We start from the raw sequence: 57671 nt of genomic DNA, 5'->3' as shown, positions 1-57671 counted from the left end.
GAGTAAACAGTCCAGGTTGATAGCGCAGACATTGACCTGTATTGGTTTTAGCGGTATAATGTTGGTCTAAATGGTGTTGAAGTTGTAAAGGATTAATCGTTGCTAAATAATCTAAAAACGCTTGAGCATAAGCTTTTCCTTGAAACGAACCATGCCAACCAATATCAAAATCAAATTTAGAAAATAAAAGATGACGAGGTAACCAAATCAACTGAGCTAATAAACTATAAAACCAAGGTAAATCATAATAATCATGATTACCTAAAACGGGTAAAAAAGGCAAATTAAATACCATTTGATCATAAGGAATCTTTTGAGGAGTTTCCCCTCCAACTAAAAATTCTCGATAGGGATGAATAAAATTATCCGGGTAATATTCACTCGAACCGACTAAATAAACGACATCTCCCGTATGAATAATAAAACGGCAATTCTCCTGGTTTTCTAATAACAATTCTGCAACTTTTCGTTGAGGACTGGGATTCGGTTTATACCCTGTTCCACTATCTCCAATTACTAAAAAGGAAAATTCAGTATCCTGATTTTTTCCATCGTCAATGACTAAAGAGGTTTGATCAATACCTTGATTCATAATTAACGGATCTTGCCACCGAACCCGCTCTTTCATTTTATTTATTTTTGTGGCAATGGGGGGATCAAATATAAACTGCATATTACAAAAATTTTCCCATTTAATATCAGTTTTAAAATCTCAGGAGGTGCGTGCGCGATGCTTACGCACCCTACTTTATTGTAACACTTAAAACCTATCTTAATTATTGGGTTAATTTTACCCATTCTACTATCCCATCTGCTAAAGTTATAGCTAATTTTTGTTGTTCTTGAGGATTAACAATCCATTCAAATTCTTCTGGATTAATCATAAATCCTAATTCCAGTAAAACCGATGGCGCGACCGTGGGACGAGTTAAGGCTAAATTATTCCAAAATACCCCATAGGAAGGACGGTTTAACGTTTTCACTAAATAGTGATGTAAAAACACCGCTAAACTATGAGCTTGGGGGTTATACCAAAAGGTGCTCACTCCTTTTGTTTTAATGGCATCTCCATTATCGGGCAAAGCATTATAATGAATAGAAATTGATAAATCGGGTTCTTGTTTATTGATCATTTTTACTCGGTCTTGGGGATACAAATCCTCATCCCCTTGGCGGGTCATAAACACCGAAGCACCGCGTTTAATCAGTTCTGCTTCTAATAGTTTAGAAACCACTAAAGTAACATCTTTTTCAGGATAACCCGTTGGCCCTTTTGCCCCTAAATCATTTTGACTCCCATGACCTGGATCAATTAAAATATTTAACCCCGATAAAGGTAAATTTGATTGTAATTGCGGGGGATTTTTGAAAGATAAAACTAAGGTTGTACCATCATAACGCAATTTATAACCCCATTGTTGTTTTGTTTTAAAATGAAAGGTATATTGCACCGCATCTTGTGCTTTTTCTCCCAAAGGAGATAACACAGGTTGCCAATCCATACGGGAAATTAAAGCATTATCATTAAAACGAATTGTATCCGTTTGAGCCGTTGTATTATAGAGGGTTAAAGTAAAACTTTGATCTTCTTGTTTAACCGTTATTGGAACAGGTGTTTGGAGGGGAAATGACACTTCTAACCAGTCTCCAACTTGGCGAGAACTTGCACTTCTAATTAGAGAATTTGGTGGTATTGGTTCGGTGGTAATTCGGGTTTCATTCGCTTTAATCCACCCCCCATAATCAAGCCGTAAAAACTCCCCTTGTCGTCCTATAATTCGAGCACGAGTTCCTTTAGGCAAGGGGGTTAAACGAGAATTATCGGTACTAGGCCCGGTGCGTGCAGTTCCTTCCTCCGCAATCACTTCAGCAATTTCAAATTGAGTGGGAGAAAGAATAGAAATTTGCCCGGTTGCATTTTGAGTAAGGGTCTGATTATTCAGGGTTAATTGATACTCAGGTTTGCCTAAATCTAATATTTTTTTATCTGCTGAAAAGCTTAAATTGTTTGCAATGACACCACAGCCTTGATATTTTACAGTATTGGCTTTGATAGGTTGATTCTGTCCGGTTAAAACGGCTTTGTTATCGGGTAATTCTAAGCTTTGAGATTGTGAGGATAACGGAATTGTTTGTCCCGCTAATTTAACAGAAACCGTTGCCTTTTGCGGAGCGATCGCACTAAAACAAACAAGCTCCCCTGGAAGTATAGCGATATTCTCAGAGGGAGTCAATGAATCCTTTAAAAAGCTTACTGTTTCTAAGGGAGTAGCTTCCGTTGAAATTCGAGTAATATTGAGTTTGATTTTTTGATTTTTATAGCGTAGAATGAAGGTGTTTTCCCCAAGCTGCAATCGAACAGTGGGTGCAAAGTGACCAGCAGGACTTCGGGGAATAACTTGACCATTAATTGACACTTCTCCTTCCTGTGCAGCCGTTCCAATTAAAAAAATACGGTCAGATGTTGTTTTGTGATCATCGGGTGGATAAGCAACATATAAAGGTTGTTCTGCCGATATTGAAGATGACAAAGCCAAACTGATCATGGCTGTTAATCCTAGAATCTGTTTCATGAGTGTTGTTTGAATTCGTTCTCAACTTATTTTATCCGTTTAGGGAGTATGATACTACCCTTATTTTCTCCCTGTTTTGATCAAGTTTAATTTTTATTGCCTGATGCAATAAAACTTGATAAAAAAAAAGCAGCTAAGTTAGGGTATTAGGGTGCAGCCAAGAAAAATAGCCATAAGGAAGCCTACCATGAATCATGAGTTTTTTAGCTTAACTGAAGATGAGTATATTGTTAAGCTAGGGAAAGATACCTTCACAATTTCACGATTAAAAGAATTAATTGCGATTCAGTTTGAAGAGCATATTATGAATTACGGAGACTTTTTTAATTTGACATTTTCTCCAGCCAAGCATGATGCTTTTTGCTTTGATATGCGGAGTGTTCAGTTAATGTTTCCGTTTGAAGGAATGAGTGGTTATTTATTACCATTAGGCTCTAAAGATTGGATTTCAGGTCAAGTCAGAATTCAAGCGAATTTAAACTCAGATCCCGAAACTTTGAATCAAAATTTTTCCGTCGAGATTCAGTTTGCTGCGGATGAACCTCGATTAATGAATCTCTTTCATTATCCTAGCGATTTTCAGGAAGAACCTAATTCTAATCACAAACTTTCTTCTTGTCATTTAGTCCATCAATCCTAATTGGGGATACTCTTAATTCTTGAATTCCCAAAAATTTCATCTACGGCTTGAATCAAATTCAATTCTCTCTAACCATCGGGGTCTTCAATAACCAATAATCGCCTCAATCCCATATATTTTATTCCTATAAAAACTAAAATTTTTAATCAATTAAACTTCACTTAAAATTTAAGCTAATTTTGTGAGATAATTCAAAATATAGGTGTATCAGCAACACACACCCATCCTAACTGAGTTGAGGCGTTAACCCGATGAGTGAATTGTTTGTTAAGTTGGAACAAGATGACGATATTGTCATGTTGGACAAGGATACGTTTACTGTATCCAGGTTGAAAGAGTTCATGACTGAGAATATGAAAACTAGACTTTTCAGTCAAGCTTTGTTACCTGATTTATTATGCCAAAATTTAAAAATAACAGATAAATCAATAGAACTGAACTTAGAGGAATTTAGATTAGTGTTTCCACCTCAAGGGATAAACTGTCAGTTACTCAAGTTAGAGTCTAGGTATTGGATTTCAGGTAAAATCAGATTTCAAGTTAATGCAGATTATAAAAGAGATGATTTAAATACTCGAAAGAAGATAGTTAATATTGAATTAGAATTTGCTCCTGATGAAATAATATCTAACGAAACACAAGAACAGAAAAATGCTAATTCCAATGAAAATTTAGATGAAATTAGAGCCAAATTAAACCAAATCAACGCTCTTTAATTGTAGGGTGCGTAAGCAAAGCGCACGCACCAATATTTTATTAAAATCAATCAAAATCATGAATAACCTCAAAGAATACGTTAATCAAACCGCCTAACTGATTCATTTATCCATTCCTCCTGAATATCATCAAGGTGTCATAATTAAGAAGTAGGATAATCTGTGACTGTATTTTCCACAATGCAGTAAACCTAGAAGGGTCAGGAAAATGAATCAGACACTTGGGTAAATCTGGTCAAAGTTTAGCGTGATCGAAATCCACTTTTGATTGTGATTAATGTCACATTAGTAAAAAAGGCTCAATGGGCTCTGCGAAACGGGAAACTATCAAGACACAATTCAGCCAAACGGTAACAAATATGGCTCAGATCCCTTAGAATTAAAGACAATTCATCCAGTATTTTAGGGCTGACTTACTAGAGTCCAGATTGTCATTAGAAATCAACGGGAATCTTTGGGTAAAGTGTTTGAGGTTTAGAGGGAAATCTAAACCCAGGGGAAGAAGCAAGAGTGGATCACGGTAAATCAGCTTGATGGGGAATGAAATCAGATGATGAATCTTGAATACAGCGACGAACAACAGAGCGATTTTGCACGCCTGATGAGCCATAATATTTTATTTGATAAATTGCCCATTGAGGTACAAAAGTGGGCTGAAAGTTTGCCCTGGAATCAACGGCGTTATGTCCTTTCTTTATGTTATATTTTATGTGCCTCTTCCCCAGAAAAACAAGCGGAATTTTTAGATGAATATACCGCCGACGGCTTAATGGCGAAGATGTTAGAAGATATTGATACGCTGCAACGAATCAAACAATATCTCAGTTGTTTTCGGATTAAAGCCGCCTTAAATGAATCGGTTTTACGCGGTTATATTCGGCAATTTTATATTCATTCTGCCCAAGATGCTCGTTGTCAACCCGGCCAATATTTAGAGTCGGCTTTAAAGTTGGCATTAAGTCCGAAAGATAAAGATAATGTGTTTAATTATATTCTCGGGTTTGAACTCATTAAACTCATGTTTCAAATGAGTTGGCTACAACAGGAACGACTTTCTCGATTACAAACTAATCAGGACTATTTTATCAAAAATTATCTCAAGCCGATTCAACACGCCCATCGAGTTAATGGCATTATTGTTCCTAAAGACGAACGGGTCTTTTTTGCTAAACGAGATTTCTATGTTCAGAAACCCGAAATTAAACCCAGAACCTTAATTGAATTAGTCATAGCAACCTTTACAACTAGCCAAGTCATTGCTTGTGGATTTTCTTTGACTCGTCATAGTCGAGCGTTTGAGTTTGATTATGATTATATTTTTAATTCTAACGAGCCCGACAGCATTTTTCCCTGGGGTTCAGAATCCATGTTAGGATAAAAAATGGCTCTTGTTTTGTAACAGCCACAAACCCTAAATTTAAGGTTCAAACTAAAGGAAGTTTAATTAACTGATTGCTGTTCTATTGATTAGCTCTTTACACTCCGCCCAGGAACTGAACTATGCTCTTATCCAAAGGTTTTGAAGTTGAAATGTATACGGGAACTCCCCAGGGCGATATTGTGGGGCTGTCCGATAAAATTGTTGCGGATTTAGACGGATTTGTTCGAGAACCTGATAGCCGAAACGTCGAATATACCACCGCCCCCCTGTGTAATTATGATCGTTTGTTGTGTGCCTTGATTCGACCTCGACGGATACTGCGAAATTATTTACAACAGTTGGGAGACTATACCCTGTTACCGGGAAGTACATTATCCTTGGGAGACACAAAGCATTTTTATCGGTCTGATCCGCAAAATCCCTATCATACTTATATTGAACAAACCTACGGTACCGATGTCGTCACCGCCAGTATTCATATTAATGTTGGCATCGCTGACCCCGAACAGTTAATGCAAGCCATTCGCTTAGTGCGGGTTGAAGCCCCCCTTTATTTAGCGATGAGTGCCTCTTCTCCCTTCTTAGGCGGTGAAGTCACGGGGTATCATTCCACCCGTTGGCATCTGTTTCCCAAAACCCCAGCCTATGTCCCCTTATTTGAAAGCCATCGCCATTTTATTGACTGGACAGAAGAACAACTTCAAAAAGGAACCATGCAGAATGTTCGTCACCTGTGGTCATCGGTACGGCCCAATGGCGATCGCCGTCCCTATAACTTAAATCGTCTGGAACTGAGAATTTGTGATTTGATGGTTAACCCCATTGCCTTGTTAGCGGTCACAGCTTTATTAGAAGCACGCCTTTGGCAACTGTTAGAGAACCCTGACCTAGATCCACTCCAACACAGTGAACTTCCGGCAACTCGTCGTGCTGAAGATTTAGTTGCCCTGAGCGATGAAAATGAAATCCAAGCCGCTCACCATAGCTTAGATGCCCAATTGCGACATTGGCAAGACGGACGTTTAATCATCGCTAGAGATTGGATTGAACAACTGTATCAAGAAGTTTGGCCTATTGCCAAAAAACATGGGTTTAGCTGTTTTTTGTCTCCGGTGAAAAAATTACTGCGAGAAGGCTCTACAGCCCAACAATGGGTGAATTTGTCCCAACAAGGTTGGGAAACTCGCGCTATTGTTCAGCACGCCATTCAAAACATGGAACAGCAAGAGCAAGAATTTGAAGATCAGATTTGTCAACCGTTAGTAGCGTGAAAAATGGCCCATTTTTTGATGAGAATATCTTATCGATAAATTTCTTTACAAAACATAAAGAAAAACTATAGATTTGTTCTCAATGCCGGGGGGTGAGCACCCCCTAAAGTCCTTGTTTTCTGGTTTGATTACCTCATGCCTCACGTTGTCTTAGTTCAGCCACAAATCCCACCCAATACCGGGAATATCGCTCGTACCTGTGCAGCCACCTGTACCCAATTGCATTTAGTCGGGCCATTAGGATTTGAAATTAGCGATCGCTACCTCAAGCGAGCGGGTTTAGATTATTGGCCCTATGTTTCCTTAACCTATCATCCCGATTTCTTCACCTTTGAGACCTATCATCAACAACAGAGTGGACGTTTGCTGGGATTTAGTACCAGAGGTGCTTCCAACTATGCCCAGTTTCAGTTTCAAGATTCAGACTGGCTACTGTTTGGAAGTGAAACCACAGGGCTGCCCTCCGATGTGTTGGACGCTTGCACCGCCACCGTCTATATTCCAATGGCCCAGCCCGGAGTTCGGAGCTTGAATCTCTCCGTGAGTGTTGCCATTAGTTTATTTGAAGCCCGCAGACAATTGGGTTACTTTGCCTAAAATCGGTGAATCAAAACCCCCGGTTTTAGGAAAAATTTCTGTGATAACTTTTTTTTATAAATACCCGGATTCAATTGACCCCCAACAGTGATAGATTTTATTCATCTAAACGGGTGTTTTTTGACCCGGGTCAAAAAAGCCCAAACCCTTAATTGACTTCAATCTTAGCTTCTTCACCGTTGATTTGCGAACTATCTGGCAAGCTAATCTCCATAAATTCAAGGGATTCCATTCCTATTGTATTTCTGGTAGAAACTGGTGTAGATTCTCATCTGGACTCTTGTAACAGAGTTCACTTAATCTTTAAAGTTCCTCGACCCTCAAGGGTTATTGTTTTTAAGAACGTTAGTTTTCAGGGTTTGCCTTTCTATGGAACTTTCGCTTTTCTTGCCGAAATTGAAAAAGCAAGGTAATCTGACGTAATCAGGATTATTGTCAGTGATTTCAATCAATCATTAATGTGATTAGATCTACTGATATTACGTTCTTGAGCGGTTCGAGGACAGTTCAGCGCTTCTCCATAGGAGGTCGTTCTTTGAAAGGAACAGTTCCAAATCATGATCAACCTGTTGCCATGCCTAATTTAGATTTAGATTCCGGTTTAGATTTAGATCAGAGTGCAACAGGGCAGACCAAACAACAGGTCTCACACTCTGGCAGTTATAAGGTTCGTACCTCTGTCGCATTTTTGGGTTTAGCCATTGCTTCTGGGATTCTCAGCAATCAAGCCAATGATTATGCCGTGGCGGCAGAGTTATCCAATCCTGATCCGAATCCAGCCTTGCAGTCATCCTCCGCGATGACCGATGCGTCTCCCAATCAAGTCAATACGGGCTCTGGGGAACAAGCATCTCAATCGGACTGGCAGCCGTCCCTGTTACGAACAGTTTCCCGTCTCAATGCAGGCGAGAACGTTGTCAACAGGAGCAGTCAATCTCCTGATGTCGGGCTAGAAACATCGGATCGAACCGATGTAGAAGCGGTTTCTACACCAGAGTCTCAACCTAGTGTTTCCTCGGAATCGTTGCCTCAATCGGTTACGCTGAACGAATCTCGCACCCCATCCATTGGGCAGATTCGTCCCTCCCATGAAGTTGAAACCTCAGCAACTCAGAACTCTTTAGATCCATCGGTGCAGATTTCAGAAACGCCCACTGAAGCGACTCAGGAATTGCAGCCAAACCATACGGCTCAGGGTAATTCCTTAGATACACTCTCCCAAGAGAGCGCTGGAGCGTTTGTGATTCCGACCGATGCGAGTAACCCAACTGTTGCAGAAGTTTATCAGGTGGGTTCGGGTGATACCTTAGATCGGATTGCTACACTGCACAATGTTTCCGTAGATGCCCTGATAAAGGCGAATCAGCTAACGGATCCCAATGTTCTTAGTGTTCATCAAAGTCTAAAAATTCCTAAGCAACTGGCGAGTAGTTTTTCTAGCAGTCCGTCTTCTCCAGTAACGAATTCTGGGCCAGATTCTCAAATTCGTTTAGAGGCTTCCCCCTCTTCACAACAGCTTTCTTCAACCACAGACTTAAGTGCTTTAGGCGGGAGATTACCTCAAGCCGTACTTCCAGCCGTCATTCCCTCAGAACTCAATAGCAAGGGTTCTTCAGTCACCGATTTTCCGAAGGAAGCGGTTGCCACCTTGAGTTCAATTCCGACCCACAGCACTTTAAATCAACTATCGTTAAACCAATTAGCTTCCCGTGTGGTCAATGGGGTTGAATCTCCTACTCCCGTTGCGGCTGAAGCGGTTTCCATTCCTGTTGAAGTAGAAAAATCTTCCCTGTCTCAACAGATGGCCGTTCAACAGGTTTCTGTCCGTAAATCAGAAGCCGTTAATAAGTTGTATTCAGATCGCCTGAGATCTGAAGTAGAACGCCTGCGAGAGGAATATAAAGCCCAGAGTGGCTATCAGGTGATGAATATATCCTTAGAGTCAGGTGAAGAGTCAACGGTGAAAACCTTGACCTCGGTGACGACGACTTCTGCACATCGGCAAAAACGAATTAATCCAGAGTTCAATCCTCAAGGGTATTCCCAGCAGCAAAAAGCCACTCAAGTTGAACAGAACTTATCTGCTCAACAGTTGGCGCAAGTGTCTCGGAATGCAAATAGAACTCCATCGACTCAACTGCAACCGGAGTCCAGACGTTCGGTGGTCGCTACGGCTCCCATTGGGGCTAAAGCCTACGATCCGTTAAATAACCCTACCTTGGGTCAGATGGTTTCTCCGCAGTTACCACCCCTGCCTGGGCCAGATGCTTACTTGCCTAATGGTTCCATGCGCTTCAATGGCTATATTTGGCCGGCTGCTGGGATTCTGTCTTCTCCCTATGGTTGGCGCTGGGGACGGATGCACAAGGGAATTGATATTGCTGGCCCTATCGGAACTCCGATTTTTGCGGCGGCTCCTGGGGTTGTGACCTACGCAGGATGGAATGATGGTGGCTATGGCAATTTAGTCGAAATTGAACATCCCGACGGCAGTTTAACCGTTTACGCCCACAATGATCGTGTCCTGGTCAACGAAGGCCAAAAAGTAGCTCAAGGGGAGCAAATTTCAGAGATGGGAACTACAGGTCGCAGTACAGGGCCGCACCTGCACTTTGAAATCCATCCCAAGGGTGAAGGTGCTGTTAACCCAATTGCCTTCTTGCCTCCCGACAGTTCAATGGTGTCTCAGAATTATTAGCTAGGGGTTAAGGGTTGACCATTGAGAGTTGACCGATGCCCAATCTCTGATTCCTTAAACCCCCTAAAAAAAATTTAAACAGGGGGTTTACATTTGGGAACAAGTTGTGCGATATTAATAAATCGTGAATCAATCAAGGCTCAGTAGCTCAGTGGTTAGAGCAGGGGACTCATAAGCCCAAGGTCGCAGGTTCAAATCCCGCCTGAGCCATGTAAACGAAATGGTATAAGCCTCTGCTGTAAGGCATTGAGTCAGTCAGATGATGGCTGACTTTTTTGATAAATCTTGTCTAACTGTACTCATTTCGAGTATGATATAATTGTAATAAATTGTAAAACAATCAAAAAATTGGGATTAACGCTATCCTAATTTTCTTGAAGGAAACTTTACCATCATCAGTTTAAGGAGTATTATTCATGGCTGAGTGCCTGCGTGTTGGCCAAGTCGCCCCCGATTTTACAGCGACGGCAGTTGTTGACCAAGAATTTAAAACGATCAAACTCTCTGACTATCGGGGTAAGTATGTGGTTTTGTTCTTCTACCCCTTAGACTTTACTTTTGTTTGTCCGACTGAAATTACTGCGTTTAGCGATCGCGCCGAAGAGTTTACAAAACTCAACACTCAAATTCTCGGCGTGTCTGTAGATAGCGAATTCTCTCACCTGGCTTGGATTCAAACTGATCGTAAATCCGGTGGTGTAGGTGATCTGAACTATGCTTTAGTGGCTGACCTGAAAAAAGAAATCAGCACGGCTTACAACGTTCTTGATCCCGATGCCGGAATTGCCTTGCGGGGTCTGTTCATCATTGACAAAGAAGGGGTAATTCAACACGCTACGATCAATAACCTCGCCTTTGGTCGCAACGTGGATGAAACTCTGCGGACACTGCAAGCCATTCAATATGTTCAAGCCCACCCCGATGAAGTTTGCCCTGCGGGTTGGCAACCGGGTGATAAAACCATGATCCCTGATCCCGTCAAGTCCAAAGAATTCTTTGCTGCGGTCTAGGTCTAAGATTATTCCCGACAAAAAACTATTCACAACCCGTCTTAACAATTGTGTGAAGGCGGGTTTACATTTTATAGTAGTGGCACCTGGGGTGTTAGGACATAGACTGATAACCGTACACTCCTATGAACCTATCTGTTCCCTGTTCCCTGCTATATAAGATTGTTTTAAACTGGGAAGAGTAATCAACAACAAACTCTTATGCTGACTTCTAACGATTTTACGGGTTTAATTAATCGCCGATTTTGGAATAACTTTTTTCCGATCCCCGCCACCAGTAATTTACAGTTGGGGATGAAAACGCCAGATTTTGCATTACCGGATATTACCAATGGTCAATTAATCCGGTTGTCTCAATTTCGAGGGGATCGCCCTGTGATTTTGGCTTTTACCCGCATTTTTACAGAAAAACAATATTGCCCGTTTTGTTATCCCCATATTAAAGCCCTGAACGAACACTATGAAGAATTTGTTCAACGGGGAGTGGAAGTGTTAATGATTACGAGTACCGATGAACGTCAAAGCAAAATTGTCGTCAAAGATCTAGGATTAAAAATGCCATTGCTAAGTGATCCAAGCTGTGGCATTTTTGGATTGTATCAAGTAGGACAAGCTCTAGGTGCACCCTTACCTGCTCAATTTGTTTTAGATCAAAAAGGCATTCTGAAATATAAACATTTGTTTTCTTTTTTGGATCACAATGCCAGTATTAAAACCTTACTGCAAGTTATTGATCCTCTCGCAACTCAAACAGTTTAAAATCGGTGACTAAACAAACTGGATTACCTTGTTGATCATAACCCCAATAGGAGGAATAATACCCTTCTCCCCAACCGGAATGAAAGGCAATAATATTCAATCCGGTTGATTCTTCTAAGCAGAAATTGGCCCAATCCCAAGTATCCAGATAGGTTTGATCTAAGGTTTGATCTAAGTGATGATAATAGGTTTCAAACTCAGTTTGTGACAGGGAAGATAACCGTTGAACCACTTCGCCATCCATAAAACATCTGGTTCCTGAATCCACAGGATAACCCGATTCTGGCACTCCCTGAAAAGAAACTGCTAATTCCCATGTTACCGCAGGTTGCTCTTGAAGGACTAACATTGCACAGGCAACTCTTTGCTCTTTTCGGTCATGGAATGTGGCAATACTGAGTTTAACCGGATAACGACCTACGGGCAGGGGTTGAGTCAAACACAGATGAGGATTAAGCGGAACTAAAGGATCACAAAGGGCAATTTTTCCAGTGGTTACAACTAATTCACCGATGGTCTGAACAGAATAGGTGACTTGATCTGTATAGTGATCAAGGGGGGTTGGGAAACAATAACCAGTTGGAAATGCTTGGGTCAAGTCGGTGGGGTTCATCCTTTCTACCTGCCTTCTAAGAGAAAATTTGATAATTTGTCCTTTTACTTTTAAAGGAAACCGTTTTTAGGTGTAAAGTTCGGTTGTCATTGTAACGAATTATGGGTAAATTTTAGACATTGACAGAAATATTCAAGAGTTCTATGATGATGTGTTTTACCTAATGCAGAGTCAGGTGTTGTAAACAGGAGAAGCATTTAGGCAAACAATAAGGAAAACAACAAAAACTCTCTGACTGAATGTTATGCTGAACAGCAAACGATCATCAGTGCAGGAACATAGAAATTACTGGATGATTAACTTTTTATTTTCTCATCCCCTTGCTGGCAATTGGCTGGGTTAAATAAGCGTTAATACTTATTAAATTTTCTCAACCTTAATTTATGGTTAATCTGATTACTAATATACAACCCACCCTGGATTTTATTCCTCCTAATTTTAATCCGTTTGTGCTAAAAATTTGCCAGTGGGGAATTCCCTTTTGGATTAAATGGAAAACACCGTTAGTAGAGATTAAAGGAGAAAAAGTTGAACGCTTAGTGAATCTTTATCAACAGTTCCAAAGCGGAAAAATTCGATTTTTATTAGCATTTCGTCATCCCAATACAGATGATCCGTTTTGTATGAGTCAATTATTATGGCGATTTGTTCCTGAAACTGCAAAACAACAGGGAATTGCTTTATCTGATCCAATTCATGCTCATTTTATGTATGATCGGGGTATTCCCTTATGGGCGGGACAATTTGTTACTTGGTTATTTCCAAAATTAGGAGGAACGTCAATTTTAAGGGGAAAAGTTGATCGATTAGGATTACGTTCGGCGAGGGATTTATTTCTAACAGGTCAATTTCCCTTAGCTGCTGCACCAGAAGGGGCAACCAATGGGCATAATCAAAGTATTAGTCCTTTAGAACCCGGAATTGCTCAATTAGGATTTTGGTGTGTAGAAGATTTAGAAAAAGCAGAACGAACTGAAGAGGTTTATTTAGTTCCCATTGGAATTCAATATTTTTATATTCAAGATAATTGGCAAGATTTAGAAAGATTAATTTCTCAATTAGAAAAAGATTGTAACTTACCTCAAAAAACTGAAGAATTAACAACTCAGTCTCTCTATGGTCGTTTAATGCGATTAGGAAATTATCTATTAGATACGATGGAAAATTTTTATCGCCAATTTTATCATCGCAGCATTCCTCAAGATGAAACCCTTGATTTTTCAGAACGTTTAAAACGATTATTAGATATTGCGTTAACTGTTGCTGAAGAATATTTTAATCTGAAACCAACGGGGGATTTAAATAGTCGTTGTCGTCGTTTAGAACAAGCAGGATGGGATTGTATTTATCGATATAATCTTAAAGGAAATGATAACTGGTCGGTCGTAGAATTGGGATTAGCGGATCGGGTGGCAATTGAAGCGAGTTTGAGAATGTGGAATATGAGATTAGTGGAAAGTTTTGTGGCGGTAACGGGTCGTTATATTCGAGAAAATCCCACGTTTGATCGGTTTGCAGAAACAACTTTAATTGTTTGGAGAATGATCAATCAGTTAAAGGGGAATACTTCGATTAAACCTCCTAACTTAGGGAAAAAAAGAGCTAAATTAACCGTTGGGGAACCGATTTCTGTCAGTCAAAAATGGTCAGATTATCAAACGAATCGCCGTCAAGCAGTTGCGAATTTAACCCAAGATTTACAAAACGCTTTAGAGCAGATGATTGAGTATTAAATTTCAAGTCATTGTAGGGGCGAGGCGCGCCCCATTGGCGTCAACTTAAGGAGCGATCGCCCCAAACCTGCTGTGTAAGAGCATCAATTTCTCGATGTCGTTTTCGAGTGGATTTGACCAAGCCAAATAACTTCTAATGTTTGGTTAATGAAATTTCTGACTTGAAGAAACCGGGTTTCGGGATGTATTCGTTAATTCATGACAAAGGAATTAGCGGTAATTGAGTTAGCAGGAACACCGATTAAAGTGGCTAAAAGTTCATTATTGGCTGCGACTTGAATCAAGGTATTTCCGGCTTGAGTTCCACTCCCTTGCAGGATGGTAAGCTGATTAAAACTATAATTTTGCGTCAATTTTAACAGATCCTCACCTCCGACGAAATCTAGGATGATATCGCCATTTTCACCCGGATTTAACATAAAGATATCGGCTCCTTGACCGCCAATGAGGGAATCTGTTCCGACTCCACCATTGAGGGTATCATTGCCTAAATCTCCTGTGACTAAATCATCGCCGTTACTTCCATCTACAAAATCGTCGCCTTGACCGCCATGAATCAGATCGTTATCGTCGCCACCGTAAAGGTTATCGTTCCCTGTACCTCCTGACAACAGATCTTCTCCAGCATGACCGACTAACAGGTCGTTTCCAACTTCTCCTAATACCGTATCATTGCCTAAATCACCACTGAGGGTATCGTTTCCTAAACCTCCGAAAATCAGGTCATTGTCCTTACCGCCTCCCACCCAGTCTTCATCGGCTCCACCATAAATTAGGTCGTTTCCGAGGAATCCATAAATCAGGTCTTGACCTGGGTTTCCTGAGAGGAAATCGGCTTCACCATAACCGAGTAAGGTATCCTGACCGACACCGCCACTGAGGGAGTTGGGACGCTCATCTCCTAAGAGCAGGTCATCGGGGGGGTTACTGGTGGGAATGGAGGTTAGATTTTTCCGAGCGATAAACTGTTCGATGGGGTCGCTCAGGGATGAGGGATTAGTTGTTTTTGGGGTGGGAGTTGAGGGAGTTGGAGTTGTAGGATTAACGGAATTTATTAACCCAACGGTGCTACTATTAATAACCTCTTGATTCGGGGTAATATTACCGTTATCAATGATGGTTCCTCCTGTGTCTGGATTGTTGGGATCTGTTGTGGGTTGGTCAATGACAGAAGTATCGATGGTGGTGGTAGCAATTTGAGTGGTTAAGGCTTCTCCAGTATTCTCAGCTACTACTTCGTCAAAGGATTTTGTACCACTGAAGGCAGCGCTTAAATCTTCTGTGACGCTGGTTTGGGCAACTTTTTGGGCTTGGAAGATGCCATCAGTGCTGGTAGCGGTCAGGATTTGCTCGTTACTGGCGGCAATCACCTCAGAAAGTTGAGCGACGTTGCTGCTAATTTGTTGTAATTTGAGGCTATCCTCTGGGTTTAACTGCGTTGAGTCTATGCTGTTAATAGCATCATTTAACAGAGTTTGGATTTGGTTAGGATCACTCAAATTCAACGAACCTTGTGAAATAGCAGAGGCAGAAGCATTAACAATTGAATTAGTCAAGATACTGACATCAGCCGTTGGATCAATGGCTTGATAGGAAGCACCTAATTGGGTCATAGTGGTTTGAACTGCCACTTGTGCCGCTAAGACAGCTAACGCTTCACTGGAACCCGCTTGGGCTGCTGCAATCGGGTCAAAGGTCGCTAAATCAATGGTGCTGGGCAGTCCCAGAGAGGTTTTGACTTGGGTTTGAGCTTCTTCTGGGGTCAATCCTGTATTGACTAGGGTAGCCACTAGAGTCGTTAGAGGTGTAACCATTGTGGAACCGGGAATAGCTTTGAGGATGCCAGTAAAGGCTTGTCCGGTAATTGCATCTGTACCCCCGACAATCACATATTGACCTTCTTCGGGGTCTAAAATGCCATTGCCATTGGTGTCGAAGTCCCCAGCAATCTCAAGGGTGAAATTACCTGCCGCATCGGTGGTGCTAGTCGGTTCGCCACTGTCTTGAATACTATTCCCATTCACATCTAAGAACACTGTCCCGCCAGCAATCGGCCCATCTTGACCTTTGGCTTTCACGGTTTGGGTGATTTTAGCGGGGGTTTGAGGAGTGTTAGGGGTTGCCATTGTAATCTCAGTGGTACGAGCAAAGATGGCATCAGTATTCAGGTCAGTCCCTGTCACCTCTTGGGTCTTGGTGGCTGCATGGGAGGCAGAATTCCCTGAGAACGTTGTATCGCTACTGATATTGATGATGGGGAGTTCATTGGATGCGGGTAAACCTTGGTCATTAATTTTCTTTTGAGCATCAAGCGTGGCTTGGGTGAGGGCAAATATAGCTCCGCCAAAACCTTGTCCATCATCAGTAGTCTTTTCGTCATCACCACCATATCCACCCTGGACACGGTTATTAGTCAAGCTAGAACCGTTGTTAATGTTTAAGCTGCCACTGCGGATAAAGATTGCACCTCCCATCCCTGCACCATCGCCGCCACTTCTGCCGCCGCCAAAGCCGCCGATGCCGCCGATGCCGCCGTTGCTGCCGCCACCGCCAAAACCGCCGTTGCCGCCGTTGCCGCCGTTGCCGCCGTTGCCGCCGATGCCTCTGCCGTCGCTTCTTTTCCCACCGCCGCCGCCGCTACCGCCGAAGCCGCCGCTGCCGCCGAAGCCGCCGTTGCCGCCGTTGCCGCCGATGCCGCCGTTGCCACCGCTACCATCGATGCTTTTTTTGCCGCCTTCGCCGCCGTTGCCACCGTTGCCGCCGTTGCCGCCGATGCCGCCGTTGCCGCCACTACCGCCGATGCCACCGTTGCCACCGTTGGGGCCTTTGCCGCCGTCGCCACCGTTGCCACCGTTGCCACCGATGCCACCATTGTTGCCGCTGCCACCGTTGTCGCCGCTGTGTTTGCTGCCGCTGATGCCGCCGCTGCCATTGTTAGCTGCTATATTCTGCAACCCAATTCCACCACCAAACTGCTGGAAACTCCAGAAGCCATTACCACCTATAGCTTGATTCCCCTCAAACTTCACCCCATCAACCGTGACATTCCCTTGATAAATAAACAGTGCCCCTCCCATCCCCGCACCACCACCGGAGTTATAGCCATCGCTTCCCTTAGCAACTGCATTTTTCAGGGTCAGGTTCTTAAAACTCACATTCCCTGATTTGACGAAGAAAATCGGACGGTCATCTTTATCAGCTTTACCATTATTATTGTTATCCCCATTGATGGTATGTCCTTGCCCATCAACAGTCATATCGCTATCAACCAAACTCCACATCCGAATCACATCGCTACCAAAATTCAGACGCACATCGGTATTCAATTTGATGGTATCGGCTCCGGCTTTCTCGTTAGCCGTTTTAATTGCCCAACTCAGAGTTCCTTCGGTATCTCCCTTACCGTTATCTAAATCTTTAGTAACAGAAATGGGAGTGTTCTCTTTACTCACTGCACTGGTTGGGTTACTATTAACGGTTTCTTTGGTTCCTTGTCCATCGGTATAACTAACTTTTACCTGTACCTTTTTCCCAACTTGGGTTTGAGATAAGGTGAAAGTCTTATTAGTCGCTTTACTAATATCAGTCCAGGTAACTCCATTATCGGCTGACTCTTGCCATTGATAATTAAACGTTCCTAAACCATCAACATCCGCTAAGGTATTGGTGGCGGTTAAGGTTTGATTTTGTTGCGCTGTCCCTGTAATATTAACTGTTCCTGTAGGAGCATTATTCAAAAGTCCAGAAACCACAGAAGTCGGACTACTATTAACTGTTTCTGCTGTTCCTAATAGGTCAGTATAACTAACTTTTGCCTGTACCTTTTTCCCCACTTGGGTTTGAGATAAGGTCAAAGTATTATTAGTCGCTCCACTAATATCAGTCCAGGTGACTCCATTATCTGAGGACTCTTGCCATTGATAATTAAAAGTACCTAAACCATCAACATCTGCTAAGGTATTTGTTGCAGTTAAAATTTGGTTTTGTGTTGCTGTTCCCGTAATACTAACATTACCTGTGGGTAAGTCATTAATATTAGTAACAACAGAAGTCGGACTACTATTAACCGTTTCTGCTGTTCCCAATAGGTCTGTATAACTAACTTTTGCTTGTACCGTTTTCCCAACTTGGGTTTGAGATAAGGTGAAAGTATTATTAGTCGCTCCACTAATATCAGTCCAGGTAACTCCATTATCGGCTGACTCTTGCCATTGATAATTAAAAGTACCTAAACCATCAACATCTGCTAAGGTATTGGTTGCCGTTAAAATTTGGTTTTGTGTTGCTGTACCCGTAATATTAACTGTTCCTGTAGGAGCATTATTCAAAAGTCCAGAAACCACAGAAGTCGGACTACTATTAACTGTTTCTGCTGTTCCCAATAGGTCTGTATAACTAACTTTTGCTTGTACCGTTTTCCCAACTTGGGTTTGAGATAAGGTGAAAGTATTATTAGTCGCTCCACTAATATCAGTCCAGGTGACTCCATTATCGGCTGACTCTTGCCATTGATAATTAAACGTTCCTAAACCATCTGCATCAACTAAGGTATTTGTTGCCGTTAAAATTTGGTTTTGTGTTGCTGTACCCGTAATATTAACTGTTCCTGTAGGAGCATTATTCAAAAGTCCAGAAACCACAGAAGTCGGACTACTATTAACTGTTTCTGCTGTTCCCAATAGGTCTGTATAACTAACTTTTGCTTGTACCGTTTTCCCAACTTGGGTTTGAGATAAGGTGAAAGTATTATTAGTCGCTCCACTAATATCAGTCCAGGTAACTCCATTATCGGCTGACTCTTGCCATTGATAATTAAAAGTACCTAAACCATCAACATCTGCTAAGGTATTGGTTGCCGTTAAAATTTGGTTTTGTGTTGCTGTACCCGTAATATTAACTGTTCCTGTAGGAGCATTATTCAAAAGTCCAGAAACCACAGAAGTCGGACTACTATTAACTGTTTCTGCTGTTCCCAATAGGTCTGTATAACTAACTTTTGCTTGTACCGTTTTCCCAACTTGGGTTTGAGATAAGGTGAAAGTATTATTAGTCGCTCCACTAATATCAGTCCAGGTGACTCCATTATCGGCTGACTCTTGCCATTGATAATTAAACGTTCCTAAACCATCTGCATCAACTAAGGTATTTGTTGCCGTTAAAATTTGGTTTTGTGTTGCTGTACCCGTAATATTAACTGTTCCTGTAGGAGCATTATTCAAAAGTCCAGAAACCACAGAAGTCGGACTACTATTAACTGTTTCTGCTGTTCCCAATAGGTCTGTATAACTAACTTTTGCTTGTACCGTTTTCCCAACTTGGGTTTGAGATAAGGTGAAAGTATTATTAGTCGCTCCACTAATATCAGTCCAGGTGACTCCATTATCGGCTGACTCTTGCCATTGATAATTAAACGTTCCTAAACCATCTGCATCAACTAAGGTATTTGTTGCCGTTAAAATTTGGTTTTGTGTTGCTGTACCCGTAATATTAACTGTTCCTGTAGGAGCATTATTCAAAAGTCCAGAAACCACAGAAGTCGGACTACTATTAACTGTTTCTGCTGTTCCCAATAGGTCTGTATAACTAACTTTTGCTTGTACCGTTTTCCCAACTTGGGTTTGAGATAAGGTGAAAGTATTATTAGTCGCTCCACTAATATCAGTCCAGGTAACTCCATTATCGGCTGACTCTTGCCATTGATAATTAAACGTTCCTAAACCATCAATATCCGCTAAGGTATTAGTGGCGGTTAAAATTTGGTTTTGTGTCGCTGTACCCGTAATATTAACTGCTCCTGTAGGAGCGTCGTTAATATTAGTAACCACAGAAGTCGGACTACTATTAACTATTTCTGCTGTTCCTAATAGGTCAGTATAACTAACTTTTGCCTGTACCGTTTTCCCAACTTGGGTTTGAGATAAGGTGAAAGTATTATTAGTCGCTCCACTAATATCAGTCCAGGTAACTCCATTATCGGCTGACTCTTGCCATTGATAATTAAACGTTCCTAAACCATCAATATCCGCTAAGGTATTAGTGGCGGTTAAAATTTGGTTTTGTGTCGCTGTACCCGTAATATTAACTGCTCCTGTAGGAGCGTCGTTAATATTAGTAACCACAGAAGTCGGACTACTATTAACTATTTCTGCTGTTCCTAATAGGTCAGTATAACTAACTTTTGCCTGTACCGTTTTCCCAACTTGGGTTTGGGATAAGGTCAAAGTATTATTAGTCGCTCCACTAATATTAGTCCAGGTAACTCCATTATCGGCTGACTCTTGCCATTGATAATTCAAAGTACCTAAACCATCTGCATCTGCTAAGGTATTGGTTGCGGTTAAAATTTGGTTTTGGGTTGCTGTACCCGTAATATTAACTGCTCCTGTAGGAGCGTCGTTAATATTAGTAACCACAGAAGTCGGACTACTATTAACAGTTTCTGCTGTTCCTAATAGGTCAGTATAACTAACTTTTGCCTGTACCGTTTTCCCAACTTGGGTTTGGGATAAGGTCAAAGTATTATTAGTCGCTGCACTAATATTAGTCCAGGTGACTCCATTATCGGCTGACTCTTGCCATTGATAATTCAAAGTACCTAAACCATCTGCATCTGCTAAGGTATTGGTGGCGGTTAAAATTTGGTTTTGTGTCGCTGTACCCGTAATATTAACTGTTCCTGTAGGAGCATTATTCAAAAGTCCAGAAACCACAGCAGTCGGACTACTATTAACCGTTTCTGCTGTTCCTAATAAGTCAGTATAACTAACTTTGACTTGTACCTTTTTCCCTACTTGCGTTTGAGATAAGGTAAACGTATTATTAGTCGCTCCACTAATATTAGTCCAGGTGACTCCATTATCGGCTGACTCTTGCCATTGATAATTTAATGTTCCTAAACCATCTGCATCCGCTAAGGTATTAGTGGCGGTTAAAATTTGGTTTTGGGTTGCTGTTCCTGTAATACTAACATTACCTGTGGGTAAGTCGTTAACATTAGTAACGGTAGTTGTAGGTGAACTATTAACCGTTTCTGCTGTCCCTAATAGGTCAGTATAACTAACTTTGACCTGTACCTTTTTCCCTACTTGCGTTTGAGATAAGGTGAAAGTATTATTTGTCGCTCCACTAATATTAGTCCAGGTGACTCCATTATCGGCTGACTGTTGCCATTGATAATTAAACGTTCCTAAACCATCAACATCTGCTAAGGTATTGGTTGCCGTTAAAATTTGGTTTTGTGTCGCTGTTCCTGTAATATTAACTGTTCCTGTAGGAGCGTCGTTAACATTAGTAACCACAGAAGTTGGACTACTATTAACCGTTTCTGCTGTTCCTAATAGGTCTGTATAACTAACTTTTACCTGCACCTTTTTCCCAACTTGTGCTTGAGATAAGGTAAAAGTATTATTAGTTGCTCCACTAATATCACTCCAGGTGACTCCATTATCGGCTGACTCTTGCCATTGATAATTTAATGTTCCTAAACCATCAACATCTGCTAAGGTATTTGTTGCCGTTAAGGTTTGATTTTGTTTTGCTGTTCCTGTAATATTAACATTACCTGTGGGTAAGTCGTTAACATTAGTAACGGTAGTTGTAGGTGAACTATTAACTGTTTCTGCTGTCCCTAATAGGTCAGTATAACTAACTTTTACTTGTACCTTTTTCCCTACTTGTGTTTGAGATAAGGCGAACGTATTATTAGTTGCTCCACTAATATTAGTCCAGGTGACTCCATTATCGGCTGACTCTTGCCATTGATAATTAAACGTTCCTAAACCATCAACATCTGCTAAGGTATTGGTTGCCGTTAAAATTTGGTTTTGTGTCGCTGTACCCGCAATATTAACTGTTCCTGTAGGAGCATTATTCAAAAGTCCAGAAACCACAGAAGTCGGACTACTATTAACTGTTTCTGCTGTTCCTAATAGGTCAGTATAACTAACTTTGACCTGCACCTTTTTCCCTACTTGTGTTTGAGATAAGGTGAACGTATTATTAGTTGCTCCATTAATATTCGTCCAGGTGACTCCATTATCGCCTGACTCTTGCCATTGATAATTTAATGTTCCTAAACCATCTGCATCTGCTAAGTTATTGGTGGCGGTTAAAATTTGGTTTTGTGTTGCTGTTCCTGTAATATTAACTGTTCCTGTAGGAGCGTCGTTAATATTAGTAACCACAGAAGTTGGACTACTATTAACCGTTTCTGCTGTTCCTAATAGGTCTGTATAACTAACTTTTACCTGTACCGTTTTCCCTACTTGTGCTTGAGATAAGGTAAAAGTATTATTAGTCGCTCCACTAATATTAGTCCAGGTGACTCCATTATCGGCTGACTCTTGCCATTGATAATTAAACGTTCCTAAACCATCTGCATCTGCTAAGGTATTGGTTGCCGTTAAGGTTTGATTTTGTTTTGCTGTACCCGCAATATTAACTGTTCCTGTAGGAGCATTATTCAAAAGTCCAGAAACCACAGCAGTTGGACTACTATTAACCGTTTCTGCTGTTCCTAATAAGTCAGTATAACTAACTTTGACCTGTATATTTTTCCCAACTTGTGTTTGAGATAAGGTGAACGTATTATTAGTCGCTCCACTAATATTAGTCCAGGTGACTCCATTATCGGCTGACTCTTGCCATTGATAATTAAACGTTCCTAAACCATCAACATCCGCTAAAGTATTGGTGGCGGTTAAAATTTGGTTTTGTGTTGCTGTTCCTGTAATACTAACATTACCTGTCGGTAAGTCGTTAACATTAGTAACTACAGCAGTTGGACTACTATTAACTGTTTCTGCTGTTCCTAATAAGTCAGTATAACTAACTTTTACTTGTACCTTTTTCCCTACTTGTGCTTGAGATAAGGTGAAAGTATTATTTGTCGCTCCACTAATATCAGTCCAAGTGACTCCATTATCAGATGACTGTTGCCATTGATAATTAAACGTTCCTAAACCATCAACATCTGCTAAGGTATTTGTGGCGGTTAAAATTTGGTTTTGTGTTGCTGTTCCTGTAATACTAACATTACCTGTCGGTAAGTCGTTAACATTAGTAACTACAGCAGTTGGACTACTATTAACTGTTTCTGCTGTTCCTAATAAGTCAGTATAACTAACTTTTACTTGTACCTTTTTCCCTACTTGTGCTTGAGATAAGGTGAAAGTATTATTTGTCGCTCCACTAATATCAGTCCAAGTGACTCCATTATCAGATGACTGTTGCCATTGATAATTAAACGTTCCTAAACCATCAACATCTGCTAAGGTATTTGTGGCGGTTAAAATTTGGTTTTGTGTTGCTGTTCCTGTAATAGTAACATTACCTGTCGGTAAGTCGTTAACATTAGTAACTACAGCAGTTGGACTACTATTAACTGTTTCTGCTGTTCCTAATAGGTCTGTATAACTAACTTTGACCTGTACCTTTTTCCCCACTTGGGTTTGAGATAAGGTCAAAGTATTATTAGTCGCTCCACTAATATCTGTCCAGTTGACTCCATTATCGCCTGACTCTTGCCATTGATAATTTAATGTTCCTAAACCATCTGCATCCGCTAAGGTATTGGTGGCGGTTAAAATTTGGTTTTGTGTTGCTGTTCCTGTAATACTAACTGTTCCTGTAGGAGCGTCGTTAATATTAGTAATACTTAAATTAGAGGTAGCTGTGGCGGTACTAAAAGCTGTTATTCCTCCATTGGTGCTGACATTCACACCCGTTTGTCCATTGCTGCCACTGGTGCCATCCCATCCTCGATAAGTGAGACTGACATTGCCGTTAAAGTTGGCATTGGGAACAAATCGAACTAAAGCTGTATTACTTAAAAGAGTCGCTGAACTGTTTGTTACTGCCCCAAATGCTGTCCAATTGCTGCCGTTATTGTTAGAAAACTGCCAAGTTCCGTTACTTGTATTGCTCAACCCTGTTACTGCTATGCCACTGGGGTCGCTGTTGGCATCGGTGAAACCACTGCTTAAGACGGTGGAAACTAATGTCCCTGGATTGGTTGTCGGGTCTTCGTTAATTGTGGTTAAATTAGATACGTTAGCTGCATTTAGGACGGGGGCGCTGTTGTTGTATTCTCCTGTTGCTCCAAAAAAGTTCAACCAAGTGTTTGTATTTGTGCCACTGGTTCGGGTTATGGTGATGCTTTGCAGGATTTTCGTTGTATCGGGTGTTAACCCTAAACCAAAGATTTTTCCAGCATTAAAATCCCAGTAACTTGAGCCGGTTGTATCGTTACTTAAGTCTAGTCCATTAATCAGATAGTAACTAGAAGCTGACTCGGTAATTGAAGTGGCAATATCGGCAATTGTGGCTGTACTGGTGCTGGTGCTGCTATCGCTATAGTTAAATTTTATATTTATTGTCCCGCTACCATTTGTCCCGGTGGCAAACAGGTGAATTTTTTGGTAGGGACTAGCCGTGACGTTAAAGGTAAAGGATGAGTTGTTGGTGGTGAGGATTTTGGCATTGTTGCCGTCATTGCTGTTATTGTAGCCGAGTTGAATGTTGGGATGGTAGCTGTTGGCTGCAAACAAGCCGTTGTCGGGTAAACCGTTGCCATTGGTTCCTGCTTTAAAGGTGGCAAAAGACTGAGTGACTAGGGCGTATGTCGGTGAACCGAAGGGATTTTGGCTGGGGTCTGTGGTGCCGTTATTATAGTTAATAATGACATCATCGCTGAAGATTGAACTCAAGTCGAAGTTTTTGATTGCTAATACTCCGCCATAGTTTTCCATTGTTACTGCTGAAAAAGCTAGGGGGGTTTCTATTGACCCGATGGTTTTGTCTAATTTCCAGTCTCCTCCTAGGGTCGCATTGCCAGTTTTTTGGCTGGATGCTGCTATGTTAGCTCCTATCATTTGATTCAGGTGCTGGATGAATTTTTCTCCTATTTTTCCGGCTGCTACTTCACATCCATACACTAAAATATCGGCGGTTTTTGTTAGGGCTTTTCCCCACTGCTGAAGTGGTTTCCTAAAACCATCTAAATTTTCCCTATTTAGAAGGTCTGAACCGAGTTGTAAATGACCGGGGCTTCCGTGAGAAACGATATGTAGGGCTTGAATTTTTGATAAGCCTTTGAGTGCTTGTGTGATCTGTTCTACCCCACTTGGGTCTGGGTCTAAAATCACGATTTCTGCGTTTTTGTTGGCTCCTTCTATTAGGCTTGGGTAGTTGTCGATAGTGGAGTCAATGAAAATAATTTGTTTTTTCATGGTTTTCAATTCAGTTGATTAATTAATGGCCAAAGGATTCTAATCAGTAGTTGCCGGGAGATCGCACCCATTTGAAGGGATGAACAGGAAGGACGATCTCTATTGACCCGATGTACAATTTTTCCTCGGTTTAAACAGTACAATCGGGGAAATTGCCGTTGGGTATATCTGGAGAACGTCTTAATTTAACGTTAATAACTTTAGTATAACCGATTAATTATGTGTTGAATACCGTAGAATTACTGAAATTTTTTCATGAGGTTTTTGGCCCAAAATTATATCGGTGAAAATCTGGATAGGGGAGCAACGGGACTCCTGTTTAAATGTTTGCTACGCATCCGTCCAAGTAGAGACGTTGTATGCAAGGTTTATACAGGAGGTTTAGGAAATTATTTTTATATAGTATCAATTTTAGGATTTTATCTAAGGTTAGTAATTGCGACACCCTTCTAAAAATCGTCTTGGAATCTCAATTTTATCTCCCCAATGGAGATGTAAATAAGACCCATGAACGTTAGAGAGATTTCCCCATCCTTCTAAAATTATAGGATTATTTTCTACTGAGAAAAAACGCTGCATTTTATATAACGGTTGAGTTGAGTTTTCGAGCAGTTCTGAACGATGAAACTCATGTCCGGTAATTATTTTGCCTTCTAATAATAAAGGCGTATTTTTTAATACTTTGGCTTGATAATACCCTAATTTTAATCGTTTTCCCATCACCGCCGTTGTTGGCAAAACCCCCACCATTGACCAAGCATTATTTTCAAAATCAATAATTTTTTCACATAAATACATTAACCCTCCACATTCGGCATAGGTTGGCATTCCTGATAAAATAGCATATTTAACTGCTTTTAAAATAACTTGATTTTGGCTTAATTGTTGAGCAAATACCTCTGGAAACCCTCCCCCAAAATATAATCCTTGAATTCCGGGGGGTAAGTGGTTATCGGTTAATGGACTCCATTCAATTAATTCCGCACCTAATTGTTGTAAAATTTCTAAATTTTCGGCATAATAGAAGTTAAATGCAGAATCTCTAGCGATCGCAATTTTAATTCTAGGCTCTACTGTAGTGTTTAAAAATGCAGTTTCTTGAATAAATCCGGTTTTTGGGCTATATTTTAATAAGGGTAATAATTGTTTCCAGTCAAACCAAGATTCAGCCAGTTTAGCTAAGTCTTGAATCAGTAAATTTAGTTCAGGTAGTTCTTCCGTTGGAATCAACCCCAAATGACGAGCGGGAATTTCGATATTTTCTTGTCTTTTCAAGATTCCTATAATTGGAATATTGAGGAATTTTAAGGAAGTTTTTAATAATTCTAAATGGCGATCGCTTCCTACTTTATTTAAAATCAACCCAGCTAAATTCAGCTTAGGATTAAGGGTTTTAAATCCCAGGGTAATGGCAGCTACAGAACCCGATAATCGACTACAATCTAAAACCAAAATAACAGGTATATTCAAAATTAAAGCAATGTGAGCCGTGGAAGCTATCGGAATATTATCACCATCAGGAATCCCATCAAATAAACCCATTACCCCTTCTATTAATCCATAATCAGACATTTGAATATGATTAAAATAGCAAGTTTTAATATAGGATTCTGATGTTAAAATTGAATCTAAATTATAACAAGGTTTTCCCGTTACATAGGCATGAAACATGGGATCAATATAATCAGGGCCAACCTTAAAGGATTGCACATTAAAATTGTGTTGTTTTAAATAAGATAAAATTGTCAATGTAACGGTTGTTTTACCAACGCCACTGCGTTCACCTGCAATAATAACAGTCATGATTTAAAATTTTTAGGGAATACCTATCGGGCTAAATGCTTAAGAATTGGTAACTCTACATTCATTACCTTACCTGCTTTCTAGCTATTCAATCTGTTTATTTTCTTATTCTACTTCTCGGAGAGTGACAGAAGAGGGATATCTCAATTGTAGTAAGCCCTTTAGGGCTAGGAGGCGTTCACGCCTCACTACTTTTTCAATATTTTCGTTCCTGGGGTTCAAATAACGTTATTTGAACCGGACGATATGCTAAATCAATACCCGCAGGTGAATAATAAGCTAAGGTATGTTTGAGGAACTGTTCATCATTGCGTTGGGGATAATCTTCTCGACTGTGAGCCCCTCGGCTTTCTTGACGGTTTAAGGCTGAAGTTAAAATCATATTTCCCACAATCATTAGGCTTTTTAATTCCAAAGCTTCAATTAATTCTGTATTCCAACATTTGCCTTTATCATCTAAATAAATCTGTTGATAACGATTCTGTAACTCTTGAATTAGACTTAACCCTTCTCGCATCACACTATCATTTCTAAACACACCACAATGAGCCGTCATAGCATCTTGAAAGTCTTGGCGGAGTGTCCCGATTCGGTAATCTCCTGATTGATCTAATAACCCTTGTAATTGCTCTTGAGCTTCTTTCAAATAACGCTGTTCATCAAGAGTTGGTAATTTGCGATTTTGCACAAATTCAGCAATAGCTGCTCCTGTTCGTTTTCCATAAACAACACATTCTAATAAGGAATTACTACCTAAACGATTTGCTCCATGAACGGAGACACAAGCCGCTTCTCCCGCCGCAAATAATCCATCCACTAAACTATCGATACCGCTTAAAACTTGCCCATTAATATTAGTCGGAATTCCCCCCATTGAATAGTGAACCGTTGGACGAACAGGCATCGGTTGAACCACAGCATCAATGCCTAATAAACGGTGCGCTTCTTCCCAACAAAAAGGAATCCGACTCATAATTTTTTCCCGTCCTAAATGTCGCAAATCCAAATAAACATAAGGCCCCCCAGAACTGCCATCGGGGTTAATTCCACGCCCTGCACGAATTTCTAAAGTAATAGCGCGAGACGTAATATCTCTGGGTGCTAATTCCATCCGACTTGGGGCATAAGTCGCCATAAATCGTTCCCCATTACTATTAATTAAATAAGCGCCTTCTCCTCGCACCGCTTCGGAAATTAACACCCCTACCGGATATAAACCTGTGGGATGAAACTGCACAAACTCCATATCTTCCAGGGGAACTCCCGCCATCGCTGACATCGCCAACCCGTCCCCCGTTGAGGCGTAGTCATTGGAGGTGGTATTAAACGCTCGACCATAACCCCCCGTTGCGAACATGACCGCCTTCGCGCGAACAACCGTTAACTGTCCGTCATTGATACGGAACATGACAACGCCCTTGGCTTGTCCCTCTTCCAATATCAAGCGCATGACGTACCATTCATCATAGATACGAATGCCATAACGTCTGAGGTTATTGACGAGTTCGTGTAAAATCGCATGACCTGTTTTATCGGCGGCGTAGCAGGTACGGTTGTGGGAATGTCCGCCGAAAGCCCGTTGGGCGATGCGTCCATCAGGAAGACGGGAAAATAAGACTCCCAAATGTTCTAAATCAATAATGACATCCGGGGCTTCTTTGGCTAAAATTTCCACCGCATCTTGGTCAGCGAGATAGTCTGAACCCTTGACGGTATCGAAAGCATGGGCTTCCCAACTGTCGCTTTCATCAATATTTTTTAATGTAGCGGCGATACCCCCTTGGGCGGCAACGGAATGGGAACGAATGGGGTGAGTTTTAGCAACAACGGCTATATTTAAGCTGGGGTTAGTGCGGGCAATTTCTACCGCCGCCCGACATCCAGCTAACCCGCCCCCAACAATAATCACATCATGTTCTAGCATCTTAATCAATTATCAATTATCAATTATCAATTATCAATTATCAATTATTAGTTATTAGTTATTAGTTATAGGTCTGTAAGGGTGGGGGAAGCCCGCCCCTACTGGTATAACTCTTACACTGATAACTGATAACTGATAACTGATAACTGTATGAGTTGAATTTATTCTAACTCGCCACTTGCGCCGTTTTGGAACTGGGAAGTTCAGCACGGCTTGGTTCGTCTTCAATGGATGGGTCTACAGATAGAACTTCGATATGGTTAAATAACGTGGTGACAAATGCAAAGAGTAAAAAAGGTAAAGACAGCACAACAATTAAGCTCACCGTTGCTAACGCATAAATTTGGCGGGCTGTACTCCACAGTGCTAATGAAGTCGCTAAGGCAATAAAGATGACAATTAGCCAAACGATAATTTGGCTATAGATATCGCCATAGGTGAGTGTGCATCGAATACGATACTTTTTCAGATCTTGCATTGGCTCTCTCTTGTAATATTGCTTTAAACTTCTAGGTTAAAGGGTTGATTCAATTTTGGAAAAAATTTAAACATTTTAATAAGAGTTGTAATTTAACTTTACGTTCGGTCATACTTCAGCAGGCAGCAAACCGGATAAAATTCTGAATTCTTGATTTTTTCAGGAATTCTTAACATTGATTGTTCAGCATTAACCCTCTTAGGGAATAGCGAAAAGCGATTTGAGAGACTCTTCCGCACCCTACGCCTGTCTTTTATCTCCTTTCTCCAAAATCAGGGAAGGGGTGAACGCTCTAATCATCTGATCTAAAAAATAATAAATTCGGTAAGGCTAACCCCACCGGAATTCCTAATGTCATTAATAAGGCAGTTCCAGCCATCACTATCGTATTAGCAATTAAAGAAATATCGGAATTGATGCCTAATTTCATCATTAAAATTAAACCACTTCCGGCTCGAAACATAAAAATTCCAGGGATCATTCCGACAACAGCCCCAAATGCAATCGCCGCCGAAGGCACTTTAAACCGTCGAGAAAAATAAACTGTCATTAATCCCACAACCATTGAAGCCAAAAGATTTCCCCAAATAATTCCTAATCCAATATAAATCGAAAAAAATCGCATTCCATAACCGACTATTCCACAAAGAATACAAACCCAAAGAATTCCTTTAGGAACATTAAATAAAATAGCAAATCCGGCAGCGACTAATCCAGCAAATAAAATATTTTCCGGCTGTAATAAAGGGGATTTTATCGAATTAACAGCAACAGAAATATTCATAATACTTCCTGATAATAATAAACCAAATAAAATAGAGATTAACATTACTAAACTAAAATTTAATCGCGCAATTCCTGTGATTTGATGGTTATAAACCATATCTAAAACTGCATTAATTAAATGAACTCCGGGGACTAACATCATGGAGGGAACTAATAAGCAGGGTTCTGGGGTTGTTGTCCAACCCAGTTTAATTCCAATTGCACTGATACACCCTCCCAAAAAAGCAGCAAAAAAGGTAATAATAAACCCATTAAACTTGTTTTTTGCTAATTGTTGTCTTAAGATTAATCCCAGGGCTGTTGCTAAACTCACAATCAAAAAAGTAGACCAATCTCCATGAAAAATTTTAGCCAAACTTCCCCCCGCAATTCCTAGCATTAAAACTAAAAACCATTGCGGATAACGATGAGGCGCATGGTGATTAATCAGTTCTAACTCATCTGTAACTTCTTCTAAAGTTTTATGTCCTTGTTGAATATCATCGACTAAGCGCATCACTTGAGTCATGACCATCATATTAATTTTCATCGCCGGAATGGGGGTACTAATGCGCGAATAAAATTGATTATGAATTTTGGTTGTTAAGGTGATAGCTTCATAAGATACTAATAACCGGGCTTCAATTCCTAAACTATCGGCTAATTGACCAGTTACCCGATGAACTCGTTCTGTTGCAGCACTATTTTGTAGAAGAAGTCGGGCGGTAAGTAGAACCAGGTGAAACTTTTGATCAATCTCTTGGAGGACTGTTGGCGTCATCTGGGTTTTTCCTTAAACGGACATCTGATGCTATTAATAGTATGGGATTTAGGCTTAATTTTATGGATAGTTGGGAATTAGTACAACGAAAAGCCACAGGGGAATGGAATTTTAAAGAGGTGGATTTAAGAGGCGCTGATTTACAAAGTTTGGATCTCAGTAAATTAGTCTTTATTGGGGCTGACTTAAGTGGGGCAAATCTCAAGGGCGCAAATTTCAGTCGTTCTTCCTTACGCGGTGCTAACTTAATGGGGGCTAATTTAAGTTATACGATTTTAGAACAAGCTAGTTTATATGGAGTACAAATGATGGGGGCAAACCTCTCCCATGCTAACCTGAATGGAGCCAATTTAACCCACGCCAATTTAAGCTATACTAATCTTTATCAAGCTAATTTAAGTGCTGCAAACCTTTACGGGTGTAATTTAGAAAATGCTTGGTTAGTCGGGGCTGATTTACGAGATACGGATTTAGAAAAAGCTAATTTTAAAGCCGTTAATTTAACTGATGCTAATTTAACGGATTCTAGTGGATTTAATCAAAGCGATGCCATCATTTGTAATACGATTATGCCCAATGGTGAATTGATGTTATCCCTGCTCTAAATTAACCGTTAAAGTTTTTCCACCGATCCACACTTGATCTCCTGTAACTAATTTTCGTCCCCGTCTAGTTTCAATCTCACCATTAACTCGAACTTCACCGGATTGAATCATAATTTTAGCTTGTCCTCCGGTAGAAACCTCACCCATGAATTTCAGAAATTGATCAAGTTTAATAGTTTCAGACATGATTTGATAGGCTCTTAATAGAGGGTCAGGTATTTAATCTATTATAATAAAATTGAGGATTTTGAGCAAGGCTAAATCAGGTTAATTTAATAAAGGTTAAATAAGGAATAAAAAAATAATTACACTGACCTAGATAATTTTGACACAGATGGGCATTCCGTCTCAAAAACTGTCATAATATAAAAACAGATGTAACAATTCTTAAATACAATGGCGAGAGACTTAAGGGGATTTTTAAAACTGTTAGAAGAACGGGGACAATTACGGCGAATTCAAACCTTAGTTGATCCTGACTTAGAAATTGCTGAAATTTCTAACCGAATGTTGCAATGTGGTGGCCCAGGGTTATTATTTGAAAATGTTAAAGGTTCACCCTATCCGGTTGCGATCAATTTATTAGGGACAGAACAACGGGTTTGCTGGTCAATGAATATGGAAAACCCCCAAGAGTTAGAGGAATTGGGGAAAAAATTAGGAATGTTACAACAACCTAAACCGCCTAAAAAAATCTCCCAAGCCATTGATTTTGGTAAAGTTTTATTTGATGTCGTTAAAGCCAAACCGGGGCGCAATTTTTTCCCTCCTTGTCAACAGATTATCATTGAAGGGGATGATGTTGATTTAAACCAAATTCCCATGATTCGTCCCTATCCTAAAGATGCGGGAAAAATCATTACGTTGGGATTAGTGATTACGAAAGATTGTGAAACGGGAACCCCTAATGTTGGAGTTTATCGCTTACAATTGCAATCTAAAAATACCATGACCGTCCATTGGTTATCGGTGCGAGGAGGGGCTAGACATTTACGCAAAGCGGCGGAGAAGGGAAAAAAATTAGAAATTGCGATCGCATTAGGGGTTGATCCCTTAATTATTATGGCGGCGGCGACCCCCATTCCGGTTGATTTATCCGAATGGTTATTTGCAGGATTATATGGGGGTTCTGGGGTACAATTGGCCAAGTGTAAAACGGTAGATTTAGAAGTTCCGGCGGACTCAGAATTTGTATTAGAAGGAACCATAACTCCTGGAGAAATTTTACCTGATGGCCCCTTTGGGGATCACATGGGATATTATGGTGGGGTTGAACATTCTCCGTTGATTCGATTTCAATGTGTTACCCATCGTCAAGACCCAATTTATTTAACTACCTTTAGTGGTCGTCCCCCCAAAGAAGAAGCGATGATGGCGATCGCATTAAACCGAATTTATACCCCGATTTTAAGACAGCAAGTCTCGGAAATTGTAGACTTTTTCCTTCCTATGGAAGCCTTAAGTTATAAAGCGGCTATTATCTCCATTGATAAAGCTTATCCGGGTCAAGCGAGACGGGCTGCTTTAGCATTTTGGAGTGCCTTACCTCAGTTTACTTATACCAAATTTGTGATTGTTGTAGATAAGGAGATTAATATTCGAGATCCGCGACAAGTGGTATGGGCAATTAGTTCAAAAGTTGACCCGTCCAGGGATGTTTTTATTCTTCCTGATACGCCTTTTGATACCTTAGATTTTGCCAGTCAAAAAATTGGATTAGGGGGAAGAATGGGCATCGATGCAACGACAAAAATCCCTCCCGAAACCAATCATGAATGGGGAGAACCTTTAGAGTCAGATGTTGATGTTGCTGAAAGGGTAACCAAACGTTGGGCAGAATATGGATTAAATGATCTGAATTTAACCGAAGTAGACCCCAATAAGTTCGGCTATGAGATAAGATAGTTGTAAGGTGCTACTATCTAAAAAAAGCTAAAATTTTTAAGGAGACAAGAATGTGGGTCGAAAGCGTAACTCTAAATAACATTAAATGCTTTAAAAACGAGGAAATTATTTTCACTCGGACTGCTATTAATGTTTCCAATCATCGCCCAAAACCCTATTCTTGGATTTCCTTATTAGGGGAAAATGGTGTTGGCAAAAGTACATTACTGCAAGCCATTGCCTTACTTTTAGCAGGGCCAGAAGCCGCGAAAGAACTGCTACCTCGCCCTACGGGTTGGGTTTGTGATTCTAAAAAGCCGGGGAAATTAAGTATTACTTTAAATCAAGAAGAAAATGATGCTGTAATTTTTGGAAAGGTGATTTTTGGTAATAAAAAAAGAAAAAAAATTTCCTATTCTTATTTTGTTACAGCAGATAAAGCAGTCAAAGTCGGTGAAGAGACTTATACAGAACCTGCATTAATTGAAAAAAGTTCAGAAATATTAAGTTGGTTGAGAAAGAATGCGTTTGCATCCGATACAAAAGGATGGTTTGCTGCTGGATATGGTGCGTTTCGTCGCCTAACTAGAACCAGTCAAGTTTTAATTCCTAGTTTAGAACCAGCAAAACGATCTAGCAATTTTGCCACGCAATTTAATGAAGATAGTGCGTTGAGTTCATTTGAAAGATGGATGGTTTATCTGGAATTTAGAATTGCTAAAGGAGATCCAAGCGCAAAAAAAATGCGAGACATCGGGATAAATGCGATTGAAAAACTACTCCCTGGAAATACAAAAATTGCCGAAGTAAGTATCGAAGGTTTAATTATATTTGAGATTAATGGTCAAAAGGTTTCAACGATTGGTTTATCGGATGGATATCGCAGTATTATTGCGTTAGCAGGAGATTTAATTTGGCGCTTACTTCAAAGCTTTACTGATTTAGAAGATCCCACTCAAGCATCGGGTGTTGTTTTAATTGATGAATTAGACATTCACTTACATCCTTTTTGGCAACGATGGATTGCTGAATGGCTACGCGAAGTTTTTCCCAACCTTCAGTTTTTTGTTGCTACTCATAGTCCTTTTATTGCAGCTGGAGCCGGAGAAGATGCTTTAACTTTACGTTTAGATATTGTTAACGGAGAAACTAAAATTACACCCGTTGAAGACATCTCAGCTTATGATGTTGACTACATTCTCAGAAGTCCGGCTTTTGGTTTAGAGTCTACCTATTCCCCCTCCACACAGGAGAAAATTCAGCGATATCATGAACTCAGAATCAAAAAAGATAAGCTGTCTAAAGAAGAAGAGCAGGAATTTAACCAATTGAAACTGTTTATGCAGGATAAACAACCTATTTCTCCTCCTGAACAATGCAAAAAAAGATGATCTTAAGGATGCTATTAAGAAGGCTATTAATAAATATAATCAGCCTGAAGTCAAGCAAGCTTTAGTTGAAATGTTTCAGGGAAAATGTGCCTATTGTGAGAGCCAGATTCGGATTGTTGATTATGGGGATATTGAACATTTTTGTCCTAAAAGTAAAAGTGAATATACTGATTTAACCTTTGAGTGGACAAACCTATTATTATCTTGTACCATTTGTAATAATTCTCAGCATAAAGGGACAAACTTTCCCCTAGATGCCAATAAGAAACCTTTGCTAATCGATCCAACTGATAAAGACACAGATATTTTTGCACATCTTAAATTAGATTGGGATCAAACTGTGAAACAAGCCTGGATTGATGGGGTGACTGATAGAGGTAAAACTGTTGTAGATATTTTTGATCTAAATGATAAAAGAGGTACAAGGAAAGAGTTAATTCGAGACCGAAGTAAAAAAGTTAAAACAATGCTTGTTGTTTTCAAGATGGCTACCAGTGAAACAATTGATGATTCTACTAGAAAAGATGCGATAAACTTACTAAAAGAGTCCTGTAATATTGAAGAACCCTATCTAGCTTTCGCTTTATTTTATATTTTACCATTTTTAGCTCATCACTTTCAAGATTTAGATGCAATTAATTTCTTAAAACAAGTAGGTCAACGGAGTCCGAGCTATAGCCAATTTGCCAGAATTAATCAATTACCGGATTAATTGTAGGAGGGTTATTAATATTTACATCAATCTCGGTGAATCCGCCCCTACAGTCAATTAATTTCTAAGCCAAAATTCTAACTTTTCACATGAGAAACCTGATTACTTAACTGTTGATAATCTGAACGAAACCAGTGCGGTAAACGGGAAATATTTTGAATTTGTAATTGTCCGGGGCGACAATATAATAACACCGCTAACAGGTATTTAATCTTGTCTATTTCATTGAGTCCTTGATTCATTTTAGAAGCTAATGTTTTGATAAATTCCTGTTCTGAAGCCGTTAACACTTCTTGAGAAAAACCACTATGTAATAACGTTCGATAAGCTTGACCCACTGAACTTTGATAAATTGATTCTAATGTTGGAGATTCCAAACCCAACCAAAAATTAGCTAATTCTTGACGAATTTGACGTAACTCTTTAACAATATCAACATTAGACGGATCAATTCGATATAAATTTACACATCCGACTAAACGTTTTTGGAAAGCTTCTGTTTCAGATAACGCTTGATTTTCTGGAACAGAAACAGCCGTTTTTAATGCCGTTGATAGTTTGACTGTTTCCAGGTTTGAGGGATTTTCAAACACCCGTTTATAATCTTTCAATAACCATTCAGGTAAACGATGATCTGCATTAGCAACTAATATCTTACCCGGAGGATAATATAACATCAACACCATCAAAGAGTTTAAAGAATCAGACTGTTTGAGTCCAATCGCCTTTTGAGTTATCTCATGGAGAAACTTTTGTTCTTCTGGGGTTAAGGCTTCCCTTTGAATCCCTCGATTTAAAAGAATTTGATAACCTTTTCCTAGATTCATTCTATAGGTTTGTTCTAAATGTTCAGGTGAAATTTTTAACCAGTGCTGCGCCATAAGTTTCCGAATTTCTCGCAACTCATCAATAACGGATTCATTATTTCTTTCTAAATCATAACGATTGACTGCATTAACTAAGCAAGATAAATACTGTTGTATTCCTTCTCGACTATTCGCTTGAATAAATTGCTGATTTTGCTGCCAATTTTGAAATAATTGCTGAAAGATTACACCAATTTTAGCCGAGTAGGTTCGACTATCCAAAAATTCAGGATTTTGCTGCATTTTGTGTTGAATTTCCTGGCGTTTTTGTTGTCGGAGTTGCGGGTTATTAGCTAGGGTAATGGCTAAGTTAATATAGGCTGCTTCGCTATTAGTAATTAAATCAGGAATAGAGAGCGATCGCAACAATGAGGCAGCCATCAAAGACCGGAAAGATCCTCCATCTCTGGGGATAATTATCTGACCAGCTTGGGAGGTTTCAGAAGAATAAGAAGGAATAGAATCTCCATCTCGGACAATGGGAACTAAACCAACTTCTAAGGGATCAAGTAAAGATGTTACCCCAGAAAACGGATAGGAATCTAAATAAATATCCGCTAATTTCAAATATTCTTTAATATCTGAACGACTGGGTTGTTTTTGTAAGAAAATTAAGCGACGACTTTCTACCCCATATTGGGCAAGAACGCTTTGAAACTGCTTAATAAATGGAACTGTTGCATAGCGAGAACTCCAGTTCGGGTTAAAGGGATATAACACTAAGAAAGAGTTAGGAACTGCGGCTAAAATTTTAGCCCAAGTTTCTTGAACTTCTGGAATAATTTTATAAAAATTTGATCCTGAAATAAACATAATGAAATCATCAGGAATTCCTAATAAAGAACGATTAGGAATTCGTTGCGGGGGTTCAGGGGGAATTACAGAACAACTAAAACAATGTGCAGTCCCCGGAATTAATATTAATTTTTCTCGATATTGTTCTTGAGCATTTTCTTGAGGTTCGGTTAAAACCCCTGAGATATAATAATCAATACTTCCCATCCCACTGGTAACACAGGATGGGGTTGTATTGACTTGAATTCTGGCTAATTTATGCAATGCTAATAAAGTGACTGGATGAGAAACTGCGGTGATATTACTCCCAATCAGTAAAATATCTAAATCATGATTTCTAATCAAGTTCACTTGTTCGGTTAAATTACTCGGAAGTGGAACCAATTGATCAACGCGATTTTTACAATACTGTTCTAAAGGATGATTGTTGGCGGTTACAGTATATAAAATGACTTCAAATTGATTTCTATCTAAATATTCAAAAGTAGGTAATATGGCATAAGTTTCTGTTTGAGGATTAAAATGATTACTGAGAATTCCTAGACGAATTTTTTGACGACTGTTAGAACGTTGAGGAAATTCATAATCTAAAGCATGACCTAAACTTTTTAGGGCGAACTCCATAATTTCTGCCCGTTTAATATAAATCTCTTTGAGATTTGCCGTATTAAAATATAACGGAATAAAGTTAGCCATTTGGGTGAATTTCCAGGCTAATTCTTTCCAAATTGGAAACTCAGGATTACTCATAAACCGCCCATGAGTATAGTTAATCCAATTTTCTACATAACGATAATAACGGTCAGCTTCTCCGACTTCCTGGAAAAATTGAGGAACTGCTAACATAAACTTAAAATAATCCTCTAAAAACCATTTAGGAATAGGAGCTTGAATATACCAGTCTTGAGGGAGGTGATACGGATAACAATATAAGGTCAAAGCTAATAAATACTGTAAGCTTTTGGGCTGGTTTAGTCCTGTTTTTAAGTAAGTACACCAGTCTTGAATGTGAGTTTTTTCTTGAGGGGTTAAAGCTTCATTTTTAAAACTACTATTCAATAAAATTTTATAAGCTTGACCGATTTCTCCTAAATAAACTTTTTCTAAATTTTGAGTTTCTAAACCTAACCAATATTGAGCCAAAATCTGCCGAATTTGACGTAAGGGATTGATAACAGTGTTTGAATTAGGAGTTGCTTTATATTCTTCAGTTAAACGGAAAACTTCTGCTAAAATTTGAGCCGGAGTCAGGGTTTTTATCTCTACTTTTGGTTGTTTCGGAGGAGCAAATAAGGCAATAATTGCTTGTTTAACTATATCAGATTGACTACAATTTAAAGCAGCTTGAATTTGAGCAATAACGGCTTTAGCGTCTCCCTGAGTTAACATTTGTTGGGCGGTACTAATGGCATATAAACCATAGTGTTCTTTGGCTTGATTTGATAAATCTATCGCTTGATTTTCAGGGAGATAAGATTGAGAAATTTCAATCGATTTTAAGGTATCTGTAATATTTTCTCCCCCTTGAATTAAGCGAGATGTCCAAGAACTTAAATGCAAACGGTAAGCCGCTAAAATTTGAGGTTCATAACCGATAGGATAATGAGCAGAAATTCTTGTCCACATTTCCCAATCTGCTGCTGATTTGGCTTGGGGACAAAACCCCCCTAATTGTTCATAAATACTCCGTTTTACCACCATTGAAGAGGGTTGAAATCCGTTGAGAAACAGCAATGCGTTCGATCCAGTTTTCTAAAATTCCGGGTGTTTCTCGTTCTAAAGTAGAGATAGACCGTTGATGATTCTCACTATCTACATAATAATGACGACAAAATGCAGCCCCAATCTTAGGTTCTTTTTCAATAATATTTCTTAAGGTTTGATAAAATCCAGGGAAGACAAAATCATCATCATGTAATAGATGAATCCACTGTCCTTGAGCGCGTTCTAAACATAAATTAAAGATAGCCGTTTGACCAATATTAAGTTGAGAATGGCGATAAAATTTGATGCGATTTCCGCCTACTTTTTTAACAATTGCTTCTAGTTCAGCTTGTACTGCACTATCAGGACAATCATTAATCACTTCAATTTGCATTTCGTCTTCCCCTGGTGCTTGTTCCAGAACACTTCTCAGGGTTTGTTCTAAATAGTGAACTTTATTAAAGGTCGGAATCATCACTGACCAAAAGGGTCGCTTCAGATTAGAATTGAAAGGAGAAATCTGGGGAAAATTCCAGGGAGATTGAGAAAGACGAGTTAAATTCGGTTGAGTTTCTATGGCTTTAGTTTCTTCCTCTACAGACGTTGATTTCTGATTAATTCCTTGTAAATTTTCAGCTATTTCTAACAGCGTTGAACACACAATATCCGCCATTTTTTGCCAAGAGAATTTTTGAGCTTGTTTAAATCCGGCTGCAATTAAAGCGTTTCGTCGTTCAGTATTTTGTATATTTTTAAGTTCCTGAGTCAGTTGATCAATATCATCTTCGTTGACATAAATAGCGGCGTTATCCGCAACTTCAACAATAGAACTATTCCGACAGGTGATCACCGGACAACCGCAAGCCATTGCTTCTAAAATCGGTAATCCAAACCCTTCATATTTTGAGGGGTAAACTAAAGCGATCGCACCGCAATAGGCTAATCTTAACTCTTGATCATTTAGCCTTAAAAGATGAATATTACTGTCAGAAATATATCCCTGAAGTTCTTTTTCTAACTGAGTTTTTCCCCCAATACAAAGAATATCATAGCTTTGAAAATTATCTAACCGGGATAAAGCTTGAAACAATAAAATCGAGTTTTTATAACCCTTGGGACTAATGCGATCGCCAATAATAATAAAATAGGGTCTTGATAAATGATATTGCTGTTTAAATCGTTCAATTTCGGTTAAAGTGGCGGGAGTAAAAATTTCATCGACTCCACTATAAGCAACTTGAATGGGTTTATTAGTAACTTGTGGGAAAATTTTAACTAAATCCTGGGCGGTATTTTGAGAAATGGTAATAAACCCTGAAGCGTGTAAAATTCCACGATGTTTTTCTCGCCACATCGGTTCATCTAAATTTAGACCTATGACTTCAGGAATCATATCATAACCCATAAATACCGATGGGGTACGGATGGGAGTCGTATAATAAGTTGAAATAAATAAATCAGCTTTTTCTTGATCACAAATTGCTTGTAAGAGTTGGCGATCGCGATCCGTATTACCATAGTCATATAACGGAATAGATCGATACATAATTCCAGGGATTTTTGGTGCAGTTCCTTGCCGATCTAATACAATAATTTGTTGACGAAAATCTACTGTTGACCATTCTTTCAGTAACGCTTTCCAAACTCTCGCAATTCCGGTATTATTAAATTGAAAAAATACGCCATCAATAATAATTTTAAATAACTTAGACTTTTGAGAAAAACCTTGTTTTTTTGAACTTTCGAGCAAATTAATTTCTAAGGTTTCTGAAGGGTTCAAGACGTTTCCCTTGCGAAACCAAACCCCTGTATAGTCAATCTGATGAAGTCTAAAAGATTCTTGTTTTAGCTTTTCAAACTCATGAATTGCCTTTTTACACCCTTCCCAATGACCATAATCATCGATTTGAATCATTCCCAAAGGAACAACATTATCATAGAGGTTATTGAAGATATCTAAAGTAGAATCATACCAATCTCCATCCGCGTGCAAAAAGGCAATATCACCAATCTCTTTACGATATAAAGGCAATGTTTCACAAAATAAACCTGGGACGGGTTTAATAATAGATTGGACATCTAAAAGCTGACAAATCTTGTCTAAGTTCTCCCGAATTGGAGCACCTAAAGTCCCAGCACCAAAACCTGTTTGATTTGCTGGAATTCCCTGATGAAGATCAGCATCACTCGGATCAGGCATTCCTTCAAATGTATCAAAAGCATAGACAAAACGGGGGCGCAAAGTGTAACGTTTAATCACCGTTGCTAATAAAGCCGATCCGCCTCCTTTATAGACTCCACACTCAACAAAATTGCCTGGAATATCCTCTAAACATACTTTTTTAGCTAAGGAATAAAGAGAAAATAATCGTTCATAACTTAACAGAGTATAAGGTCTGACGATAGACAAAATTTCTTGAAATTCCTGTTCTGAATTATCAATAGCTCTATCGCTAACCCGATAATTCATTAAATGGGTTGGCAATTGCCAATTCACGTTAGAATCTGGTTGGTGCATCACAGGTTCTACATTTCCTCGCCAAGCCACTCCCATAATTTGCATCGTTTGATAAATCATCGTATTCCATCCTTTATCTCTCAAATAATGCAAGCCTTCAGCTACATCAGGAGAAGCCAAATCATGAAATAGAATCATGGCATTTTCTTCGGCATACTTTTCACAAGTTATCGCATCCTGAAGGGGGCCAGGAGATTCATGATTTCCATCAATAAAAATTAATGACCATTTTTTTTGGGATTGATTTGCGAGTTCCTCGACTTTTTGGGGACTATAACCTGCCCATAAATTAATCTGATTCAGAACCCCACTATTTCTCAAACAACTGGTTACACTGTTATAAATCTCTGCATTATTAAGGATCGGATCAATCACATCTAATTTGACTCCAGCCAGTCCTAAATGACAAGCTGACCATCCCATCCAACACCCAATTTCTAAGGCATTTTGATGCTTAAATTTTAGGGCTGTGTTGTAAAGAATTTGAGCTTCATCCCGACTTAAAAATCCTATTGTTGGTTGCCGACGATCTACATACCAGTTATGGGGAATATCCCCTCGCAAATAGGGCCAAGAACATCGAGCCGGATTTCCGACTATCATATTAGGAAAATATTGATCGGGTTGAACAATTTTTAATCCAGGGGAAACATAATCTTTTTCCGGTAATAAAGCTCGTTCGATCACTGAAAATGTTTCCTGAATCATTCTTTCTTCCTTAAACATTTTTTCGGCTCGCTTTTTACAATTTATTCCGATTATTTGGCGTAAATCTGCGTTCATTGCCCAATTTTGGAGAACGTCACAAAGCTCTCTAACCGTAGCTTTTGGGTCATGTTTGGGGTCAGCAATTAATTGACCCGTGTTTCCTAATTCTTCAGGAATTCCACTAACGGCTGTTGCAATTACAGGCAACCCTTTAGACATAGCTTCCATAACCGATAAAGGCATTCCTTCTAATTCTGAAGTGAGTATAAAAATATCAGCTACATCTAACAATTGAGAAACATTCTCTTGCTGTCCCAAAAACTTAACTTTATCCGTAATTTTTAACTGTTTAACTGTTTCTTGAAGTTCAGTTTCAAACTCAGGTTCAAAAACACCCCCACCTACCCAAATAAAATAGAGATGATTCCATACAGGTGTGGATCTCAACTGTTCAATAGCTTGCAATTGATACTGATAGCCTTTGCGTTTTTCGATCCGGGCAGAGGTCAAACAAACCACCGCATCTAAAGGAATTTTCAGTTTTCGGCGTAAGTTTTCATTAATTAATGGGTTACGGGGGGTAAAGTAATTTGATGGTCTGCCGTAGTAAATCACTTGCCCTTTATTTTCGGGAAGCCTAAATAGTTTTCGGAGTAAACTTAAATTGTTCTCAGAAACCGCAATAACGAATCGAGCTTTGTTGTAGTGATGAAATAATTGATCTAACTGGTGATTAACTTGAACGGCTAGATGAGGCTCAACTAATCCTTCTATAATGATATAAGGAATATTAATTTCTATAGCAATCTGTTTGATGATTAAATTAGAAAAAGGATTAGAATTACTACAAATCAGTAAATCGGTTTTTTCGAGTTGTTTTCGGATTATTAATCGTAAATTTTGACTGTCTTGAGATAAATTGGAATAATCAATCCCAATATGCTTAATACCCAGTTCTTGCTGTTGAGTTACCAATTGAGTGTAGGTTTGATGGTAGGGTGAAGCGTGTAGAGATGTGACCTCAAAACCGATTTTAGCTAATCCACATAAAAGCGAGTGATTATACTGAGCAACGCCACCGACTCCGGGATCATCTGTAGATAATAAAATTCTCTTCATGCCCACACCTACTCAAAAAATTTGCTGAATCATTGACGAGTGAAAATGCTCAATCTCCACCCTACATCTTAAATGAAGCTTACATCCCCTGATCACAGGATCTCTAGCCTTACCCCCTACCTGGATGAAAAATACGTTAAGATTAGTAACAATAGCATAAGAATACCAGAGTCCTGTGGACTCAGAGCAACAGTAGGAGGATAGACCTCGGTGAACAAACGCTGGAGAAATGCAGGGTTATACGCCCTGCTCGCCATTGTCGTCTTAGCATTAGCAACCGCCTTTTTTGACAAACAGCCCCAAACGCGGGAAAGCTGGAAGTATAGTACCTTTATTCAAGAAGTCAAGAGTAATAAAGTTGAACGGGTCAGCCTGAGTTCTGATCGTTCCAGAGCCTTAGTCACGGCTCAAGATGGGAATAAAATTTTAGTGAACCTCCCTAACGATCCTGAACTGATCGATATCCTGACTCAAAATAATGTTGATATTTCAGTTCTACCCCAGAACGATGACAGCTTTTGGTTCAAAGCCCTCAGCAGTCTGTTCTTCCCCGTTTTGCTCTTAGTGGGTTTATTTTTTTTATTGCGTCGCGCTCAGAATGGCCCTGGTAGCCAAGCCATGAACTTTGGTAAGTCCAAAGCGAGAGTGCAGATGGAACCTCAAACCCAAGTCACCTTCGGGGATGTGGCAGGTATTGAACAAGCTAAACTCGAACTCAGCGAAGTGGTAGACTTCCTGAAAAATGCCGATCGGTTTACGGCCGTCGGTGCGAAAATTCCCAAAGGGGTATTATTAGTCGGCCCCCCAGGAACCGGGAAAACCCTCTTAGCCAAAGCCGTTGCGGGTGAAGCCGGAGTTCCCTTCTTCAGTATTTCCGGTTCAGAATTTGTGGAAATGTTCGTCGGGGTCGGTGCATCCCGCGTTCGTGACCTGTTTGAACAAGCCAAAGCCAATGCGCCTTGTATCGTCTTTATCGATGAAATTGACGCCGTTGGTCGTCAACGGGGGGCAGGTTTAGGTGGCGGTAACGATGAACGCGAACAAACCCTCAACCAGTTATTAACGGAAATGGACGGGTTTGAAGGTAACACAGGCATTATTATTATTGCCGCCACGAACCGTCCTGATGTTTTAGACGCCGCTTTAATGCGTCCGGGTCGCTTTGACCGTCAAGTCGTTGTTGACCGTCCCGACTATAACGGCCGTTCAGAAATTCTCCGGGTTCATGCACGAGGTAAAACCTTGGCTAAAGATGTGGACTTGGACAAAATTGCCCGTCGGACTCCTGGGTTTACCGGGGCGGACTTATCCAACCTGTTGAACGAAGCTGCTATTTTAGCCGCCCGTCGCAACTTGACGGAAATTTCAATGGATGAAGTTAATGATGCCATTGACCGGGTGTTAGCTGGCCCAGAGAAGAAAGATCGGGTAATGAGCGAAAAACGCAAAACCTTGGTGGCTTATCACGAAGCGGGTCATGCTTTAGTCGGGGCCTTAATGCCTGACTATGACCCCGTACAGAAAATTAGCATTATTCCTCGCGGTCGGGCCGGAGGGTTAACCTGGTTCATGCCCAGTGAAGAACGGATGGACTCCGGTTTATTCAGTCGTTCCTATCTGCAAAATCAAATGGCCGTTGCCTTGGGTGGTCGGGTGGCTGAAGAAATTATCTTTGGGGAAGAAGAAGTTACCACAGGGGCTTCTAATGACCTACAACAGGTCACTCGTGTGGCTCGTCAAATGATTACTCGCTATGGCATGAGCGATCGCCTTGGCCCGGTGGCATTAGGTCGTCAACAGGGTAATATCTTCCTGGGACGGGATATTATGTCAGAACGGGATTTTTCTGAAGAAACCGCCTCTGCCATTGATGAAGAAGTTCGCCAACTGGTGGATGAAGCTTATAAACGGGCGAAACAAGTATTAGTAGAAAACCGCCATGTTCTGAATCAATTAGCGGATTTGTTAATTGATAAAGAGACTGTAGATTCGGATGAACTGCAAGACTTATTAGCCAATAATGATGTAAAAATGGCTGTGATCGCTTAATCAAAAGGTTCAATATTAAAGCGATTCAAAAAGAACAGGGCTAGATTTCTCAAACGAAAAACAGCCCTGTTTTTTATTAAAATTAGGTCGGGGGTTTTATCAGACTTTAACCGCGTTTGAATTAACGTAGAAAGCAACTCACAAGCCACAAAATCGTAAAAGTGATTAGAGAAATAAACTGTTCTACTGCTAAGGGTGTTCCAATCAATGAACTGAGTAAACTCCCCAACAACAACCCCGTAATTAAACCTGTCACTGTTAATAAAACAGCCCGACCAAACTTATTTTCTTTGCGGTTGAGAAAATACAGACAAGATCCAACCCCCAAGGCCAGGGTCAGCGTTAAAATCGAGTCAGGCGAACCGGGATATAAACTTAAACCCCCTAACGCTGCATAAATTCCCGATGGCCATAGCAGATCAGCACGGCTAGGAGTATCCAGCAGTTGTTGTAACCAATTGGGTTTTTGATTCGCTGGAGGTTGCAAACCGGGCGGGGGAGTTGGGGTCGCTCGTTCAGGAAAACGAATCCGTTCAGGGACTTTAATTTTGCCCTCTTGTCGCAGTTTTAGCCGATCCATCAAAATGGCATCATAAGCTGCTTCAATGGATTCCAGCAGCTTACGTTCACCACTATATTGTTGTTTTAGGCGATCCCGGGCTTCCTGAATTTCATCAAAGGAGGCATCAACGGTAACCCCAAGCTGTTCGTAGGGACTTTGCTCGCTCATCGGACTTTATATTTATACCGTTTTATTAACTGTAAGCTTAACTCAATCTCTATCCAAAGCGTTGCTCTGTTGAGAGACTTCTCCTCTATCTCTAATATTAACGACTGATTTGTCGGTGGACAAGGGGAAGAGGGGACAAGGGGACAAGGGGACAAGGGAATAAGGGGACAAGGGGACGGGGAGAAGAGGGGAGGGGGGAAGAGGGGGAATGATAGATGGTTTTTTGGTGAAAGCTGACACTCAATAGGTAACTGTCAACTCCCCTAATTATTGACTGACAATTCCTGACCATTGGACTTTTTTTAAGTTGTCTCGGCGGTAGGAGAAGAAGGCATTGGGATCTTGATAGGTACAATAGGGAGCGATGGCGATTTGGTCGGGTGTAATCCCTAACTGTTCTAGTTGTAAGCGATTAAACCGTCGTACATCTAAGCGAACTTTATGGGGTTCAGGGTCGGGAAGTAAGGGGGAATTGGGGAGTTGATAGATGGGTTCTAATCCTTCTGCTTCGGTGTCGAAAGCCAGACTTTCAGCTAACTGTGTGGCGACATCTAAGGACACTTGATAGACTTCCCCGGAAATAGCTGGCCCTAAAGCGACTCGTAGATCCTCTAATTGACTACCGACCGCTTGGAAATGTGCGATCGCTTCAGGAACAATTTTAGCAGCCGTTCCTCGCCATCCGGCATGAACCGCCGCCACTTTTCCGGTTTGAGTATCTGCAATTAACACCGGAACACAATCTGCTGTCGCCACCCAAACGGCTTCTGAGGAATTTTCTGCAAATAAACCATCGGCTTCCAAAAGGGGAATATCTTCTGCGGTTGAAGGCTCCAGGGGGTCTACAGTTCCCGTTTTTAATACTACATTTCCATGCACTTGTTTAACTCGATACACTGGAACTGAAGGTTGTAAAACATCCACTAAATCGGAGGGTGTACGAGGACTAAAGGAACGAGTAAAAAAGCCGTGTTGCCAATCTTTAAGCAAATTACAAGTTAAATAAGGTAATCCATCCCAGCTTTGCCAGTGCCAAGTGTGCATAAAATTACGATTAGGAAATGTTGCTACTAAAAACTGCTTTGATTTTAACTGAAGTTAAACAATTTGCTGTGACCCTAAATTTATCCCGTTTAGAATCTGCTTTACAAACCCTTTTAGAGACGCGCCATGGCACGTCTCTACTACCAAGAATTCATTATTTTGATACTTTAGTTTCTACGAATCAAACGGCTTGGGAACTGTTAGAACAAGGTGAACCAGCAGGAACCGTTGTCATCTCTGGACAACAAACGGCTGGACGGGGACAGTGGGGCCGACAATGGCAGTCGAGTCAGGGGGGGTTATTTTTATCAAAAACCTTGGATCTCAAGCTTTCTGTGGCTCAACAAGCGCAATTAACGTTATGTTCTGCGTGGGGTATAGCAACAATTTTGCGCGATCGCGGTTGTCCGGTTCAACTCAAATGGCCCAATGATTTAATTTTAAATCAGCGCAAATTGGGGGGAATTCTCACCGAAACCAAAATTTCTCAGCATTATATTACTCAGGCGGTAATCGGAGTTGGCATTAACTGGAGTAACCCTGTTCCTGAAATCGGGATTAATTTACAAACGTTTTTTGCTGATTCTGCAACAATCTCTTCGATTCAATCCCTAGAATTTTTAGCGGCATTAATTTTACAGGGATTAGATTTAGGCATTCAACAATTATCCAGTGCTACTATTAACAAAGTCTTAACGGATTATACCCACCTGTTAACCTGTATCGGCAAGCCGATCTCGATTGCGGATCAACAAGGTGTGATTATCGGTATTTCGGAACAGGGCAACCTCCGAGTGGGTCTGTATCCCCAAACCGAAATCGGGTTTTCTCAAGAAATTGACCTGAAGCCCGGTACAATAAGTGTCGGCTACAGTTAAAACGGTTAGATCATCAATGGTTGTGTGAGGAAGATGACGGAACCCAGTTACCCCCCTAAAAAATATTCATCCCCCAAAACCCGACCAGGGCATTGGCACTCCTTGTCAGGACGTTATGCCCTCTTGGGTTTAAGTTGTCTGACTGGTTTAGTGCTCTTGAGTAGCCGTGTTATTGCTACCGATGAGTTTTCGATTCCTGTAGAAAGTGAACCGATGGAAACGGTTGCGCCCGTAGCACCTGAAACCACTACAGAATATAGTGATCCTGCCATTCCTTCTGATGCTGAACCCCCGGTTGAACCGGAAGTTACTTATAGCGAGCCCGCACCCGTTACCGATAACTTTATAGAACCTGATCCTAATTATTCTGAACCCGCCCCAGAATCGACCTATAATCCTGAAACCGAATATAATTCAGAACCATCGCAACCTGAAATTCCTAATATTGTCCCGCCACCGCCACAAGAAATTGTTTTACCAGACCCACCCCCCGCAGCAGATTCTCCGGCGAATGCTTATATTGATCCCACGGAGTATCAAGTGGGTGCAACGGATGGGTACGAGGCTCCCTCTAGTGTTGTATTTTCAGAACGTTCAACCGGATGTGAAACGGCGTTACAGTTGGGACAATCGGCGGGAGATTTATGCTCCCCAGTCTACCCGTCTGGACTCTATCAAGCGGAAAATAATCCAGTTCCCAATATAGAAAATAGTCCCTATATTGGCAATACTCCCTATATTGGTAATACTCCCTATATTGGTAATAGTAATAACTCAATTCCTAACCCCTTAGTTAATCCGGGAACGGTTGCTTCTGACTCTAATGGGTTTGTTGCTAACTCCTCACCGACGTTTGCGGGAGGTTCTGAAGAAAGTTATACCTCTTCTTGGCAACCTGAACCTGTTGATTATGGGTCAGGTGGGTCATACTCTGGAGAAGTCGCTGTTAGTGGGTTTAGTCCGATTCAAGTCGGCCCAATTGCCGTGAGCAGCATGAGCAATTCGGGTTTGGCTTATTATAATCGCACCCAACGACCTGCGGCGGTTCGGGGAAATGGGGATACTAGCGTTCTTTTCCCTTTGAGTATTCCAGCACCGATTACTTCGTTGTTTGGTTGGCGAGAACATCCGGTTCTCGGTTATGGCCGTTTTCACACGGGAATTGATTTAGGGGCTGATGAAGGAACTCCCGTTGTGGCGTCCTATTCGGGTCAGGTGTCGATTGCAGATTGGTTAGGCGGTTATGGGATGGCCGTTGTCCTCAATCACACGGAAAAGTCCCAGGAAACCCTTTATGGTCACTTATCGGAACTGTTTGTTAAACCGGGAGAAACCGTTAAACAAGGGGACGTGATTGGACGAGTCGGAAGTACCGGGCTATCAACCGGGCCCCATTTACACTTTGAGTTGCGAAAACTTACCAGTCAAGGATGGGTTGCTATTGACCCGCGTAATGATATTGAAGTGGCACTAGCTCAATTATTAAATACGATGAAGGTGGCAGAAGTTCCCTCGTCAGAGTTTATTGCCAAATTAGCAGAAAAAACGACGGATGCAGAAACCGGAACGCCTAAATTACCGCCTTTACCCCCAGGGATTGATATCATGATTCCTAATTTAGAACCTCCAACCCTTAACTTTGGATTTGCAGAGAATGTTAAAACTCCTGGCTAGGATTTAAAGTTGTAAGAGGCATTAAAAATAAATCTCATCAAAAGCTAGTGCTAATACAGCACGAGTTGATTTTGTACTCAAAGCCAAGGCTGTTTTATTGATTAAATAGCCCTGACTGAGTTAATATTTCTGGGTTCAATTAGTTAGGGGAAGAAATTTCTACTGAATCTGTATGAGATTGAGGGGTTTGTATCCATTTATAACGCTGCGTAATCCGACGCTCAGGATCAATTCCTTCAAAGGTTGGCGGAATCCAAACACGGACTAATAAAATCACAGCTAAAACTAATAAAAATCCACCCGTTGCTAAAATTTGAATCCATTCGGTTTCTAAAACCCCTTTCACAATAACTTCTCGTAACACCGAGACAATAGAAACTTCTACAGCAACTCCAATTGAAATCCGTTTTTCTTGTAAATAAATAATTAACAAGCGGAATAATTCAACCAGAATTAACAGAAATAAAATATCTGCTGTGACTTCTTGGAAATTTAAGGGAGGTAGCAGAGAGAAAAACATTTCTCTGAGTTGCAAGACCATAAAACAAAATAGCCCAATACATAAAGAAATGACAATTAAGTCTTGAATCATTTCTAAGGTATTGATAATCCGAAATCGTCCTAACCAGGTTGGCTTGAATTCAGGTAAGGGTTCAAGGGGATTGTGCATGGTTTGTTTTTATTCCTATATTGTGTTAGGCTCTTTTCCTAGAGTATACAAATTTGGCTTATAAGTAAACGTATAATATATTAAAATTATTTATGTTATGAATGATCGAACCTGCATAAACCTCTCAAAGTCATGAGGGGGGATGGCTTGACAGTTGGGAAGGGGATCTCAATTGCGAAAAAGAGCCAAAAGCATTGGTTAACAGAAAATCAAGTACATTGGGTCAAAGCTGTAATTTTTAATGAAGATAAACATTACTGCATTGGTACTAATCAATCCTTAAAATCCTTAATTTTTAATTTTTTCGACATAACCCCATAAACTATAATCCCGACTTAACCAACCGTGAAAAAATGCCATTTGACTCGGATTTTCTTGAACCCGTTTATAACGATATAAAATCCGTTCATTCACGATTTGTAAGGCAGTATATTGGTTATTGCCACGTTCTAAAGCTTCACGGGTTTGTTGATCAAAGGTTCCGGTTTGAGGCAGTCCTAATGCTTGTTGTAGAAAGGTAATTGAGTTATTAATTCCAAAGTTAACCGCAGTATCAAACATCACAATTGCTAAAGCGGGGTGCATTTTTGCCGATTCACTTCCTTGCCAATAACTATTATAAATTTCGATTAATTCGGTTTCGGACATTTGGCTAACATCTAAGCCCGGTAATCCTCTCTGTGAACGATAAGCATCATATTCAGCTTGGGTAATTCCTCGGTAAGTTCTCCCCCCAATATCGGCGGGATGGTCGCTTAATCCCCCTTCAAAATAAAGGGTAAATCCTAACGCTGCATTGAATAATTTGGTTTCATAATCACTTCTAATTTTATTCCTTGCCCAACTTTGGCTCCCAATCGCTACGGAAAATGCTAAGGTGAGTAACACCATTCCGGCGATCGCTTGAGGTTTGAGTTTGGCTTTGAGTTGTTTAGGAAGCATTTGCTGCCAATTCCAATTCATCAGTTTAGAGGGGATCAAAGTTACCATAATCCTATTTAGCGGAGTCCAGACCGATAAGTCACAGTCTAGGATAACAGATCAGTGGACAGTTAGCGGTTAACAGTTGACCGTGTACAGTTAAAAATCGTGATAACTGTAAAAAATGAGCCAGACAGTAGTATCCTAGTTCCTACACTATGGTCAACCCATGAGTGTCTTCCTAAAGCATCCTCGCCGTTCCACGGTTTAGGAGTGTCAATAACTGATAACTGATAACTGATAACTGATAACTGATAACTAAATGTCCGTGAATCCGAATCAATCCTCTGATCCCGTTGTCATGCAGCCTGATAGTCCCCAAGGGTGGACAGAAGTGGCGGAACGTTATTATGTTCAGAAATTTTATGCTGAGGCGATTACCGCGTGTCAACAGGCGATTGCGATGGAACCGAACTGGGCGTTAGCTTATGTGACGATGGGGAATATTTATCAAGCTCAAAGTCAACTGCAAGAGGCGATTCGTTCTTATCAACAAGCCTTACAAATTAACCCGAATTTAGCCCAAGCTCATGCTAATTTGGGGAGTATGTTTTACCGACAAGGACAACTGGAATTAGCCATTAAAAGTTATCGCCAAGCGGTGAAGTTACAACCGGATTTAGCTGCTGTTCATTGGAATTTAGCCAAAGTTTTAAAACACTTAGGACAGGATGCAGAAGCTCAAGTTTCAGAACAACGCGCTTTAGCTTTAAATCCACAATTGGGTGGGGCTGAAGTTCTATTTAATCAAGGGAATCAATTGGCGCTCCAAGGAAAAGTTGAAGAGGCGATCGCAACTTGGAAAAAAGTAATTGAACTAAAGCCGGATTTTGCAGAAGCCTATGGTCAGATGGGAATGGTGTTACGACATCAAGGTAAATATAAAGAAGCCATTCCGGTCTTAGAAAAAGCGATAGAACTCAAACCTAATTTGCCCTTAGCGCATCAACATTTATGTGGAATTTACCGCGATAGTAGTAATTTAGCAGCCGCCCGAAAAGCCGTGGATCGGTATGTGGAATGTTGTGGTGAAATTGACCCGATAATGGCAGCAATTTATAATATTAGTACCTATCAAGTATCAGGGTTAAATTATATTGCTAAAGAACGATTTTTGAAGTTAGAATCTCAACTGTATTCTAAATTAGATCGAACTACTTTGGTAGAAATCAAATCTCTATATTCTAATTTACTGTTTAGTATGCCCTATTTAAGGGATGATTTGAATAAAAATATTAAGCTTCATCATCGAATTACGAAACGATATATTGAGACTATTCTTAAACCGAAGTATCAACAAGTTTCGGATGAGATTCCTTCCTCATTTCCCCATTCTCCCTTAAGAATTGGTATTTTATCAAGCCATTTTAATCGCCATTCGGTTGGGTGGTGTAGTTTAGATGTTTTGCGGGAATTATCGAATTTATCGGTTAATCTTTATCTCTATTGTACGGATCGCCTACAAGCAGATGATCGCACGCCGTTATTTGAAGCGATCGCCCATAAATTTTTTATTCCTAAATACTATCCCAATGGATTACCCACACCGGAAGAAATTATTCAAGAAATTAAGACTGATGAAATTGATATTCTGTTAGATTTAGATGCGTTAAGTTTACCAATTCATGCTGATATTTTTTATCAAAAACCCGTTCCCATTTGTATTTCTTGGTTAGGGTTTGATGCGTTACAAATTTCTAATCAAACTTATTTTTTAGGGGATTCCTATACTCATCCTCAAGGAACTGAAAAATATTATACAGAACAATTGTTACGGATGCCAAACTCGTTTATGGCGGTTTCGGGCTTTAATCGAGATTCAGTTGAACCGATTAAAGTTCGACAATCTTACCGCATTAGTTCTGATCAAATTGTCTATTTATGTGTAGCATCGGGTCGAAAATTTAATGCTGAATTAGCAAAAGCTCAAATTGAGATTCTCAAACAGGTTCCTGATAGTATTTTAATTTATAAAGGTTTGGCGGATCAAGACGTTGTGATTTCAACCTATCGCCAAGTTTGTGATGCGGTGGGGGTGGGGAAACATCGGATTAAATTTTTACCTCGTTTTCCTCAAGAGGAAGAACACCGAAAAATTTATGCGATCGCCGATATTCTCTTAGATTCCTATCCCTATAATGGCGGAACTCATACCTTAGAAGCATTATGGTTTAATGTTCCAGTGGTGACTCGAAAAGGAGAACAATTTTTATCGCGGATGGGTTATTCTTTCTTACAAGGATTATCGATTCCAGAAGGAATTGCTGAGTCTTGGAAAGACTATATTAACTGGGGGGTACGTTTCGGTCAAGATGAAGCGTTGAGGAAATCCGTTCAAGAAAAGTTAATTCAATCCAAGCAATCTGAACTTTTAGCTCCTCTTTGGAATCCTAAACAATTTGCTCAGGATTTATATGATATTTTACAGCAATTAACGGTTAAAAAATCCTAGGGTGCTACCCATTACAGTTTAAAGCTTGGTGTGTGCGACGGATCATCTATGTCAACAATTGCGCCAAAAGCCCGGAAATAAATTTCGGGCTAAAAGCTCAAACCCGTTAAAACGGGTTAAGAAAGACAAATCTTGAGTCATCTAAAGATGACTTTAGTTCTTAGCCCGAACTTGAGTTCAGGGCTAACGTGGGTTAAGTTGACGGACTTTGGCGGCGGATTGATCCTTGCATTCTTCCCTTTATCAATTCCGCCTGATGCAGGCTAGCATTGAGATCGATTAAGAAGCAAGGGCTATTTTTAAGTGGATTAAGCGTTCACGGGACTCTTGTTTAACTAACCCATCAATCGCTGCATTTTGTAATCGAATAAACGCTTCAAAATCTTCTTGGCTATATTTGGTTGTTTGTAACAATTGTCTCAGTTCTTCTTCAACTTTAAGGGTTAAATAACCTTGTTCTAAAGCTTGGTTAACCAGCTTATAGATTGCACCCATACTCAATAATTCTCCTAAATCTCAATAAAAAACTTAACCTCTGAAATAATTTCTAGGTTATTAAAAGGGACAGGCACATTTAGATGGAAATACGAGGAAATCAAAACATGGTTTGCTTTTCCTTGATTCTCAAGAATTTAAAACCTCTATTTCTATTAGAATCAATTAGAGGAACAGTAGAAAAAAAGATGTTAAATCATTCCAGACCTATCAATTGCTGTATCAAAACAGACATTTCCTGAACAGGCAGTTTTGTGGGTAGAGGGTATTTTTAGTTTATCTCAATTTTTCTGAAATGGCGAGTCTAACTCCAATAAACTCATCATTATGAGTTCAGGAAATTAAGGTTGATTCCAAACCTTCACTTGTCCATCCCATCCTCCACTGACTAAAGTTTTACCATCAGGGCTAATACTCACTGCATTAATGTAACCAGAGTGACCTTTTAAATTGCCTTTTAATTGACCCGTTGCTAAATCCCAAAGTTTCACCGTTTTATCCCAACTTCCACTAATTAAGGTTTTACCATCGGTGGTGATTACGATTGACCAAACCCCATCGGTATGACCGCTTAAACGACGAATGGGTTGACCTGTTTTTAATTTCCATAAAGCAATCGTTCCATCTGCACTTCCACTAGCTAAAGTTTCACCATCAGGACTAATGGCTAAGGATAAAACGGATAATTCATGACCTTTTAATGTCCGAATTAATTCTCCGGTTTCGACATTCCAAAGTTTAATACTACTATCTTTACTTCCACTCGCTAAAATTTTACCATCGGGACTAAATGCGATCGCATCAACTAACTGTTCATGTCCGATAAAGGTTTTCAAGAATTGACCCGTTTTAGCATCCCAAAGTTTAATCGTTTTATCCCAACTTCCACTAGCAATTTTTTGACCATCAGGACTCAACCCAACAGCTAATACAGGACTATTATGGGCTTGAATCGTTTGAATTAAGGGCAAGGTTGCTGATTTTAATCCGGTGGCTAAATCCCAAATTTTAATTAATCCATCTTCACCCCCCGTGACTAAATATTGACTATCTCGACTGAGGGTAATACTATGAATAGATCCTTGATGAGCACTTAGGGTGCGAGTTAGTCCACTGGTGGTAACATTCCAAATCGAAAGGGTTCCATTACTATTTCCAATAATAATATAAGGAAAAGATAAAGCTAAGGATAAAATTTCTCCTGATTGTTCTGTGATTGTCGTTGCTAAAGAAAAAGAATTATTCACCGCAGCAAGGGTATTAGGAGGGTTGACAGGAGAATTTAGATCACGATTAGTGGTGACAGGTGCAGAATTGTTTGGGGGGGTGGGAATTGAAGATAATCTTGCCGTTTTTCGCCAATCTAAAAAATAATTAATCGGGATTCCCGCCGAAACAATTTTATCGGGATTTGTACCTAACTGAACAATTCCATTAACTCCAATTACCTTTCCTTCATCATCTAAAATCGGGCCGCCACTCATTCCACTTCTGACTAAATTTGTGTAAACTAAACTATATCCCGCACGGGGTTGTTGACGTTCACTGAGGGTTCCATTGGTACTTAAAAAAAGCCTCTGTCCCAGGGAAGTTCCTGAACGGGGCCATCCGGCTACATAAATCGAACTCCCCGGCTGAATTTGATTGGAATCGGCAGAAATTGCCACGCGATACCGTTGAGAACTGCTAAAGGGAATTAAGGCTAAATCCAGGTTAGGAAGTTGTTGAATTAAACTATAATAAACAAAGTAGCGTTTACCATCGGAGGTGACAATTTCATAGTCTCCAACGCGATCAACAACGTGCCAATTCGTTAACACATAATAAGTATTTCCTTGCTTTTCCACAATAAAACCGGATCCGCCTTTTGGCCCATCAATTCTAACGGTAATTTCTCCAGCAATGGTATTTACTTCGGCAGAAGATAGGGCAATTTCTTGAGGGGTAGAGATGGGGAAAGGAAGAGACTGAGGAAGAACCGGAATCGAAAGACTCATGAAGGGAATACTGAGAATAATTGCACCCCGGTTTTGATGGAAAATTTTAATAAAATTTTTCAGTAAATTCATGTTAAATCAAACTTATTCAATCCTAAGATATGATCGAGTTTAACGTAAGATCGGCGTTTATTGCGACAACCCTGATTAGCATATTGTTGGGATGTGGTTGGAGACAATCTTCTTCAACCTCGGATTCAAAAAATCCCCAAAAGTTTGTTGCTGTGACTCAAATTGTAGAACATCCCTCTTTAGATGCAACTCGGAAGGGAATTCAAGATGAATTAGCAGCAGCTGGATTAAAAGCCGGAGAAACCTTAAAATGGGAGTGGGAAAGTGCCCAAGGCAACCCTTCAACGGCAACCCAAATTGCCAATAAATTTGTGGGGGAAAACCCAGATGTAATTGTTGCGATCGCGACTCCTTCGGCTCAAGCTTCAGTGGCGGTAGCGAGAAATATTCCGGTAATTTTTGCCGCTGTTACTGACCCTTTAGGGGCGAAATTAGTCAATAATTTAGAAAAACCCGGAGGGTTAGTAACCGGAGTAACAGATTTATCTCCGATTAACAAACAGCTTGATTTAATTCAAGAAATTACGCCAACGGTGAAACGATTAGGGGTGATTTATAATGGGGGAGAAGCGAACTCTGTTTCGTTAGTAGATTTCTTGAAAATAGAAGCAACAAAACGGGGATTAACGGTGGTGGAAGCGACCGCAAATCGCTCAAGTGATGTGGCAACTTCTGCCCGGAGTTTAGTAGGGAAAGTGGAGGCAATTTATATTCCAACGGATAATACTATTGTATCAGCTTTAGAGTCCGTGATTCAAGTGGGAATTGACAATAAAGTTCCGATTTATGTCGCCGATACGGATTCAGTTAAACGCGGGGCTATGGCAGGATTAAGCTTTAATTATTATGATGTCGGGCGACAAACGGGAAAGGTCGTCTTACAAGTTTTAAAGGGAGAAAATCCGGGGAATATTCCCATAAAATCTGTTGAGAAACTCCAACTGTTTATTAATATTAAATCAGCGACAGCAATGGGGGTAAAAATTCCTGAATCTGTGTTAAGAAAGGCAGATGAAAAGATTGAGTAGATGGGGAATCAAGTTTTCTACAGTTCACTAGCTTTGATCAGAGGTAAACGGACAATAAAAGTTGTTCCCATTCCGATTTGACTATCGATCCAAATTTTACCTTGGTGAGCCTCTACACAATGTTTAACAATGGCTAAACCTAACCCTGTACCAGGTATAGACCCTACATTTTTAGCTCGATGGAAGGGTTCAAAGAGTAGGGGAAATGAATCGCTCGGAATTCCAATGCCTTGATCTTGGATACAGAAGTCAATGGTCTGATCTTGAACCACCACATCAAATTGAACGCTCTGAGATTGCGGAGAATATTTAACGGCGTTTTCTAATAA

General features: G+C 40.2%; 36 protein-coding genes and 1 tRNA gene (2 of these 37 only partly in view). 19 read left to right on the top strand and 18 right to left on the bottom strand.

What is annotated here, in order from left to right; translation table 11 throughout:
- Both NMK36_RS07595 and NMK36_RS07590 read right to left on the bottom strand, forming a co-directional pair.
- On the bottom strand, window positions 1-673 hold the 5' portion of the coding sequence (locus NMK36_RS07595) for a metallophosphoesterase family protein (RefSeq protein ID WP_254173449.1). 899 nt of this gene lie to the left of the window's left edge; the window shows 673 of its 1572 coding nt (coding positions 1-673); it begins with the start codon at window positions 671-673; the stop codon falls past the left edge of the window.
- 103 nt (window positions 674-776) lie between these two features.
- A complete protein-coding gene (locus NMK36_RS07590) occupies window positions 777-2573 on the bottom strand; it encodes an N-acetylmuramoyl-L-alanine amidase (protein WP_072720743.1) in 1797 nt (598 codons plus the stop codon).
- A 187-nt stretch (window positions 2574-2760) separates the two neighbouring features.
- Here NMK36_RS07590 and NMK36_RS07585 point away from each other — a divergent pair, with 187 nt between their 5' ends.
- From NMK36_RS07585 to NMK36_RS07545, 9 genes are all read left to right on the top strand, one after another.
- Window positions 2761-3213 carry a KGK domain-containing protein gene (locus NMK36_RS07585; protein ID WP_254173448.1) on the top strand — a complete coding sequence of 151 codons (453 nt, stop codon included), beginning with the start codon at window positions 2761-2763 and terminating at the stop codon, window positions 3211-3213.
- Window positions 3214-3464: 251 nt separating this feature from the next.
- Window positions 3465-3929, top strand: a complete 465-nt coding sequence (locus tag NMK36_RS07580) for a KGK domain-containing protein (protein WP_254173447.1) — start codon at window positions 3465-3467, stop codon at window positions 3927-3929.
- Between the two features lie 550 nt (window positions 3930-4479).
- Window positions 4480-5307 carry a cobyrinic acid a,c-diamide synthase gene (locus NMK36_RS07575; RefSeq protein ID WP_437126730.1) on the top strand — a complete coding sequence of 276 codons (828 nt, stop codon included), beginning with the start codon at window positions 4480-4482 and terminating at the stop codon, window positions 5305-5307.
- A 122-nt stretch (window positions 5308-5429) separates the two neighbouring features.
- Complete coding sequence (gshA, locus tag NMK36_RS07570) at window positions 5430-6581, top strand: glutamate--cysteine ligase (protein ID WP_072720740.1); 1152 nt, start codon at window positions 5430-5432, stop codon at window positions 6579-6581.
- A 135-nt stretch (window positions 6582-6716) separates the two neighbouring features.
- Window positions 6717-7178: a tRNA (cytidine(34)-2'-O)-methyltransferase gene (locus tag NMK36_RS07565; protein WP_072720739.1), complete on the top strand. Its 462-nt coding sequence runs from the start codon at window positions 6717-6719 to the stop codon at window positions 7176-7178.
- A gap of 535 nt (window positions 7179-7713) precedes the next feature.
- A complete protein-coding gene (locus tag NMK36_RS07560) occupies window positions 7714-9876 on the top strand; it encodes a peptidoglycan DD-metalloendopeptidase family protein (protein ID WP_072720738.1) in 2163 nt (720 codons plus the stop codon).
- A gap of 137 nt (window positions 9877-10013) precedes the next feature.
- Window positions 10014-10086: transfer RNA gene (locus tag NMK36_RS07555), tRNA-Met, on the top strand.
- Window positions 10087-10292: 206 nt separating this feature from the next.
- Window positions 10293-10886, top strand: a complete 594-nt coding sequence (locus NMK36_RS07550; RefSeq protein ID WP_072720737.1) for a peroxiredoxin — start codon at window positions 10293-10295, stop codon at window positions 10884-10886.
- A 201-nt stretch (window positions 10887-11087) separates the two neighbouring features.
- Window positions 11088-11645 carry a peroxiredoxin family protein gene (locus tag NMK36_RS07545; RefSeq protein WP_072720736.1) on the top strand — a complete coding sequence of 186 codons (558 nt, stop codon included), beginning with the start codon at window positions 11088-11090 and terminating at the stop codon, window positions 11643-11645.
- On the opposite strand, the gene NMK36_RS07540 is transcribed toward NMK36_RS07545, so the two are convergent.
- A complete protein-coding gene (locus tag NMK36_RS07540; RefSeq protein WP_072720735.1) occupies window positions 11614-12258 on the bottom strand; it encodes a DUF4241 domain-containing protein in 645 nt (214 codons plus the stop codon). The two genes, NMK36_RS07545 and NMK36_RS07540, sit on opposite strands and share 32 nt — an antisense overlap.
- 383 nt (window positions 12259-12641) lie before the next feature.
- Here NMK36_RS07540 and NMK36_RS07535 point away from each other — a divergent pair, with 383 nt between their 5' ends.
- The gene (locus NMK36_RS07535) at window positions 12642-13991 is read left to right on the top strand and encodes a glycerol acyltransferase (RefSeq protein WP_072720734.1); all 1350 of its coding nucleotides are present in this window, start codon (window positions 12642-12644) and stop codon (window positions 13989-13991) included.
- Between the two features lie 191 nt (window positions 13992-14182).
- On the opposite strand, the gene NMK36_RS07530 is transcribed toward NMK36_RS07535, so the two are convergent.
- The 5 genes from NMK36_RS07530 to NMK36_RS07510 form a co-directional block, all read right to left on the bottom strand.
- Window positions 14183-25219 (bottom strand): DUF4347 domain-containing protein, encoded by an 11037-nt coding sequence (locus NMK36_RS07530; RefSeq protein ID WP_254173446.1) that lies wholly within the window; start codon window positions 25217-25219, stop codon window positions 14183-14185.
- A gap of 429 nt (window positions 25220-25648) precedes the next feature.
- Window positions 25649-27022 (bottom strand): cobyrinate a,c-diamide synthase, encoded by a 1374-nt coding sequence (locus tag NMK36_RS07525; RefSeq protein ID WP_254173445.1) that lies wholly within the window; start codon window positions 27020-27022, stop codon window positions 25649-25651.
- Window positions 27023-27218: 196 nt separating this feature from the next.
- Window positions 27219-28946 carry a succinate dehydrogenase/fumarate reductase flavoprotein subunit gene (locus NMK36_RS07520; protein WP_254173444.1) on the bottom strand — a complete coding sequence of 576 codons (1728 nt, stop codon included), beginning with the start codon at window positions 28944-28946 and terminating at the stop codon, window positions 27219-27221.
- A gap of 166 nt (window positions 28947-29112) precedes the next feature.
- A complete protein-coding gene (locus NMK36_RS07515) occupies window positions 29113-29424 on the bottom strand; it encodes a hypothetical protein (RefSeq protein ID WP_254173443.1) in 312 nt (103 codons plus the stop codon).
- Window positions 29425-29716: 292 nt separating this feature from the next.
- Complete coding sequence (locus NMK36_RS07510) at window positions 29717-30970, bottom strand: threonine/serine ThrE exporter family protein (protein ID WP_254173442.1); 1254 nt, start codon at window positions 30968-30970, stop codon at window positions 29717-29719.
- Window positions 30971-31032: 62 nt separating this feature from the next.
- On the opposite strand from NMK36_RS07510, the gene NMK36_RS07505 reads away from it, so the two are divergent.
- Window positions 31033-31575: a pentapeptide repeat-containing protein gene (locus NMK36_RS07505; RefSeq protein WP_072722788.1), complete on the top strand. Its 543-nt coding sequence runs from the start codon at window positions 31033-31035 to the stop codon at window positions 31573-31575.
- On the opposite strand, the gene NMK36_RS07500 is transcribed toward NMK36_RS07505, so the two are convergent.
- Window positions 31561-31761: an RNA-binding S4 domain-containing protein gene (locus NMK36_RS07500; protein ID WP_072722787.1), complete on the bottom strand. Its 201-nt coding sequence runs from the start codon at window positions 31759-31761 to the stop codon at window positions 31561-31563. The two genes, NMK36_RS07505 and NMK36_RS07500, sit on opposite strands and share 15 nt — an antisense overlap.
- A gap of 210 nt (window positions 31762-31971) precedes the next feature.
- Here NMK36_RS07500 and NMK36_RS07495 point away from each other — a divergent pair, with 210 nt between their 5' ends.
- The 3 genes from NMK36_RS07495 to NMK36_RS07485 are packed head-to-tail and all read left to right on the top strand — an operon-like array spanning window position 31972 to window position 35562.
- Window positions 31972-33480 (top strand): UbiD family decarboxylase, encoded by a 1509-nt coding sequence (locus NMK36_RS07495; protein WP_254173441.1) that lies wholly within the window; start codon window positions 31972-31974, stop codon window positions 33478-33480.
- Between the two features lie 50 nt (window positions 33481-33530).
- On the top strand, window positions 33531-34850 hold the full coding sequence (locus NMK36_RS07490; protein ID WP_072722785.1) for an AAA family ATPase: 1320 nt from the start codon (window positions 33531-33533) through the stop codon (window positions 34848-34850).
- Entirely contained in the window at window positions 34807-35562 is a 756-nt protein-coding gene (locus tag NMK36_RS07485) for a retron system putative HNH endonuclease (RefSeq protein WP_367997207.1), read from the top strand. The genes NMK36_RS07490 and NMK36_RS07485 overlap by 44 nt, the downstream gene beginning before the upstream one ends.
- A gap of 77 nt (window positions 35563-35639) precedes the next feature.
- On the opposite strand, the gene NMK36_RS07480 is transcribed toward NMK36_RS07485, so the two are convergent.
- Entirely contained in the window at window positions 35640-38924 is a 3285-nt protein-coding gene (locus tag NMK36_RS07480) for an O-linked N-acetylglucosamine transferase family protein (RefSeq protein WP_254173439.1), read from the bottom strand.
- Window positions 38899-43272 carry a glycosyltransferase gene (locus NMK36_RS07475; RefSeq protein ID WP_254173438.1) on the bottom strand — a complete coding sequence of 1458 codons (4374 nt, stop codon included), beginning with the start codon at window positions 43270-43272 and terminating at the stop codon, window positions 38899-38901. Before NMK36_RS07475 ends, NMK36_RS07480 begins: the two co-directional genes overlap by 26 nt.
- 210 nt (window positions 43273-43482) lie before the next feature.
- Between NMK36_RS07475 and ftsH3 the strand changes: the two genes are divergently transcribed.
- Window positions 43483-45321 (top strand): ATP-dependent zinc metalloprotease FtsH3, encoded by a 1839-nt coding sequence (gene ftsH3 / locus NMK36_RS07470; protein WP_072722782.1) that lies wholly within the window; start codon window positions 43483-43485, stop codon window positions 45319-45321.
- 121 nt (window positions 45322-45442) lie between these two features.
- Here the strand turns inward: ftsH3 and NMK36_RS07465 are convergent, their stop codons facing one another.
- Both NMK36_RS07465 and pgeF read right to left on the bottom strand, forming a co-directional pair.
- Window positions 45443-46051 (bottom strand): CPP1-like family protein, encoded by a 609-nt coding sequence (locus NMK36_RS07465; RefSeq protein WP_072722781.1) that lies wholly within the window; start codon window positions 46049-46051, stop codon window positions 45443-45445.
- Window positions 46052-46318: 267 nt separating this feature from the next.
- Complete coding sequence (gene pgeF, locus NMK36_RS07460) at window positions 46319-47095, bottom strand: peptidoglycan editing factor PgeF (protein WP_254173437.1); 777 nt, start codon at window positions 47093-47095, stop codon at window positions 46319-46321.
- A 17-nt stretch (window positions 47096-47112) separates the two neighbouring features.
- On the opposite strand from pgeF, the gene NMK36_RS07455 reads away from it, so the two are divergent.
- Complete coding sequence (locus NMK36_RS07455; protein WP_254173436.1) at window positions 47113-47973, top strand: biotin--[acetyl-CoA-carboxylase] ligase; 861 nt, start codon at window positions 47113-47115, stop codon at window positions 47971-47973.
- A gap of 33 nt (window positions 47974-48006) precedes the next feature.
- A complete protein-coding gene (locus NMK36_RS07450) occupies window positions 48007-49647 on the top strand; it encodes a M23 family metallopeptidase (protein ID WP_254173435.1) in 1641 nt (546 codons plus the stop codon).
- 139 nt (window positions 49648-49786) lie between these two features.
- Here the strand turns inward: NMK36_RS07450 and NMK36_RS07445 are convergent, their stop codons facing one another.
- Entirely contained in the window at window positions 49787-50317 is a 531-nt protein-coding gene (locus NMK36_RS07445; RefSeq protein ID WP_072717362.1) for a phosphate-starvation-inducible PsiE family protein, read from the bottom strand.
- A 288-nt stretch (window positions 50318-50605) separates the two neighbouring features.
- On the bottom strand, window positions 50606-51307 hold the full coding sequence (locus tag NMK36_RS07440; protein ID WP_437126731.1) for a glycoside hydrolase family 108 protein: 702 nt from the start codon (window positions 51305-51307) through the stop codon (window positions 50606-50608).
- Between the two features lie 253 nt (window positions 51308-51560).
- Between NMK36_RS07440 and NMK36_RS07435 the strand changes: the two genes are divergently transcribed.
- Window positions 51561-53750, top strand: coding sequence for a tetratricopeptide repeat protein (locus tag NMK36_RS07435; RefSeq protein WP_254173434.1), 2190 nt, complete (start codon window positions 51561-51563; stop codon window positions 53748-53750).
- Between the two features lie 279 nt (window positions 53751-54029).
- Here the strand turns inward: NMK36_RS07435 and NMK36_RS07430 are convergent, their stop codons facing one another.
- Together NMK36_RS07430 and NMK36_RS07425 are read right to left on the bottom strand one after the other, a co-directional pair.
- On the bottom strand, window positions 54030-54245 hold the full coding sequence (locus tag NMK36_RS07430) for a hypothetical protein (RefSeq protein WP_072717359.1): 216 nt from the start codon (window positions 54243-54245) through the stop codon (window positions 54030-54032).
- Window positions 54246-54586: 341 nt separating this feature from the next.
- Entirely contained in the window at window positions 54587-56314 is a 1728-nt protein-coding gene (locus NMK36_RS07425) for a trypsin-like peptidase domain-containing protein (protein ID WP_254173433.1), read from the bottom strand.
- A gap of 29 nt (window positions 56315-56343) precedes the next feature.
- On the opposite strand from NMK36_RS07425, the gene NMK36_RS07420 reads away from it, so the two are divergent.
- On the top strand, window positions 56344-57342 hold the full coding sequence (locus NMK36_RS07420; protein WP_254173432.1) for an ABC transporter substrate-binding protein: 999 nt from the start codon (window positions 56344-56346) through the stop codon (window positions 57340-57342).
- A gap of 17 nt (window positions 57343-57359) precedes the next feature.
- On the opposite strand, the gene NMK36_RS07415 is transcribed toward NMK36_RS07420, so the two are convergent.
- On the bottom strand, window positions 57360-57671 hold the 3' end of the coding sequence (locus NMK36_RS07415; protein WP_245824155.1) for a hybrid sensor histidine kinase/response regulator. It continues 1044 nt past the right edge of the window; 312 of the gene's 1356 nt are visible here — the last part of the coding sequence; the start codon falls outside the window, past its right edge — the gene reads right to left on this strand; its stop codon occupies window positions 57360-57362.

The organism is Planktothrix pseudagardhii (genome assembly GCF_904830925.1).
Taxonomy (GTDB): domain Bacteria; phylum Cyanobacteriota; class Cyanobacteriia; order Cyanobacteriales; family Microcoleaceae; genus Planktothrix; species Planktothrix tepida.
The sequence above is the reverse complement of the archived record's forward strand: the minus strand, read 5'-3'. Positions and strand labels throughout refer to the sequence as shown.

What these genes read in the sequence shown, in the direction of transcription:
- NMK36_RS07440 (WP_437126731.1), bottom strand. Translation starts at nt 51,307, where the DNA reads ATGGTAACTTTGATCCCCTCTAAACTGATGAATTGGAATTGGCAGCAA.
- NMK36_RS07515 (WP_254173443.1), bottom strand. Translation starts at nt 29,424, where the DNA reads ATGCAAGATCTGAAAAAGTATCGTATTCGATGCACACTCACCTATGGC.
- NMK36_RS07585 (WP_254173448.1), top strand. Translation starts at nt 2,761, where the DNA reads ATGAATCATGAGTTTTTTAGCTTAACTGAAGATGAGTATATTGTTAAG.
- NMK36_RS07575 (WP_437126730.1), top strand. Translation starts at nt 4,480, where the DNA reads ATGATGAATCTTGAATACAGCGACGAACAACAGAGCGATTTTGCACGC.
- NMK36_RS07425 (WP_254173433.1), bottom strand. Translation starts at nt 56,314, where the DNA reads ATGAATTTACTGAAAAATTTTATTAAAATTTTCCATCAAAACCGGGGT.
- NMK36_RS07500 (WP_072722787.1), bottom strand. Translation starts at nt 31,761, where the DNA reads ATGTCTGAAACTATTAAACTTGATCAATTTCTGAAATTCATGGGTGAG.
- NMK36_RS07490 (WP_072722785.1), top strand. Translation starts at nt 33,531, where the DNA reads ATGTGGGTCGAAAGCGTAACTCTAAATAACATTAAATGCTTTAAAAAC.
- NMK36_RS07530 (WP_254173446.1), bottom strand. Translation starts at nt 25,219, where the DNA reads ATGAAAAAACAAATTATTTTCATTGACTCCACTATCGACAACTACCCA.
- NMK36_RS07510 (WP_254173442.1), bottom strand. Translation starts at nt 30,970, where the DNA reads ATGACGCCAACAGTCCTCCAAGAGATTGATCAAAAGTTTCACCTGGTT.
- NMK36_RS07455 (WP_254173436.1), top strand. Translation starts at nt 47,113, where the DNA reads ATGTTGCTACTAAAAACTGCTTTGATTTTAACTGAAGTTAAACAATTT.
- NMK36_RS07480 (WP_254173439.1), bottom strand. Translation starts at nt 38,924, where the DNA reads ATGGTGGTAAAACGGAGTATTTATGAACAATTAGGGGGGTTTTGTCCC.
- NMK36_RS07430 (WP_072717359.1), bottom strand. Translation starts at nt 54,245, where the DNA reads ATGGGTGCAATCTATAAGCTGGTTAACCAAGCTTTAGAACAAGGTTAT.
- NMK36_RS07545 (WP_072720736.1), top strand. Translation starts at nt 11,088, where the DNA reads ATGCTGACTTCTAACGATTTTACGGGTTTAATTAATCGCCGATTTTGG.
- NMK36_RS07450 (WP_254173435.1), top strand. Translation starts at nt 48,007, where the DNA reads ATGACGGAACCCAGTTACCCCCCTAAAAAATATTCATCCCCCAAAACC.
- pgeF (WP_254173437.1), bottom strand. Translation starts at nt 47,095, where the DNA reads ATGCACACTTGGCACTGGCAAAGCTGGGATGGATTACCTTATTTAACT.
- NMK36_RS07535 (WP_072720734.1), top strand. Translation starts at nt 12,642, where the DNA reads ATGGTTAATCTGATTACTAATATACAACCCACCCTGGATTTTATTCCT.
- NMK36_RS07495 (WP_254173441.1), top strand. Translation starts at nt 31,972, where the DNA reads ATGGCGAGAGACTTAAGGGGATTTTTAAAACTGTTAGAAGAACGGGGA.
- NMK36_RS07540 (WP_072720735.1), bottom strand. Translation starts at nt 12,258, where the DNA reads ATGAACCCCACCGACTTGACCCAAGCATTTCCAACTGGTTATTGTTTC.
- NMK36_RS07590 (WP_072720743.1), bottom strand. Translation starts at nt 2,573, where the DNA reads ATGAAACAGATTCTAGGATTAACAGCCATGATCAGTTTGGCTTTGTCA.
- NMK36_RS07435 (WP_254173434.1), top strand. Translation starts at nt 51,561, where the DNA reads ATGTCCGTGAATCCGAATCAATCCTCTGATCCCGTTGTCATGCAGCCT.
- gshA (WP_072720740.1), top strand. Translation starts at nt 5,430, where the DNA reads ATGCTCTTATCCAAAGGTTTTGAAGTTGAAATGTATACGGGAACTCCC.
- NMK36_RS07550 (WP_072720737.1), top strand. Translation starts at nt 10,293, where the DNA reads ATGGCTGAGTGCCTGCGTGTTGGCCAAGTCGCCCCCGATTTTACAGCG.
- NMK36_RS07420 (WP_254173432.1), top strand. Translation starts at nt 56,344, where the DNA reads ATGATCGAGTTTAACGTAAGATCGGCGTTTATTGCGACAACCCTGATT.
- NMK36_RS07505 (WP_072722788.1), top strand. Translation starts at nt 31,033, where the DNA reads ATGGATAGTTGGGAATTAGTACAACGAAAAGCCACAGGGGAATGGAAT.
- NMK36_RS07580 (WP_254173447.1), top strand. Translation starts at nt 3,465, where the DNA reads ATGAGTGAATTGTTTGTTAAGTTGGAACAAGATGACGATATTGTCATG.
- NMK36_RS07475 (WP_254173438.1), bottom strand. Translation starts at nt 43,272, where the DNA reads ATGAAGAGAATTTTATTATCTACAGATGATCCCGGAGTCGGTGGCGTT.
- NMK36_RS07525 (WP_254173445.1), bottom strand. Translation starts at nt 27,022, where the DNA reads ATGACTGTTATTATTGCAGGTGAACGCAGTGGCGTTGGTAAAACAACC.
- NMK36_RS07445 (WP_072717362.1), bottom strand. Translation starts at nt 50,317, where the DNA reads ATGCACAATCCCCTTGAACCCTTACCTGAATTCAAGCCAACCTGGTTA.
- NMK36_RS07520 (WP_254173444.1), bottom strand. Translation starts at nt 28,946, where the DNA reads ATGCTAGAACATGATGTGATTATTGTTGGGGGCGGGTTAGCTGGATGT.
- NMK36_RS07465 (WP_072722781.1), bottom strand. Translation starts at nt 46,051, where the DNA reads ATGAGCGAGCAAAGTCCCTACGAACAGCTTGGGGTTACCGTTGATGCC.
- NMK36_RS07565 (WP_072720739.1), top strand. Translation starts at nt 6,717, where the DNA reads ATGCCTCACGTTGTCTTAGTTCAGCCACAAATCCCACCCAATACCGGG.